This window comes from Streptosporangium album, from assembly GCF_014203795.1.
GTDB classification, from domain to species: Bacteria; Actinomycetota; Actinomycetes; order Streptosporangiales; family Streptosporangiaceae; genus Streptosporangium; species Streptosporangium album.
Window position 1 is genome coordinate 1 of the sequence record NZ_JACHJU010000003.1, and the last position, 56543, is coordinate 56543.

Annotated in this window: 55 protein-coding genes and 2 pseudogenes (1 of these 57 running past the window's edge); 39 read left to right on the forward strand and 18 right to left on the reverse strand. The window is 69.6% G+C overall.

The window, feature by feature from the left end; genetic code table 11:
* Positions 1–256 (forward strand): annotated as a pseudogene (locus tag FHR32_RS29840) (phosphoglucomutase, alpha-D-glucose phosphate-specific); the annotation flags it as partial.
* Between the two features lie 230 nt (positions 257–486).
* On the opposite strand, the gene FHR32_RS29845 reads toward FHR32_RS29840, so the two are convergent.
* The 3 genes from FHR32_RS29845 to FHR32_RS29855 all read right to left on the reverse strand — a co-directional run bounded on the left by FHR32_RS29845 (position 487) and on the right by FHR32_RS29855 (position 2299).
* Positions 487–993 carry a hypothetical protein gene (locus tag FHR32_RS29845; RefSeq protein ID WP_184757911.1) on the reverse strand — a complete coding sequence of 169 codons (507 nt, stop codon included), beginning with the start codon at positions 991–993 and terminating at the stop codon, positions 487–489.
* A gap of 87 nt (positions 994–1080) precedes the next feature.
* Positions 1081–2001 (reverse strand): LLM class F420-dependent oxidoreductase, encoded by a 921-nt coding sequence (locus FHR32_RS29850; protein WP_184757912.1) that lies wholly within the window; start codon positions 1999–2001, stop codon positions 1081–1083.
* 121 nt (positions 2002–2122) lie between these two features.
* On the reverse strand, positions 2123–2299 hold the full coding sequence (locus tag FHR32_RS29855; protein WP_184757913.1) for an NADPH-dependent FMN reductase family protein: 177 nt from the start codon (positions 2297–2299) through the stop codon (positions 2123–2125).
* Positions 2300–2813: 514 nt separating this feature from the next.
* Between FHR32_RS29855 and FHR32_RS43180 the strand changes: the two genes are divergently transcribed.
* The 3 genes from FHR32_RS43180 to FHR32_RS29865 are packed head-to-tail and all read left to right on the forward strand — an operon-like array spanning position 2814 to position 5274.
* The gene (locus tag FHR32_RS43180; RefSeq protein WP_221466447.1) at positions 2814–3455 is read left to right on the forward strand and encodes an MFS transporter; all 642 of its coding nucleotides are present in this window, start codon (positions 2814–2816) and stop codon (positions 3453–3455) included.
* Entirely contained in the window at positions 3455–4024 is a 570-nt protein-coding gene (locus tag FHR32_RS43185) for an MFS transporter (RefSeq protein ID WP_221466448.1), read from the forward strand. Before FHR32_RS43180 ends, FHR32_RS43185 begins: the two co-directional genes overlap by 1 nt.
* Entirely contained in the window at positions 4021–5274 is a 1254-nt protein-coding gene (locus FHR32_RS29865; protein ID WP_221466449.1) for an FAD-dependent oxidoreductase, read from the forward strand. Before FHR32_RS43185 ends, FHR32_RS29865 begins: the two co-directional genes overlap by 4 nt.
* A 126-nt stretch (positions 5275–5400) precedes the next feature.
* On the opposite strand, the gene FHR32_RS29870 is transcribed toward FHR32_RS29865, so the two are convergent.
* Genes FHR32_RS29870 through FHR32_RS29885 form a run of 4 tightly spaced genes read right to left on the reverse strand, consistent with a single transcriptional unit; the run spans position 5401 to position 9069 of the window.
* On the reverse strand, positions 5401–6516 hold the full coding sequence (locus tag FHR32_RS29870; RefSeq protein WP_221466450.1) for an FAD-dependent monooxygenase: 1116 nt from the start codon (positions 6514–6516) through the stop codon (positions 5401–5403).
* Positions 6517–6534: 18 nt separating this feature from the next.
* Positions 6535–7203 carry a maleylpyruvate isomerase family mycothiol-dependent enzyme gene (locus tag FHR32_RS29875; protein WP_184757915.1) on the reverse strand — a complete coding sequence of 223 codons (669 nt, stop codon included), beginning with the start codon at positions 7201–7203 and terminating at the stop codon, positions 6535–6537.
* The gene (locus FHR32_RS29880; protein WP_184757916.1) at positions 7196–8017 is read right to left on the reverse strand and encodes a fumarylacetoacetate hydrolase family protein; all 822 of its coding nucleotides are present in this window, start codon (positions 8015–8017) and stop codon (positions 7196–7198) included. The genes FHR32_RS29875 and FHR32_RS29880 overlap by 8 nt, the downstream gene beginning before the upstream one ends.
* A complete protein-coding gene (locus FHR32_RS29885; protein WP_184757917.1) occupies positions 8014–9069 on the reverse strand; it encodes a cupin domain-containing protein in 1056 nt (351 codons plus the stop codon). The genes FHR32_RS29880 and FHR32_RS29885 overlap by 4 nt, the downstream gene beginning before the upstream one ends.
* Positions 9070–9116: 47 nt before the next feature.
* On the opposite strand from FHR32_RS29885, the gene FHR32_RS29890 reads away from it, so the two are divergent.
* Positions 9117–9872 (forward strand): IclR family transcriptional regulator, encoded by a 756-nt coding sequence (locus FHR32_RS29890; protein WP_184757918.1) that lies wholly within the window; start codon positions 9117–9119, stop codon positions 9870–9872.
* 66 nt (positions 9873–9938) lie between these two features.
* Here the strand turns inward: FHR32_RS29890 and FHR32_RS29895 are convergent, their stop codons facing one another.
* Positions 9939–11036, reverse strand: coding sequence for an ROK family protein (locus FHR32_RS29895; protein ID WP_184757919.1), 1098 nt, complete (start codon positions 11034–11036; stop codon positions 9939–9941).
* Between the two features lie 109 nt (positions 11037–11145).
* Between FHR32_RS29895 and FHR32_RS29900 the strand changes: the two genes are divergently transcribed.
* The 5 genes from FHR32_RS29900 (at position 11146) to FHR32_RS29920 (ending at position 17036) form a co-directional block, all read left to right on the forward strand.
* Positions 11146–12411: a Gfo/Idh/MocA family protein gene (locus FHR32_RS29900; protein ID WP_184757920.1), complete on the forward strand. Its 1266-nt coding sequence runs from the start codon at positions 11146–11148 to the stop codon at positions 12409–12411.
* Positions 12401–13681 carry an ABC transporter substrate-binding protein gene (locus tag FHR32_RS29905; RefSeq protein ID WP_184757921.1) on the forward strand — a complete coding sequence of 427 codons (1281 nt, stop codon included), beginning with the start codon at positions 12401–12403 and terminating at the stop codon, positions 13679–13681. The genes FHR32_RS29900 and FHR32_RS29905 overlap by 11 nt, the downstream gene beginning before the upstream one ends.
* 76 nt (positions 13682–13757) lie before the next feature.
* Positions 13758–14717 carry a carbohydrate ABC transporter permease gene (locus FHR32_RS29910; protein WP_221466451.1) on the forward strand — a complete coding sequence of 320 codons (960 nt, stop codon included), beginning with the start codon at positions 13758–13760 and terminating at the stop codon, positions 14715–14717.
* Between the two features lies 1 nt (position 14718).
* The gene (locus tag FHR32_RS29915; protein WP_221466452.1) at positions 14719–15534 is read left to right on the forward strand and encodes a carbohydrate ABC transporter permease; all 816 of its coding nucleotides are present in this window, start codon (positions 14719–14721) and stop codon (positions 15532–15534) included.
* Positions 15535–15884: 350 nt separating this feature from the next.
* Complete coding sequence (locus FHR32_RS29920) at positions 15885–17036, forward strand: glutathione-independent formaldehyde dehydrogenase (protein ID WP_184757922.1); 1152 nt, start codon at positions 15885–15887, stop codon at positions 17034–17036.
* Positions 17037–17217: 181 nt separating this feature from the next.
* On the opposite strand, the gene FHR32_RS29925 is transcribed toward FHR32_RS29920, so the two are convergent.
* Positions 17218–18768 (reverse strand): glycoside hydrolase family 10-like protein, encoded by a 1551-nt coding sequence (locus FHR32_RS29925; protein ID WP_184757923.1) that lies wholly within the window; start codon positions 18766–18768, stop codon positions 17218–17220.
* Between the two features lie 230 nt (positions 18769–18998).
* Here FHR32_RS29925 and FHR32_RS29930 point away from each other — a divergent pair, with 230 nt between their 5' ends.
* From FHR32_RS29930 to FHR32_RS30015, 18 genes are all read left to right on the forward strand, one after another.
* Positions 18999–20546, forward strand: coding sequence for a glycoside hydrolase family 3 protein (locus FHR32_RS29930; RefSeq protein WP_184757924.1), 1548 nt, complete (start codon positions 18999–19001; stop codon positions 20544–20546).
* Between the two features lie 26 nt (positions 20547–20572).
* Entirely contained in the window at positions 20573–21466 is an 894-nt protein-coding gene (locus FHR32_RS29935) for a MurR/RpiR family transcriptional regulator (protein WP_184757925.1), read from the forward strand.
* Positions 21467–21966: 500 nt separating this feature from the next.
* Complete coding sequence (locus FHR32_RS29940) at positions 21967–23103, forward strand: DUF3103 family protein (protein WP_221466454.1); 1137 nt, start codon at positions 21967–21969, stop codon at positions 23101–23103.
* 378 nt (positions 23104–23481) lie between these two features.
* Entirely contained in the window at positions 23482–24258 is a 777-nt protein-coding gene (locus FHR32_RS29945; protein WP_246467960.1) for an alpha/beta fold hydrolase, read from the forward strand.
* A gap of 78 nt (positions 24259–24336) precedes the next feature.
* Complete coding sequence (locus FHR32_RS29950) at positions 24337–24579, forward strand: hypothetical protein (RefSeq protein WP_184757927.1); 243 nt, start codon at positions 24337–24339, stop codon at positions 24577–24579.
* A gap of 373 nt (positions 24580–24952) precedes the next feature.
* Complete coding sequence (locus FHR32_RS29955) at positions 24953–26989, forward strand: tetratricopeptide repeat protein (protein WP_184757928.1); 2037 nt, start codon at positions 24953–24955, stop codon at positions 26987–26989.
* A 127-nt stretch (positions 26990–27116) separates the two neighbouring features.
* Positions 27117–27797, forward strand: a complete 681-nt coding sequence (locus FHR32_RS29960) for an alpha/beta fold hydrolase (protein ID WP_184757929.1) — start codon at positions 27117–27119, stop codon at positions 27795–27797.
* A gap of 109 nt (positions 27798–27906) precedes the next feature.
* Positions 27907–30618: a helix-turn-helix transcriptional regulator gene (locus FHR32_RS29965; RefSeq protein ID WP_184757930.1), complete on the forward strand. Its 2712-nt coding sequence runs from the start codon at positions 27907–27909 to the stop codon at positions 30616–30618.
* Between the two features lie 76 nt (positions 30619–30694).
* Entirely contained in the window at positions 30695–31369 is a 675-nt protein-coding gene (locus FHR32_RS29970; RefSeq protein ID WP_184757931.1) for an alpha/beta fold hydrolase, read from the forward strand.
* 113 nt (positions 31370–31482) lie between these two features.
* Entirely contained in the window at positions 31483–32319 is an 837-nt protein-coding gene (locus FHR32_RS29975) for an alpha/beta fold hydrolase (RefSeq protein ID WP_221466455.1), read from the forward strand.
* On the forward strand, positions 32306–33277 hold the full coding sequence (locus FHR32_RS29980; protein ID WP_312882768.1) for a phosphotriesterase family protein: 972 nt from the start codon (positions 32306–32308) through the stop codon (positions 33275–33277). Before FHR32_RS29975 ends, FHR32_RS29980 begins: the two co-directional genes overlap by 14 nt.
* Before the next feature lie 53 nt (positions 33278–33330).
* Positions 33331–34125 (forward strand): alpha/beta fold hydrolase, encoded by a 795-nt coding sequence (locus tag FHR32_RS46820; RefSeq protein WP_184757932.1) that lies wholly within the window; start codon positions 33331–33333, stop codon positions 34123–34125.
* A gap of 346 nt (positions 34126–34471) precedes the next feature.
* Positions 34472–35668: a cytochrome P450 gene (locus FHR32_RS29990; protein ID WP_184757933.1), complete on the forward strand. Its 1197-nt coding sequence runs from the start codon at positions 34472–34474 to the stop codon at positions 35666–35668.
* A 617-nt stretch (positions 35669–36285) separates the two neighbouring features.
* Positions 36286–36696 carry a TOBE domain-containing protein gene (locus FHR32_RS29995; RefSeq protein ID WP_184757934.1) on the forward strand — a complete coding sequence of 137 codons (411 nt, stop codon included), beginning with the start codon at positions 36286–36288 and terminating at the stop codon, positions 36694–36696.
* A 10-nt stretch (positions 36697–36706) separates the two neighbouring features.
* A complete protein-coding gene (modA, locus tag FHR32_RS30000; RefSeq protein WP_184757935.1) occupies positions 36707–37504 on the forward strand; it encodes a molybdate ABC transporter substrate-binding protein in 798 nt (265 codons plus the stop codon).
* 4 nt (positions 37505–37508) lie between these two features.
* Positions 37509–38357: a molybdate ABC transporter permease subunit gene (modB, locus tag FHR32_RS30005; RefSeq protein ID WP_184757936.1), complete on the forward strand. Its 849-nt coding sequence runs from the start codon at positions 37509–37511 to the stop codon at positions 38355–38357.
* Entirely contained in the window at positions 38339–39385 is a 1047-nt protein-coding gene (locus FHR32_RS30010; protein ID WP_246467962.1) for an ABC transporter ATP-binding protein, read from the forward strand. The genes modB and FHR32_RS30010 overlap by 19 nt, the downstream gene beginning before the upstream one ends.
* A complete protein-coding gene (locus tag FHR32_RS30015; protein WP_184757937.1) occupies positions 39382–39657 on the forward strand; it encodes a hypothetical protein in 276 nt (91 codons plus the stop codon). Before FHR32_RS30010 ends, FHR32_RS30015 begins: the two co-directional genes overlap by 4 nt.
* 44 nt (positions 39658–39701) lie before the next feature.
* Here the strand turns inward: FHR32_RS30015 and FHR32_RS44880 are convergent.
* Positions 39702–39950 (reverse strand): annotated as a pseudogene (locus FHR32_RS44880) (transposase); the annotation flags it as partial.
* Positions 39951–40164: 214 nt separating this feature from the next.
* Here FHR32_RS44880 and FHR32_RS30025 point away from each other — a divergent pair.
* The 7 genes from FHR32_RS30025 (at position 40165) to FHR32_RS30055 (ending at position 47182) form a co-directional block, all read left to right on the forward strand.
* Positions 40165–40785, forward strand: a complete 621-nt coding sequence (locus FHR32_RS30025; RefSeq protein ID WP_184757938.1) for a DUF305 domain-containing protein — start codon at positions 40165–40167, stop codon at positions 40783–40785.
* Positions 40786–41368: 583 nt separating this feature from the next.
* On the forward strand, positions 41369–41650 hold the full coding sequence (locus FHR32_RS30030; protein ID WP_184757939.1) for a heavy-metal-associated domain-containing protein: 282 nt from the start codon (positions 41369–41371) through the stop codon (positions 41648–41650).
* Positions 41651–41791: 141 nt separating this feature from the next.
* Complete coding sequence (locus FHR32_RS30035) at positions 41792–43222, forward strand: MFS transporter (protein ID WP_184757940.1); 1431 nt, start codon at positions 41792–41794, stop codon at positions 43220–43222.
* Between the two features lie 137 nt (positions 43223–43359).
* Positions 43360–43641, forward strand: coding sequence for a metal-sensitive transcriptional regulator (locus tag FHR32_RS30040; protein WP_184758607.1), 282 nt, complete (start codon positions 43360–43362; stop codon positions 43639–43641).
* Between the two features lie 55 nt (positions 43642–43696).
* Entirely contained in the window at positions 43697–43909 is a 213-nt protein-coding gene (locus FHR32_RS30045; RefSeq protein ID WP_184757941.1) for a heavy-metal-associated domain-containing protein, read from the forward strand.
* Positions 43906–44901: a DUF8832 domain-containing protein gene (locus FHR32_RS30050; RefSeq protein WP_184757942.1), complete on the forward strand. Its 996-nt coding sequence runs from the start codon at positions 43906–43908 to the stop codon at positions 44899–44901. Before FHR32_RS30045 ends, FHR32_RS30050 begins: the two co-directional genes overlap by 4 nt.
* 31 nt (positions 44902–44932) lie before the next feature.
* A complete protein-coding gene (locus FHR32_RS30055) occupies positions 44933–47182 on the forward strand; it encodes a heavy metal translocating P-type ATPase (protein ID WP_184757943.1) in 2250 nt (749 codons plus the stop codon).
* A 68-nt stretch (positions 47183–47250) separates the two neighbouring features.
* Here the strand turns inward: FHR32_RS30055 and FHR32_RS30060 are convergent, their stop codons facing one another.
* A complete protein-coding gene (locus FHR32_RS30060; protein ID WP_221466458.1) occupies positions 47251–47655 on the reverse strand; it encodes a MerR family transcriptional regulator in 405 nt (134 codons plus the stop codon).
* A gap of 230 nt (positions 47656–47885) precedes the next feature.
* Entirely contained in the window at positions 47886–48077 is a 192-nt protein-coding gene (locus tag FHR32_RS30065; protein WP_184757944.1) for a hypothetical protein, read from the reverse strand.
* Between the two features lie 40 nt (positions 48078–48117).
* Here FHR32_RS30065 and FHR32_RS30070 point away from each other — a divergent pair, with 40 nt between their 5' ends.
* Complete coding sequence (locus tag FHR32_RS30070; protein ID WP_184757945.1) at positions 48118–48483, forward strand: DUF6262 family protein; 366 nt, start codon at positions 48118–48120, stop codon at positions 48481–48483.
* Positions 48484–48568: 85 nt separating this feature from the next.
* Here FHR32_RS30070 and FHR32_RS30075 read toward each other — a convergent pair whose 3' ends face one another.
* A complete protein-coding gene (locus tag FHR32_RS30075) occupies positions 48569–49207 on the reverse strand; it encodes a class I SAM-dependent DNA methyltransferase (protein ID WP_184757946.1) in 639 nt (212 codons plus the stop codon).
* A 1059-nt stretch (positions 49208–50266) separates the two neighbouring features.
* Between FHR32_RS30075 and FHR32_RS30080 the strand changes: the two genes are divergently transcribed.
* A complete protein-coding gene (locus tag FHR32_RS30080; RefSeq protein ID WP_184757947.1) occupies positions 50267–50890 on the forward strand; it encodes a DUF305 domain-containing protein in 624 nt (207 codons plus the stop codon).
* A gap of 183 nt (positions 50891–51073) precedes the next feature.
* Here FHR32_RS30080 and FHR32_RS30085 read toward each other — a convergent pair whose 3' ends face one another.
* Complete coding sequence (locus tag FHR32_RS30085; RefSeq protein ID WP_246467964.1) at positions 51074–51727, reverse strand: class I SAM-dependent methyltransferase; 654 nt, start codon at positions 51725–51727, stop codon at positions 51074–51076.
* 748 nt (positions 51728–52475) lie between these two features.
* Here FHR32_RS30085 and FHR32_RS30090 point away from each other — a divergent pair.
* Complete coding sequence (locus tag FHR32_RS30090; RefSeq protein WP_184757948.1) at positions 52476–53156, forward strand: IucA/IucC family C-terminal-domain containing protein; 681 nt, start codon at positions 52476–52478, stop codon at positions 53154–53156.
* Positions 53157–53225: 69 nt separating this feature from the next.
* On the opposite strand, the gene FHR32_RS30095 is transcribed toward FHR32_RS30090, so the two are convergent.
* The 3 genes from FHR32_RS30095 to FHR32_RS30105 are packed head-to-tail and all read right to left on the reverse strand — an operon-like array spanning position 53226 to position 55419.
* Positions 53226–54053: a F510_1955 family glycosylhydrolase gene (locus tag FHR32_RS30095; protein ID WP_184757949.1), complete on the reverse strand. Its 828-nt coding sequence runs from the start codon at positions 54051–54053 to the stop codon at positions 53226–53228.
* Positions 54054–54103: 50 nt separating this feature from the next.
* Complete coding sequence (locus tag FHR32_RS30100) at positions 54104–55054, reverse strand: M56 family metallopeptidase (protein ID WP_184757950.1); 951 nt, start codon at positions 55052–55054, stop codon at positions 54104–54106.
* Positions 55051–55419 carry a BlaI/MecI/CopY family transcriptional regulator gene (locus FHR32_RS30105; RefSeq protein ID WP_184757951.1) on the reverse strand — a complete coding sequence of 123 codons (369 nt, stop codon included), beginning with the start codon at positions 55417–55419 and terminating at the stop codon, positions 55051–55053. Before FHR32_RS30105 ends, FHR32_RS30100 begins: the two co-directional genes overlap by 4 nt.
* Before the next feature lie 528 nt (positions 55420–55947).
* Between FHR32_RS30105 and FHR32_RS30110 the strand changes: the two genes are divergently transcribed.
* Entirely contained in the window at positions 55948–56382 is a 435-nt protein-coding gene (locus FHR32_RS30110) for a DUF4396 domain-containing protein (RefSeq protein WP_312882769.1), read from the forward strand.
* A 130-nt stretch (positions 56383–56512) separates the two neighbouring features.
* Here the strand turns inward: FHR32_RS30110 and FHR32_RS30115 are convergent, their stop codons facing one another.
* Positions 56513–56543: the 3' portion of a hypothetical protein gene (locus FHR32_RS30115; RefSeq protein WP_184757953.1), read on the reverse strand. 275 nt of this gene lie beyond the right edge of the window; 31 of the gene's 306 nt are visible here — the last part of the coding sequence; its start codon lies off the right edge, out of view; the stop codon is at positions 56513–56515.

The window sequence follows — 56543 nt, forward strand, 5'->3', positions numbered from 1 at the left end:
CGCCAGGCTCTCGGCCGAGCAGGTCACCGCCGAGACTCTCGCCGGGGAGCCGATCAGGCAGGTGCTCACCTCGGCGCCCGGCAACGGAGCCGCCCTCGGCGGGGTCAAGGTCAGCACCGACAGCGCGTGGTTCGCCGCCCGCCCCTCCGGCACAGAGGACGTGTACAAGATCTACGCCGAGTCCTTCAAGGGGCCCGAGCACCTCGCCGAGGTGCAGGAGGCGGCCAGGGACCTGGTCTCGGAATCGCTCAAGTGACCGGAGGGGCACCCTCGGACGGCGCCCCCGGAAGGTGAACATCCGCCAGGCGGCGGGCATGACCGTCCAGCGGCGCCGGGCCGGTCAGCTCGCCGTCATGGCCGCCCTCCGGACGGCGTCGTCCGCGTTGCCCGCCCCCTCGTTGTAGATCGCCAGCAACTCGGCCATTGCGCTCCTCCAACTGATCGCCTCACCGTTTCCCGCCCACGGGAAAGACGATCACGCACGGGTCAGCCCCGCCGCCACCAGCGGACGCCCGCCCAGAGACCGGCTCCGCCACCGAGCACGGCGGCCAGGACGTGCACCGCGGAGATCGTCGTGTCGGTGAGGTAGCCGTTGCCGCCGACGAGTATCGCCATGATGATCATGCTCAGCAGGCAGACGCCCACTCCGGCGGCGAGGCCGATCCCGGAGGCGCGCAGAGCTCTCACGGGAGCGCTGGGACGCCTGCGTGCCGAGATCAGCGCGGACACCAGCCGTTCGGCGACCAGTGCGGGATCGTCGTCGACCTGACCGGCGGCCAGCTGGGTCGGCGCCCTGCCCCCGCCGGGCTCGCCCAGGCAGATCCATTGGCGGCCGTCGAGGAAGACGGTCGCCTCTCCCGATCCGGGAAAACTCATCCAGAGGAAGGGCGTGCCCTCGGGGAACTCCCTGCGCCCGTGGCGGATGACGGGGGCGTGTTCGTCGAGTGCCGCGCCCAGAGCCCGCAGCGCCCGTTCCTCCTTCACATCACCCACGACGACCTCCCCTTTCCTATTCGTACGGCGCCGCAGAGCGGTTGCGGCCGGGGGCGTCGCCGGGGCGGAGCGTCCTCTGCCTGGCCGTCAGCCCTCCCCGGGGACCGGTCCCGGCCCGCCCCCTGGCCGCACGCCCAGAGCGGATGCCAGTTCCGCGAGCTGGGCGACGCCCCCGCGCAGGTCGGGGGGGAGCGGCTGGATCGCGACGTGGTCCGCTCCGGCGTCGAGATGGGCGTTGATCCGCCTGGCGACGGCCTCCGCGTCCCCCCACGCGACGATCGCGTCCACCAGCCGGTCGCTGCCTCCGCCGACGAAGTCGTCGTCCTCGTAGCCGAGGTGGCGCAGGTTGTTGACGTAGTTCGGCAACCTCAGGTAACCGGCCATGTGCCCGCGGGCGATCTCCCTCGCTCTGGCCGGGTCGCGCTCCAGGACGACGGCCTGCTCCGGGGCGAGGATCGGCCCCGGGCCGAGGGTCTTCCGGGCGAGCACGGTGTGCTCCAGCGGCACGAAGTACGGGTGGGCGCCGTCGGCCTTGTCCCGGGCGAGCTCCAGCATCCGGGGCCGCAGCGCGGCGAGCAACCTGGGCGTGGGCGGGTCGTCGGTGAACGGCAGGTCACGTGCGGCGGTGTCCATCGCGTCGAGATAGGCGCTCATCGCGGCGAGGGGACGCGTGTAGTCGTGACCGCGCTGGGAGACGAGAGGGGCGTGGCTGACCCCGATGCCCAGGGCGAACCGCCCCGGGTAGGCCTCGCCGAGTGCCCTCCCCCCGGCCGCCATGGCCGTCGCGTCCCGCACCCAGATGTTGGCGATGCCGGTCGCGACCGAGATGCGCTCCGTGGCCGCGAGCAGGATTCCCGCGGCGCTGAACGCCTCCCTGCCCCCCTGCGCCTCACCGAACCACAGCGTGTCGTAGCCGAGCTGCTCGATCTCGGCCGCGGCCTGCCGGACGGCCGGGGCCGGAGCCCTGCTCAACAGGGGATGCCATACACCGATCCGTCCGATGCCCATCACTGTCTCCGATCAAGCTTGACCATACTGTTCGATTCCGATCGGGCGGGAGGCGTTTCCCTGCCCGTGTCGTCGCGGCGCCCGCTCTCCGGGGGCACCTGCCCCTCGGAGAGCGGGACCGTCACCACTGTGATCGCCGTACGGATCGCGGGCAGGCGGTCACCACCGCCACCGGCTTGCCCACGAGGACCGCGCCGCCGCGCCGGGAGGCCATCCAGTCCAGCGCGTGACCGAGCTGGGGCGGCAGGACGCTGTGCTCCCCCTGCCGAAGGCTGCCGGCCATTCCAATGATCTTCATCCCCGGCCCCATCCCTGTCGCGACCCCGCGACACTACGAGCACGGGGGAATCTCGCCGAGCCGATCACGCGGACGCGGCCTCCGCCGGCGCGGCTCCCCCAGCTATCCGACACAACCGCCGGGCTTCACGCTCCATCACACCCGCCCCGTGCCCCACAGGACGGGGAACGAACGCGTCCGCGCACATTTTTCCCTCAAAGTTCGGCGGTCTCTCCGCCAAACGTGGCCGGGCCCATGACCTCGACCCGCGCCTCCTCTCGCTCCGGAAACGTCCGGAACGCCGCCCCCTGCCGCCCTCACGGACTCATCGAGGCGGCGGGGCCGGAGTTCCCGGAGACCGCGCCTCGCGACGGCCGGCGATTTCATGCGGCCGGCCACCGACACTGTTCCTTATAGAAGAAAGTTTCATTCATGTTTCCTCAGCGCGCTACACGAGCGGTAACGTGAGCGCACTCACACCACATGACCGGTATCGACTCCCCCGTCCGGTCAGGCGGTCACCGAAAGGGCTTTCATGAGCGTTCAAGCCACGCCCCGCCAGGCTCCGGCCGGCACCTCGTCACCGTACCGCTGGGTAATCCTCCTGCTGTGCTGGGCGTCGTTCACGATGACCTCGGTCGACCGCTCGACCTGGGGCCCGGCTTCGGCATCGGTCGGAGAGGCGCTGGGAGTCTCCCTGGCGGGGCTGGGCCTCTTCGCGACGGCCTACTACGTCGGCTACGTCGTCTCCAACGCCGGAGGCGGTTTCCTCACCGACTGGCTGGGCGCGAGGAACATCCTGGCCGGATCGCTGTTCGTGGCCGGCGCGTTCATGGTTCTGTTCGGATCGAGCCCCTCGGCAGGCGTCGGCATCGCCTTCCAGGCACTCATCGGCCTGTTCGCCGGAGCCGACTACGCCGCCGGTGTCAAGCTCATCACGGTGTGGTTCACCTCCGAGGGCCGGGGACTGGCCATGGGCGTTTTCATGACCGCCACCTCGCTGGGCACCGTGATCGCCAACGCCGTCGTGCCCCGGCTCATCCAGTGGCAGAACTGGCAGACCTCCTACCACTTCTTCGGGGCGGTCTCGATGGTACTTGCCTCTTCCTCATCCGCAACGGCGGTGCCGGCGCCCGGAGCGAGGCCGGGCCGCAGAAGCCGGATCTGCGCCCCCTGATGGGCAACCGCGACCTGCTCCTGCTCGGCCTGGCCGGATTCGGCGGCCTCTGGGGCACCTATGGCTTCATCACCTGGTCGAACACGCTGATGGTGAAGGGCAACGGCATCGACCCGGTGACCGCCGGGACCGTCGTTGTGCTCTTCGGTATCGTGGCCGTCGTCAGCAAGCCGCTGATCGGACTGGTGACCGACCTGATCGGCAAGGGCCGCAGGATCCCCACCGTGATCGTCCTGGCGTTCTTCGTGGTCACGCTGCTGGTCTTCGGCAGCATGACCACGGCGACCCAGTTCCTCATCGTGGCGCCCTTCCTCGGACTCGGCGCCTACATCTACAGCCCGCTCATGGTCGCGATGATCCCCGACCTGTCCGGCCGGCGGCTGGCCGGCTCCGCGGCGGGAGCGACCAACGCGGTCTGGCAGCTCGGCAGCGTCATCGTCCCCGTCGTCATCGGCGCGGTCTTCCAGACGACGGGCTCCTTCTACGCGGCCTTCGTGACCCTCGCGATCGGCCCCCTCATCGGCGCGATCCTCATGTTCTTCGTCCGCGAGCCCGGAAAGGCGGCATGATCCAGATGACCGAGCACTACGACGTGATCGTCGCAGGGGGCGGATCCGGCGGGGTCGCCGCCGCGGTCGGCGCGGCCCGCGCCGGCGCACGCACGCTCCTTGTCGAGCGCGGCCCGTGCCTGGGCGGCGCCGCCACCCTTCGCAACGTCCTCACCTACTGCGGCCTGTACACACGGGCTGAGCCGTACACGCAGGTGGTGTACGGCGTGGCCGAGGAGGTCCTGGCCGGCCTGCGCGCCGAGGGGGCCGTCACCGCGCCGCAGAAGTTCACGGCCGTGGCCGTCGTCTTCGACCCCGAGACCGCCAAGCGGGTGCTCGACGACCTGTGCGTCGGCGCGGGAGCGGAGCCCCGGCTGCACAGCATGCTGCTGGGTGCCCGGCGAGAGGACGGCCGCATCGTGTCGGCTCAGATCGCCGACCATTCGGGAGTGCACGAGGTCACCGCGTCGGCCTTCGTGGACGCGACGGGCGAGGCCGACCTCGCCGCCCGCGCCGGCGCCGGGGTCCGCTACGGCAACGACGGCAAGGTCCAGAACGGGTCACTCGGCGTCCGCTTCGGCGGCATCCCCGCCGACGCCCTGGTCACCAGGGACACGGTCCGGGAGGCCGTCCGCGCCGCCAAGGCACGCGGCGACGGACCGCTCCTCGCCGAGCAGGGCCTGATCGCCCGTCTCCCGATCTCGGGCGACGTCATCGCCTACCTGGTCGACGAGGCCTACGACGCCCGCGACGCGGGCGACACCAGCCGGGCCGAGATCTCCGCGCGGGAGCAGTCCCGGGCCTACCTCGAGGTGATCCGCTCGCTTCCGGGCTGCGCGGGCGCCCATATCGTCAGCACCGGCCCGGAGCTGGGCACCAGGGAATCCCGGCACGTCGTCGCCCAGTACCGGATGTCGGAGTCCGACGTGCTGGGCGGCGGCCGGTTCGACGACGCCGTCGCGCTCGGCGCCTGGCCGGTGGAGTACCACCCGGGGCCCGGTGTGCCCTCCGAGTGGAGGTTCATCGAGGGCGACGGCTACTACGAGATCCCCTTCGGCGCGATATGCAGCGCCGACACCGGAAACCTCTTCGCCGCGGGCCGCACCATCGACGGCGACAGGGCGGCCGGCGGCTCCCTGAGGGTCATGGGCACCGCGTTCGCGACGGGTCACGCCGCGGGGGTCGCCGCCGCCGGAGTCGCCGACCAGGGCAAGACCGACGCGCACGCCGTACGGACCGAGCTGTCCCGGCAGGACGCCTTTCTTCCCTGACGTGGATCTCTCACACAACGGGCCCCGGCCCCTGACGCGGATCTCCGCACAGGGAACCCCGGACACGACCGGGCGCGACCACCGGAAGGTGACCGCGCCCGGTCTCCGCTCTCTCCTGTCGTGCGTTCAGACCCCGTAGAGCCAGTCGGTGTACTTGTGGCTCGACAGGTCGCGGGTCCGCATCAGCTCGTTCCGCATGGTCCTGCCCAGGCCGTCGACATGCCAGATGTCGCCCCAGATCCGGGCGGTGGCCTGCACCCGCGCGGTACGCGGAACGCGGATCTCCTGGTAGCCGGCGAGAGCGTCGTCCCACGAGCCGGCGTGCTTGACGGACTGCTCGGCCAGCACCTGGGCGTCCTCCAGGGCCTGGCAGGCGCCCTGGGCGAGATACTGCAGCATCGGGTGGGCGGCGTCGCCGACCAGCGCGAGCCGCCCGTCGACCCACGAGGTGGCCGGCGCCCTGTCGAGCATGTTCCAGTGACGGTCGCGCCACAGGTGCGACAGGGCAGCCTGGACCTGGTCGCAGCACCGCTCGAAGGCGGCGTCCAGGTCCCCGGGCCCGCGGAAGACGGCGACCTGGTTGAGCATCTCCCCCTGCCGCAACGGGTACTGCACGAGATGACAGTCCGGGCCGAGCCAGGCGACGACCTCGTCAGGGTTGATGTCGACCCCTCCGGCGGGGAACGTTCCCCTGTGGGCGACGAATCCTGATTCCACTGGACTGTCGGTGACGATCTTCGCCCGCAGGCGGGACTGCAGCCCGTCGGCGCCCAGCACCACGTCGCCCTCGTGCACCGAACCGTCGGCGCAGAAGGCGCGCGCGCCCGATCCCGCGGTCTCCACCCGTTCGACGCTGACACCCTTGACCAGTTCCACGCCCTCGCGCTCGCAGGCCCGGAGCAGGATCCGGTGCAGGTCGCTGCGGTGGGCGACGACGTAGGGGCCGTGATACCGCCGCTGGAACTCCCCGCCCAGGTCCAGATGGGTGAGCTCCTCGGCGCTGACCGCGTCGCGGAAGACCAGCCTCCTGGGCAGCACCCCCGTCGCGACGACCTCGTCCAGCAGGCCCCACCCGGCGAGCACGCGGGTGGCGTTGGGGCCGAGCTGCAGCCCGGCCCCCACCTCGCCGAACTCCTCGGCCCGTTCGAGCAGGCGGACGCCACGGCCGGCTCTGGCCTGGGTGTACGCCGCGGCCAGCCCGCCGATCCCGCCCCCGGCGACGAGCACCTCGACACGCTTCATGTTCATCCTTTCAGGGCCCTAGAGCCAGCGGCCGGGTGCGGGCAGCGACGCCTCGGGGGCCTCGCCGCGCCCGGTCATCCACGCCGCGATCCGGGCGGCCGGTCCGGTGACGTGCGGCCCGGACGCGTCCGCGCCCCAGGTCCGGTCCCGGTCGTGGGGCGCGAGGGTGAACGACGGCTCCTGCCCGCGCCGCAGCCGGCTCTGTGTCACGTCGGTCAGCAGCGCGTCCACGAGGTCGGGTGGGAAATCGTCGAAGCGCGCGCCCGCGCCGAGGTCGACGGCGTGCACCCACACCTCGCGGACACGCATCCACGGGATCTCCGTTGCGGGGACGGTCCGCCCCTGCGCGGTGACGACCTGCGCCCGCCACTGGAGGTCCGACAGCCCCTCCAGCGCCGACCTCAGCTCCTCCGCCGTCTCGGCGACCAGTCCGCGCAGTACGGCGGGCCCGAGCGCGGCCCCCGCCTCGATCTCGGCGTCGCGTGCCTCCGCTCCCGCGTACATCGGGGTCTCCTCCCCCGTCCGCGCCCAGTGCACGAGCCGGGTCAGGGCCTTGGCGTTGTAGGCGACGTGGGCGGCCAGGTGGCGGCCGGTCCAGCCCGGCAGCCGGGACGGCGCGTCCAGATCGGCGGCGTCGAGGCAGGCGGTGAACAGTGCCGTGCCCTCTTCCAGCCAGGCGTCAGCCATCGCCGCGCGCCGTGTTGGCCAGCTCGCCGATCCCGGCGATGCGCGTCACCAGCCTGCTCCCGTCGCCCAGATACCGCTGCGGCGTGCGGGCATGGCCCACCCCGCCGGGGGTGCCCGTGGCGATCACGTCGCCGGGGCGCAGGGTGAGGATCTCCGACAGATAGGCGATCAGCTCCGCGGGCCCGAAGACCAGATCGGCGGTGTCGGCCCGCTGCACGGTCTCCCCGTCGACCTCACAGGAGAGCGCGAGGCCCTCGCCCAGCTCGTCCGGCGTGACCAGGACCGGACCGAACGGCGTCGTGGCCTCGAAGGTCTTGCCCTGCAGCCACTGGAGGGTGCGGTACTGGTAGTCGCGGGCCGTCACGTCGTTGAGGATCGAGTAGCCGGCGATCGCGGCCCGCGCCTGGTCGGGGCTCGCGTGCCGGACGGTGTCTCCGATCACGACGGCCAGCTCGGCCTCCCAGTCCACGGCCTGGGAGACGGCGGGGAGCACGATGTCGTCGTAGGGGCCGATCAGCGCCTCGGGGAACTTGGCGAAGATCGTTGGGTGCTGCGGGAGTTCGCGGCCCATCTCCAGGATGTGCGCCCGGTAGTTCAGCCCGACGCACAGGATCTTGCCCGGGCGCGGGACGACCGGCGCGTAGTCCGCCGAGGCCGTCGGGTGCGAGGCGCCCGCGCCGGAGGCGGCCAGCTCCCGCCAGCCGGGCAGGGCGAGCAGCTCGCCGACGTCGGCGGCGTCCAGCTCCACGGCGTGGTCACCCTCGACGCGCACCGCCGCCGTGCGGCCGGGCAGGCGCAGTGTTGCGAGCTTCACTCGGTCTCCTCCTTGAACTGGTGCAGTGCCTCGAAGATGGGGGTGTCGCTGAACCGGAACAGGTCGAACCGCGAATCGGCCTGGACCGTCAGCGTGGACCACGACGGCACCACGGCGAGGTCGCCGCGGGTGAGCCGCCGCTCGACGCCGTCCAGCGTGAACACGCCGTCGCCGTCGAACACCTGGTAGACCGAGGAGCCGACCTCGCGCCGGGTCCGGGTCCGCGTGCCGGGCCGGAGCCGGTGGAACTCGGCCCGGATGGTCGGCATGACGTCGCCCCCGGTGGTGGGGTTGGTGTAGCGGACGGCGGCGTGCCCGGGCTCGACGGTCGCGGCGTGGCCCTCGTCCTCCAGTGCCAGTTGCTCGTCCAGCGCGCGGTCGGTGTGCTCCCAGCGGTAGGCGGCGATCGGCGAGTGCGCCCTGGCCCCCAGCCCCGACAGCGGCCGCAGGCCCGGGTGCGCCCAGAGCCGCTCGGACCGGGACACCGACGGTGTGCCGGTGTCGGTGACCTGCTCCGGCCCGAACTCGAAGAACGAACTGTCGGTGTAGTGGACGAACGGGATGTCGAGCCCGTCGATCCAGGCCATCGGGGTGTCGGTGGTGTTGTGGTGACCGTGGAAGTGCCAGCCCGGGGTCAGCAGGAAGTCACCGCGCCGCATGGCCACGGGATCGCCGTCCACGACCGTCCAGACCCCTTCGCCCTCGACGACGAAGCGGAAGGCGTTCTGGGTGTGCCGATGCTCGGGAGCGACCTCGCGCGGGCCGAGATACTGGATCGCCGCCCACAGCGTCGGAGTCGCGTACGGCCGGCCCTCCAGGCCCGGATTGGCCAGCGCGATCGCCCGGCGCTCTCCTCCACGGCCCACGGGCACCAGGTCGCCGGCGCGCCGGGCGAGCGGGTAGAGCCGTTTCCACTCCCACACGTGCGGCCTCGCCTGGGGCCGGGGATGCGCCGGCATGAGGTCGCCCACCTGGGTCCAGAGCGGGAGCAGATGCTCGGCGTCGAAGTCGGCGTACAGCCGCTGGAGCGCCGCCTCTTCAGTTGGGTTCATGGCGCCAAGCTATAAACAGATTCTTTATAGTGCACTATTATTCTTCTATGAAGAACAAGCCGGCGTATGCCCTCGGCTCCGTCGACAACGTGCTGCTCCTGCTGCACATGCTGCGCGACCAGGGGAAGCTCAAGGTCACCGATGTCGCCAGAGAGCTGGGCATCGCCCGGTCCACCGCCCACCGGTTGCTCGCCATGCTGGTCTACCGGGACTTCGCCGTACAGGACGACAACCACATCTACCTTCCGGGGCCGTTCCTGTCCTCGGGAGGGGGCGACATCGGGGGCTCCACCCTCCGGAAGCTGCGCGAGCTCGCCCGGCCGCACATGGAGACGCTGTGCGGAAGGGTTCACGAGACCGTCAACCTCATGGTCCGCGTGGGCACGGAGGTCCGTTTCCTGTCCAGCGTGGAGTCGTCGCAGATCCTCCATGTCGGCGACCGGCGGGGCACGATCCTGCCCGCCCATCGGGCGTCCGGCGGCAAGGTCCTGCTCGCCGAACTGTCCGACGAGCGGATCCGGGAGCTGTACCCGGACCTTCCGGACGCCGAACGGGCCGGGCTGACGCGTGACCTCGGCGACATCCGCGCCCGCGGATACGGCCTCAACATCGAGGAGACCGAGCAGGGGGTGTCGGCGATCGGCGCCGCCGTGCACAACAGGCAGGGTGGCGCGATCGCCGCGCTGTCGATCGCGATCCCCTCCGCCAGGTTCGGTCCCGACCGGATCGGCCCCTTCGCCCGCGAGCTCCACCGCGCCATCCTGGAGACCGAGCACACCCTCGCGGACCTCCCCGATCTCTGAGATCCCAGCCGGCCCGCCGAGCGCGTCCGCTCCGGTGCTCCGACGGAGCACCTGACCGCCCCCCGCTCAGAGGCCGAGCACCTCCCGCTCGACGTGGTCCAGCGCCAGGCGCACCCCGCCCAGCGCCACGCTCTCATCGCCGAAGGTGGAGAGCGCCACCTCCGGAGCCCTGAGACAGAGCTCGTCAAGGTAGCGCCGGAGCGGCACCAGCAGGACGTCACCGGCTCTCGAGCAGCCGCCGCCGACCACCACGAGGTCGGGGTCGACCGCCAGGACGAGCGCCGAGGCACCGATCGCGAGGTTCCAGGCGAACCGGTCGACCGCCTTCAGCGCCTCGGGGTCGCCCGCCCGCGCCGCCACGAACACCTGGTCGGCGTCGGCGTCCTTCGTCAGCTCGGCGGAGCCGTCCTCCCAGCCCACCTGTCGCAGGGCGCCGATCTCGCCGGCGCCCCCACCCCGGCCACGGTGCAGCCGGCCGGCGATGAGGATGCCCGCTCCCGTCCGGTGCCCGACGAGCAGGTAGACCACGTCGGCGGCGTGCTGCGCGCTGCCCCGCCAGTGCTCGGCGAGCATGGCCAGGTTGGCGTCGTTCTCGGCGAATCCCGGGCAGCCGAGCCACCGCCCGGCGATGCTCGCCAGGTCCACCCCGGTCCAGCCCGGCAGCACGGTGGACAGCGACACCCGTCCGGACCGGTCGACGATGCCGGAGGTGCCGGCGGTGACCGCCCAGACCCGCGTCCGTGGCACACCGGCACGGTCGACGCAGGCCAGTGCGGTCCGCTCCGCCCGTTCCAGCCGCTCCGGCGCCAGGGCGTCGCCGGACACCGTGGCGCGCTCCGTGGCGACGACCTCCCCGTTGAGGTCGGCGAGCGTCGCGAGGATCTTGTTGGCGCCGACGTCCACGCCGAGCACGTGGCCGGCGTCCGCGCGGAAACGGAACCGCCGCGCGGGACGGCCCATCGCGCCCCCGTCAGGCGGGGACTCCTGCACCCAGCCGCGCTCCCCCAGCTCCTCCAGCACCGCCTCGACCGTCTGGCGGGAGAGCCCGGTGATCCGGCCGAGCCGGGTGAGCGTGGTCACCCCCTCACGCCGCAGCGCGCGCAGCGTGGCCTGGGTGTTGACCCGGCGCAGCAGCGAAGGGTCCCCCGGGCGGATCTCAGCCACTTACGAGACCTCGTTTCATAACTGTTACCGGCTCCCCCTATTGACCCCAACAGGTGCTGATCCTAGCATCGGCCGACATATGTTACCTAGTTACATAAGTGGAGGACTGATGGCGCGAGCGGTGACCCTTGCCCTTGTCGGGGCGGGTTCTCGGGGGACCTCCTACGCGCGTCACGCCATCCGGGACGCGTCGGCCGAGGTCGTGGCGGTGGCCGAGCCCCTGGCCGCCCGGCGTTCACGGGCCGCGGCCGAACACCCCGGTGCCACGCTGTACGAGGACTGGCGGGAGCTCGCCCGGCTCCCCCGGCAGGCGGACGCGGTGATCATCGCCACCCAGGACACCGACCACGTCGAGCCCGCGACCAGGTTCGCCGAGCTCGGTTACGACATCCTCCTGGAGAAGCCGATGGCCGTCTCCGAGGAGGACTGCCGCCGGATCGTGGCGACGGCCGAGCGCTCGAAGGTGATCTTCGCGGTCTGCCATGTGATGAGGTACATGCCCTATACCAGGGCGCTGAAGGAGATCATCGACTCCGGGCGGATCGGTGAGATCGTCAGCATCCAGCACCTGGAGCCGGTCGGCTGGTGGCACCAGGCCCACTCCTACGTCCGCGGCAACTGGCGGCGGACCGACGAGTCGACGTTCATGCTGCTCGCCAAGTCATGCCACGACCTCGACTGGCTGGTCCATCTGACCGGCAGGCAGGTCAGCCGGGTGTCCTCTTTCGGCGGGCTCGCGCACTTCCGCGCGGCCGGCCGCCCCGAGGGTGCGACCGACCGCTGCCTCGACTGTCCGGTCGAGGCGGGATGCCCGTACTCGGCCAAGCGCATCTACCTGCCCATGCTCGGTGATCCCGCCGCGGAGGCGTGGCCGCTGTCGGTGCTCACCGACGACGTCACCGAGGCGGGCCTGCTGGAGGCGCTGCGCAACGGCCCCTACGGCCGCTGCGTCTACGGCTGCGACAACGACGTGGTCGACCACCAGGTCGTGAACATGGAGTTCGAGGGAGGCATGACCGCCTCGTTCACCATGACCGCCTTCACCCCCCTGGACTTCCGGCAGACCCGGATCTTCGGGACCCACGGCTCGATCGAGGGAGACGGGGTCCGGCTCATCGTCCACGACTTCGTCGGCGGCGGCACCGAGACGATCGACACCACGGCGGCGGGCGGCGCGTCGGCTGCGGACGGACACGGCGGCGGCGACCGGGGGCTCGTCGAGGCGTTCCTCTCCGCGGTCAGGACCCGCGACCCCCACCAGGTGCTGTCCTCGCCCGGCGAGAGCCTGCACAGCCACCTCATCGCCTGGGCGGCCGAACGCTCACGGCTCAACGGCGAAACCGTCACTCTGGAAGGAAGCCCCCATGAAAGGTAAGAAACTGGCGCTCGGCCTGGCTCTGAGCGTCGCGCTCGGCGGCATGGCCGCCTGCGGTTCCGGCACAGGGACCGGAACCGCGGGCACAGCGGCACCCTCGGCGTCCGGCGGCGGACGCGGGCCGCTCACCTTCGCCAGCGGCAAGTTCGAGGCCGAGGCCACCCAGAAGATCGTCGACGCCTGGAACGCCAAGCACCCCGACGAGAAGGTGACCTCCACCGTGCTTCCGGAGAGCGCCGACGAGCAGCGCCGCAAGCTGATCCAGAACGCCCAGACCAAGTCCGACGCGCTCGACGTCATCCTGATCGACGCGGTGTGGACCAGCGAGTTCGCCGCCAACCGGTGGGCCGACGAGCTGCCCGCCGACACGTTCGACGCCTCCGGCTTCCTGCCGCCCGCGATCGACACCGGCAAGTATCGCGACAAGCTGTATGCGATGCCGCTGTTCACCGGCACCGGCCTGCTCTACTACCGCAAGGATCTCGTCGAGAAGCCCCCGACGACCTGGGCGGAGATGACGGCCGCCTGCGACAGAGTCCTGCCCAAGCAGAAGGGGATGAGCTGCTACGGCGGCCAGTTCGACAAGTACGAGGGCCTCACCGTCAACTTCTCCGAAGCGATCAACTCCGCGGGCGGCGAGTTCGTCGACGCGTCCGGCAGGCCCGCGCTCACCAGCGAGGGTGCCAAGGCCGGTGCCGCCTTCCTGGCCGACGGCTTCAAGAGCGGGATGATCCCCAAGGAGGCGATCACGTACAAGGAGGAGGAGGGCCGGAACGCCTTCCAGGAGGGCAAGCTGCTCTTCTACCGCAACTGGGCCTACATGTACGAGTCGTCCAACAAGACCGACGGTTCCAGCAAGGTCGCCGGGAAGTTCGACGTGGCACCGCTGCCCGGCCGCAGCGGTATCGGCGCGGGCACCCTCGGCGGAAACAACCTCGCGGTCTCGTCCTTCTCCAAGCACAAGGAGACCGCCAGGGACTTCATCGCCTTCGTCACCTCGGCCGAGCAGGAGAAGGCGTTCGCGCTGATCAACTCCACCCCGCTGGCCCGCGCCTCGCTCTACGACGACCCCGAGCTGGTGAAGAAGTACCCCTACCTGCCCGCGCTCAAGGAGGGCATCCTCGCCGCCAAGCCGCGCCCCAAGGCGGTCAAGTACGGCGACGTCACCGCCGCCATCCAGGAGTCGGCCTACGCCGTGGTCTCCGGCGCCAAGCCGGCCGACCAGGCGCTGACCGAACTGCAGGCCGCACTGACCCCCCTGCTCCAGTAACCCTCTACCACCGGTACGGCGCGCCGCCCCATGAGGCCGCGGCCGTACCGGGTCCGTCCATCGAAGGAGGTGAACGGTGGCCACGGTCACCACAGATCGGCCCGGACCCGCCATGCGGCCCCCGCGCCGGCCGGGACGCCGGGCCGGGCGCGGCCGGTCGTGGCCCGCGGTCCTGATGCTGTCGCCCACCCTGATCGTGCTGGCCCTGGTGGTGCTCTACCCGCTGGTCGCGGCCGCGCGTGAGTCGTTCTACACCAGCGGCGAGACGCTGGACGCCGACGGTTTCGTGGTCGAGGGCGAGCGGTTCGCCGGACTGGCCAACTACGCGGGCGTGCTGGGCGAGCGTTTCCTGAACGCGATGTTCAACACGACGCTCCTCACCGTCGTCACCGTCTCCATCGAGGTCGTCCTCGGTTTCGCCATGGCCCTGGTGATGAACCGGGCGATGCGCGGGCGGGCGTTCCTGCGGGCCAGCATCCTCGTCCCCTGGGCGGTGCCCACGGCGGTCTCCGGCCTCATGTGGAAGTGGATCTTCCAGGCGGACGGCGTCGCGAACGCGGTCCTCGGCACCGACATCCTGTGGACCGCCGAGGGGGTCTACGCCAAGTTCGCCGTGATCATCGCCGACACCTGGAAGACCGCCCCCTTCGTCGGCCTGCTCGTCCTGGCGGGGCTGCAGATCATCCCCGGCGAGGTCTACGAGGCGGCCCGGGTGGACGGGGCCTCGGCCAGGCAGACGTTCTGGCGGATCACACTGCCCCTGGTCAGGCCGGCCCTGCTGGTGGCGGTGCTGTTCCGCCTGATGGACGCGTTGCGCATCTTCGACCTGCCGTACGTCCTGATCGGGCCGCGCAAGCACTCCGTCGAGACGCTGTCGGGGCTGATCTGGGACGAGGCGACCCGCGTGCACTACGGTCCCGCGTCGGCGTACGGCACGGTCCTGTTCCTCTACATCGCGCTGATCGCGTACGTCTTCGTCCGGCTGCTCGGCGCCGACCTGCTGAGCGACGTGCGAACACGCAAGAAGGAGGCCTGACGTGCGCGCTGCGCTGCGCAACGGCGGTGTGATCGGCATCGCGCTCTACTGCCTGGTGCCGTTCTACTGGATGGTCGTCTCCAGCTTCCGCAGGACCAGTGACATATACGATAAATCGCCTCTCCCTACTCCATGGTCGATGGAGAGTTACGCCGCCGTCTTCGACGAGGGCATCGGCTTCGGCCAGTCTCTGGTCAACAGCCTCATCGTGGCCGGAGTGACCACAGCGGCCACGATGCTCATCGGCACCATGGCCGCCTACGCGCTGGCCCGGCTGACCTTCCGCGGCAAGAACGTCATCCTGGCACTCGTCATCGCGGTGTCGATGTTCCCCGGCGCGCTGCTGATCGTGCCGCTGCTCAAGCTGTTCACCTCGATCGGCTGGATCAACAGCTACCAGGCGATGATCGTCCCGAGCATGTCCTTCGCGCTGCCGCTGACCGTGTGGAACCTGACCTCCTTCTTCCGGCAGCTGCCCTACGAGCTGGAACAGTCCGCGATGATCGACGGGTGCACGCCCCTGGCCGCGTTCCGCCGGATCATGCTGCCGCTGGCCGCCCCGGGCATCTTCACCACGGCGATCCTGGCGTTCATCGCGACCTGGAACGAGTTCATCATCGCCGTGACCATGGTCAACGATCAGTCCCGGCAGACCGCGACCGTCCGGATCGCCCAGTTCACCGGTGCCGCCAAGTTCGACACCCCGTTCGGCACCCAGATGGCCGCCAGCGTGCTCGTCACCGTGCCCCTGGTCATCCTGGTGCTCTTCTGCCAGCGCCGTATCGTCGCGGGGCTGACGGCCGGGGCGTTGAAATGACCGACGGACGCGCGGGCGGCCGCACCGCTCGGTCACGGTGACCGCAAAGTGATTCGTTGAAGAGGGATGGCCGGTCGGTGACCCATCCGGCATCGGCGGGATAGGGAAATGGGCGAACATATCCCTTATGCCCGCATGACCCATCCAGCATCGTGACAAGCTGGGTAGGAAGGGTTTTCGCCCGCGTCTCTATACGACCGTGCGGGCCGGACCCGAGAGGGACCCACAGCCGGAACGCTTTTTCACCGATGTCATCGGGGACGGCGCGGCTGCTCAGGACGACGACATGCCGGGGTCCGCGCGAAGTCGCCGCCCGCCGATGTTCCGCGGGAACGCAAGGGGGAAAGACCGTGAAAGCTCTCGTCTATGACGGGCCGATGGACGTCAAGGTCAAGGACGTCCCCGACGCGAGAATCGAAAAGCCGACCGACGTCCTGGTAAGGATCACCACCACCAACATCTGCGGATCCGACCTGCACATGTACGAAGGCCGGACCGACATGGAGACCGGCCGGGTGCTCGGTCACGAGAACCTCGGCGAGGTCATCGAGGTGGGTCAGGCCGTCGACCGCGTGAAGGTGGGAGACCTGGTGTGCCTGCCGTTCAACATCTCGTGCGGCTTCTGCGAGAACTGCGAGCGCGGTCTCTTCTCTTACTGCACGACCACCAACCCCGAGCCGCGGATGGCCGGCGCCGCGTACGGCTTCGCCGACATGGGCCCCTACAGCGGCGGGCAGGCCGAACTGCTCCGCGTGCCCTACGGCGACCACAACTGCCTCATCCTGCCGCCCGAGGCCCGCGACAACCAGGTCGACTACGTCATGCTCTCCGACATCTTCCCCACCGGCTGGCACTCCACCGAGCTCGCCGGCCTGCTGCCCGGCGAGACCATCGCCATCTACGGCGCCGGCCCGGTCGGGCTCATGGCGACCCTCTCGGCGACCATCAAGGGCGCGAGCAAGATCATGGTCGTGGACCGCCATCCCGACCGGCTCGCACTCGTCGAGAAGCTCGGCGGGATCCCCATCGACGACTCCAAGGGGTCGCCGGTCGATCAGATCCTGGAGCACACCGACGGGCTGGGCGCTCACCGGGGAGCCGAGTGCGTGGGCTACCAGGCCCACGACCCGCAGGGTCACGAGCACCCGAACATGACCCTGAACAACCTCGTGAACTCCGTACGCTTCGCCGGCTCCATGGGAGTCGTCGGAGTCTTCATCCCGCAGGACCCCGGCAGTCCCGACGACCTGTACAAGCGGGGCGAGGTCGCCTTCGACTACGGCATGTTCTGGTTCAAGGGCCAGAGCATGGGCACCGGGCAGTGCCCCGTCAAGCGGTACAACCGCAAGCTGCTCAACCTCATCAGGGAGGGGAAGGCCAAGCCGTCGCAGATCGTCTCGCACGAGCTCTCGCTCGATCAGGCCCCCGAGGGCTATGCGCACTTCGACAAGCGCGACATGGGCTGGACGAAGGTCGTGCTGCACCCCAACGGGCGTCGCTGACCCAAGGCCCGCAACACCGGCGGCTGATCACCCCGGAACGCTGAGGCGTCCCGTCTCCTGCGGGTTCACGCCTCCGACGCGGATCTGGACCGGAACAGGCGGACGGGTCCGTGGCGCCGATCGATCGGCGCCACGGACCCGTCCGGGCGGGGTCATCCCCTGTGGATCTCCGGCGTGCGGGTCACCAGTGCACGCGGCGGCCCTGGCTCGGCGGGCTCTGCCGGTTGGCCCGGTCGACGGCCGTCACGTAGTAGTGCGCACCCTTGGTGCCCGCCGGGTCGACCCAGCGCACGTTCCGGTCGGCGGGGACGACCGCGACCAGGTTGCGGGCGTCGGTGAAGTCCTCGGGCCTGGCGGGCTTGTCGAGCCGGTAGATCGCGTACTGGAACGGCGTGTCCCTGCCGGTGGCGATGATGTGCAGCTCGGTGCCTCCGTTCACCCGGTGCGCCGAGGCGAGCGCCGGGCGGCGCGGCGCGCGTCCGCCGGCGAGCCTGGGCAGCAGCGGGCCGAGGGCCGGGCGGGTGTAGTGGTCGGTCACGGTGGTGGTGACCGAGCCGAGCCGGTCGTCGCGGACGTCGGCGGAGTTGTACCAGATGTCGCCGCCGACCTCGGGGTGGTTCCGGTTCAGGGTCAGGTGGTCGGTGAGCTCGCTCGGCCGGAGCCACTCGGCGGACTGCCCGGCGGCCCCCGCCTTGTAGGCGGCCTGACCGATCCAGAGCTGCGTGCCGGTGCCCGCCGCCACGTCGGACCACCAGGGGACCAGCTTGGCGTAGTCGGCGTTCGACTGGCCGATGTACCAGTAGATCTGCGGCGCGATGTAGTCCAGCCAGCCCTTCTTGACCCAGCCCCGGGTGTCGGCGTGCAGGCTGTCATAGGACTGGCCGCCGCTCGTCTCCGAGCCGAGGGGGTCGGTGGCCTTGTTGCGCCAGATGCCGGAGGGGCTGATGCCCCAGGCGATCTCGGGCTTGGCCTGCCGTACCCGCTGCTGCATCTCCTGTACGAGCAGGTCCACGTTGTTACGCCGCCAGGCCGCGAGGCCGGGGAAGCCCTGACCGTACTGGGCGAAGGCCGCGCTGTCGTCGAAGGCGGTGGTGTTGACCGGGTAGAAGTAGTCGTCGAAGTGCAGGCCGTCGATGTCGTACCTGCTCACCGCGTCCATCATCGCGTCCTGCACGAACGCGCGCACCTCGGGCATGCCCGGGTTGTAGTAGAGCTTGCCGCCGTAAGGGATGATCCAGTCGGGGTGCTTGCGTCCCGGGTGGTCCGGGTGCAGCTTGGCCGGGTCGGGCTGCATCGACACGCGGTAGGGGTTGAACCACGCGTGGAAGGCCAGCCCGCGCTTGTGCGTCTCCTCGACCAGGAAGGCCAGCGGGTCGTAGCCGGGGTCCTGCCCCTGGGTTCCGGTCAGATACTGCGACCAGGGCTCGAACGGCGAGGGCCAGAAGGCGTCGGCGGTCGGCCGGATCTGCACGAACACCGCGTTCAGCTTGCGGGCCTGTGCCAGGTCGAGCCAGGCGAGGTACTCGGCCTTCTGCTGGTCGGCGGTCAGCCCCGTCTTCGACGGCCAGTTGATGTTGACGACCGAGGCGATCCACATGCCGCGCATCTGGCGCAGCGACGGTGCGTATCCGGCGGGGGCCAGGGAGGAGGCGAAGGCCGGCAGGGGTACCGCAGTCGCCGCGGCGGCGAGGGCGAGGCCGCGCAGGACGGTGCGTCGAGTGGGTGAGCTCATACGGACTCCAAGGGGGGTGTTGCACCTCTGACCGTTTCCGGCCGCTTGGGGCCGCGGGGCGACGGAGCCGCGGGCCGGATGCCGTCAAGCGCATGGAGCCGGTCAGGAGAGGTCACGGGGGTCTCGACGGCGAGAATGGCAGAAATTTACTTTCGAAGCAATGATGATGAAAGAAAGTGTCATTGATGTGTAACCTGCCCGAAGACGTCCCCGGCGAGAAGGTGCCACCCATGTCCCACAGCAGCCCTCATCTGGCCCGGCTGGCCATGACCGTGCTTCAGCCCGGATTCGACGGCACCGCGCCGCCCGACTGGCTGCGCCGGGCACTGGCCGACGGCCTCGGCGGCGCCGTGCTGTTCGCCCGCAACCTCACGGACCGGGCGCAGACGGCCGAGCTCGTCGCCGGGCTGCGGCGGGAGAACCCCGCCGTGGTGGTCGCGGTGGACGAGGAGGGCGGGGCGGTCACCCGGCTGGAGGCCAGGACCGGTAGTTCCTGGCCGGGCAACCGGGCGCTCGGCGTGGCCGACGACACCGGCCGGACCGAGCGGGTCGCCCGCGAGATCGGTCTTCTCCTCGCCGCCGCCGACATCACCCTGGACTACGCCCCCGTGGTGGACGTCAACGCCAACCCGGCCAACCCGGTGATCGGCATCCGCTCCTTCGGCCCCGGCCCCGAGCTCGTCTCCCGGCAGAGCGTGGCCTGGATCGCGGGCCTGCAGAGCACCGGGGTGGCGGCCTGCGCCAAGCACTTCCCCGGCCACGGCGACACCGTCACCGACTCCCATCACGCCCTGCCGACCGTGCACGCCTCCCTGGACCTCCTCCGGGAGCGCGACCTGCCGCCGTTCCACGCGGCGGTGCGGGCCGGCGTCCAGGCCGTGATGTGCGGCCACCTGCTGGTGCCCTCGCTCGATCCCGGCAACCCGGCCACGCTGAGCAGGCGGATCCTGACCGGCCTGCTCCGCGAGGAGATGGGTTTCGACGGGCTGCTGGTCACCGACGCGATCGAGATGGGCGCCGTCGCCGCGCTGCACCCGCCGGGCGAGATCGCCGTCCGCGCGCTGGCCGCGGGGGTGGACGCGATCTGCGTCGGCACGTCCTCCCCGGACGGGGGGAGCGTCTACGCGCTGCGCGACGCGATCGTGGCGGCCGTGCGGGAGGGGAGGCTGTCCGAGGAACGCCTCGCCCAGGCGGCGGCACGCGTGCTCGCCCTGGCCGCCTGGCACGCGGAGAACCCCGCGCGGAGGGCGGAGGCACCGCGGGACACCGTCGAGGGCGCGGATCTCGGCATGGAGGCCGCCCGCGCCGCCATGCGCGTGGTCGTCGCGGCCGATCGCACGGCGTCCCCTTCCGGGCAGGAGCAGGACACCCGGCCCGTGGGGAACGCCCCGCACACCCCCGCGGTCTCGCGGCCGCCACTGGTCGTCGACATCGCCCCGCGACTGAACCTGGCGATCGATCCCGGCGTCCCCACCGGTCTGATCGGCGCCCTGACCGAGCTGCTGCCGGGCACCGTCGGGCAGACCGTCACCGCCGAGACGGCCAAGCTTCCCGACATCCCCGAGGACGGACGTCCGCTCGTCCTGGTGGTGCACGACGCCCCCCGCCACCCGTGGGTCCAGGACCTGCTGGCACAGGCCGTACGGCTGCGCCCCGACGCGATCGTGGTCGAGACCGGACTGCCGGGCGAGCCCACCGGGGCGGTCTACATCGCCACACACGGTATTTCACGGGTTTCGGCCCGCGCTGCCGCACTATGGCTGGTCGGCGGCCAATAGGCTTTCTCACGACAGAAGAGGTACGCATGAACGATCACGATGGCCCCACCCCCGTGAACCTGGTGGCCACGGTGAGGGCGGTCCTGCCCTCGCTCACCCCCGCAGCGCAGGCCATCGCCCGCCTCATCCTCGACGACCCGGCGATGGTGGCCCGCAGCACCATCACCGATTTCAGCGCGGTCTCCGGGACGAGCGAGGCCACGATCGTGCGCACCGCCAGGGCGCTGGGCTTCGCCGGTTACTCCCAGCTGCGGTTCGCCCTGGCCGCGGCGGTGGCCCGGGAGGAGCCCGAGCGGCTCGTCCCCGGCGACCTGGGACCCGACGACCCGCTCACCGACGTGATCGCGAAGGTGACCCGGGCCGAGTCCGAGGCGCTGGCCGACACCGCGGCCCAGCTCAACCCCGACCGGCTGGGCGCCGTGGTGGAGGCCATGACCGCCGCCCGCCGGGTGGACGTCTACGGGGTCGGCGCCTCCGGCCTCGTGGCGGTCGACATGGCGCAGAAGCTGATGCGGATCGGCCGGTCCAGCCACGCCTTCACCGACGCGCACATGGCGCTGACCAGCGCGGCGCTGGCCGCTCAGGGCGACGTCACGGTCGGGGTGAGCTGCACCGGCGAGACCCCCGACGTGCTCGCGCCCATGCACCTCGCGCGTGAGGGGGGCGCGACCACGGTGGCGATCACCAACAATCCGCGCTCCTCGCTGGCCGAGCTCGCCGACCACGTCCTGGTCTCGGCCGGCCGGGAGACCGCGTTCCGCCCCGGCGCGCTGGCCAGCCGGATCAGTCAGCTCCTGATCGTGGACTGCATCTTCGTCGGCATCGCCCAACGCACGTTCGAGACCTCGGACGCGGCGCTGCGGGCCACCCGGGGCGCGCTCGACGCGTTCATGGCCGACACCCGCCGCCGGAACAAGTAACCACCTCGGAGTAAGGCCCTGGACGGAACCCCAGGCCCGTCAGGGGCGGGCCCGGGCCGGTCGAAGAGCAGGGCTGCCGTCCCGTCGTTCATGCCGTGGCTCCGCCCCCGAACGTCCGTCACCCGATATCGAACCTCCGTCCGGAGACATACATGACGGGGCATGAGATATCGGGTTCTCGCCTCTGTTGCTCCTGGCCACCGTCTTCTACCGGCGGGGACAACCAGGCACCAGGAGGCGTGAAGCGTTGCCGGTTAACGAGATCTTCACGCGCCGTTCGACGCGATCCGGCCCGGCACTCCGCCGCCCCCCGCGCAATCATCCCAGCTCACCAGGTGCCTGCCGGGGGCAGCGACAAGATCCACCAAAGCGGATCTGACAAATCGACAACCCTTTACATTTCCCTATTTGTCAGGAGTTGCCACTCTCCATCTGTCTCGCCACCCCGTCCGCGACCAGGACATCCCTGGCCGGAGCCCCGAGATAGAAGGAGAAGGCTCGTGACCCGAGTCCTCAACGCCGCCCTCGCCACGGTAGCCGCACTCGCCTTATCACTCACCTTCACCACCGGCACCGCCGAGGCCACCCCGGCCGGCACCCCCTCCTCGGCCACGCCCCCGTCCCAGGCCGGGCCCACCGCGGCGGCCCCGAGCAAGGTGTTCGCCATCACCGACCGCCTCGCCGGCCAGGTCGCCGCCGCTCTGGCCGATCGGGCCGTCCGGGACCGCACCGTGTCGGCGACCGCGTCCGGGCCGGCCGACGTGCTGACGCTTGAGCCCGGCACAGGTCTCGGTAAGGCCGCGCGCACCGCCAACCTGGCCGCGCTGGCGGCCAAGGGACTCCCCGCGACCGGCGGCTCGGTGCTGCAGGTGCGGCTGGCGCACCCGGACATGCGCGCGGCTCTGGCGCGTGGCGAGGTGCCCCTGGTCGCGGCGGCACCCAGCGACGACGAACCGACCGCGGTAACCGCATACGACCCGCTCGGCGGGAAGGTCCTGCTTGACCCGGTCAAGGTGCCCCGGAGGCCCGTTCTCGTGGTGGAGGTCGACGTCGCCAAGGCCCTGCCGATGGGACTGAAGGTCATGCGGGACGCACTGGCCGCCCGCGGCGTCGTGGACGCGGAGCCCGCCACGACCCTGGCGGCCGGCGGGTACTGGGCCACCAAGGTCAACGCCATCCGGCTGTCCGACGACAAGGAGCCCTGGGTCAAGGGCGCCGCCGAGATTTACAGCGTCGTCGGCGGCTTCGGCCTCGACGGCACACCCACCGTCAACATCGTGCAGATGCCCTACCTCGACGACGACGGCACCACCTACTACCCCAACCAACTCCTCGTGCACTTCTCGGCCTACAAGTACAACCTGGCCGACGTCGTCATGATGGAGGACGACGGCGACACCAACTACCAGCAACTTGCCCAGGCCATCGCCACCGCGCTGCTCACGATCGTGGACGGCGGCGCCTACACCCCGCTGGTCAGCGCGATCATCTCCGCCATCCCGACCTCATGGTGGACCGACGACCCGGACTACGTCGACTCCTGGTACACGCTGTCCACCACCAGCAGTGGTCGCCTCTACGGTGCCGCCGCCAATGGCTGGATCGACGTGGCTCCCTACTGGGTGTCCGCGCTCTAACCGACGGCCGCTTCTTCCGGACGCACCGGGACGGGCAGCCGGCGATCAGTCCCTGTCTCTCCCGGAGCTTCCAGGAGAGACAGGGACTGATCATTACAAGACCCGCGTAACTACACGATCGGGGATGTGAAGGCCGGACGGCAGGTGCGAACTTGGCGGATCCGACCGCCGGCCGCGGTCACCTGAGCAGGTACCGGAGTCCAGCTACCGCCCCAAGGACCGGCTCGCTGCCGTCGATACCCACGCCACCGCGCGACTCCGGACGACTGGTCGAGCGGCCGGCTCATCTCGCCGCTTGACTGCGGCGGTCAATGATCGTTGTCACCGCGATCTCGAATCCAGAACCGGCGGTCAACCCCAGAAGCTATACTCCGCCAGTTGCCGACTGAGGAGCGGGAAAAGATGCGGGACGCGGTAGTTGGCCCTGATGGTTCGCGGATCCGATGGGTAGAAATCGCCGGCTCCGGACCGGTCCGGGTGTGCGTCCACGGAGCTGGGGCGCAGGCGGCGGCGTACTTCACCCACACGATGACCCTGCCGCCCCTGGCGGGTCGACGCACATTGATGATGGACCTGCTGGGCTTCGGGCTCAGTGACCGTCCGGCGAACTTCAGCTACCGACTTGACGATCACGCCGACGCGCTTGCCCGGGCGCTGGACAGCGCCGGCATCAGCGACGCCGAGGTCATCGGCCACAGCATGGGCGGCGCCGTCACGATCGCACTGGCAAGCCGACGACCGGACCTGGTGTCCCGGCTGATCCTGGCCGAGGCCACCCTCGACCCAGTGCCCCCACCTGCGCCGGGTAACGTCGGTATCACCAGCTTCACCGAGGCCGAGTTCACCACCGGCGGGATGGCCCAGATCCTGGACCAGGTCGGACCATTGTGGGCCGCGACTATGCGCCTTGCCGATCCCACAGCGCTGCACCGCAGCGCGTTCGGACTACGCGCCGGAACCAGCCCGACCGCCCGGAAGCTACTGATGGCGCTGCCAATCCCGCGGACGTTCCTGGTTGGGGCGCTGTCCCAGCCGCTAACCGGAAGATCGGAACTGGAAGCCGCCGGTGTACGGGTCGTAACCATCCCGGATGCCGGTCACAACATCATGCTCGACAACCCACAGGCATTCGCAGAACAAGTCGCCCACCGCTGACTCGAACATGGTGACAACACACACCGGGAAGGTCCCAAACAGCGGGTCAGACTGCGCGACGCCGTCGTATCGGCGAACGTGGAACTACGGGAACGCGAGCTGACCAAACTCGCCGCGCTGGCCGCGGCGATGGCGGAGGCGCTGCGCGGCCGCGGGGTCTCCGAGCCGGCCGCGAGCCTGACGGCCGAAACGGGAATCGCCGTGTTCAAGGTCGCCTTCGCGCGCCGGGTCGGGGAGCCGGGGCAGCCGGACCTGCCCGGGATCCTCCATACGCTGACGGAGGAGCTGAGGAACGTGTTCACCGAACGCGCACCCGTCTGACCACGACCTTTGAACCCTCACCGCACCGCGGCGACAGGCTCCGCCAGCTACGGCCAGCCCCGACACGGGCGGCAGCCGGGCAGGACGTCGGCTATGTCAACGGCACCTGACCACTGCCGAGCGCGAGAGGTTCCCGCGGCCTTCGGCTTCACCAGCGTCAGCATCACCCCTACCGCCGACGCTGGCGGCGGCGTGAGCCGGCCTCCGAGAATGATCGGTCCGGGTTCTGGCGCTAGAGGCGATCTCGACGACGGTTCGGTGACAGCGGCTGCCGGCGTTGGTTGAGGGCCTTAGAGGGGTCGGCGCGGGACTCCCGAGGCCTGACAATCACCGACCGCGGGCAAGATCTTCGCGGCTCTTGGGCTCCACAACCTTGGCCCGTAAGCTCGGAGCTGCCTCCACCAGGGGCGCGGAGAAGGAGCGGTCCATCATCACCCCAACCAGCTTCGCGGAATCGCTGCGTCAGTATCGGCACGCGGCACGTCTCACGCTGGAACAGCTCGCCGAAGCATCCGGGGTCAGTGCCCGGACCTTGTCGGACATGGAGCGCGGACGCAGCACAGGACCTCAGCACCGGACCGTCACCGCTTTGGCGCAGGCGCTCTCGCTTGGGGAGGACGACCGTAAGCAGTTCATCGACCTGGCCAGAGACGGTCGGCTGCGGGATCACTGGACGCGTCCGACCGGTCTGTGTGAGCTGCCGCGATCGGTTGACGACTTCACCGGCCGTGCCACCGAGCTGGCCTGGACCGACGACTTCGTGCGCGCCGGCGATGCGCCGGGTGCCGCCGGCGTCGCGCTCATCACCGGCGCGGCGGGTCTGGGCAAGACCACGTTCGCCGTGCGCGCCGCCCATGTCCTGCGGCCGAGCTTCCCGGACGGGGTGCTCTTCGTCGACCTGTTCGGCATGTCCCCCCGGCCCCTCACCGTCGATGACGCCCTGATGCACCTGCTGCGCGCGCTCGGCACCGCAGATCGGCTGATGCCCCACGACCTGCTGGAGCGCGCGTCGTTATACCGGTCGCTGTTACGGCAGCGGCGGGTCCTGGTCGTGCTCGACAACGCCGGGTCGGAAGAGCAGATACGCCCGATCCTCCCCGGTGGCGGCCCCAGCAGAGCACTCGTGACCAGCCGGCGGCTGCTGGCCGGTCTGGAGGGGGTGCACAGGCTGAGTCTCGGCCCGCTGCCGCCGGTGGAAGCGGCTGAGCTGCTGACCGGGATTGTGGCGAAGCGTGGTTCCTCGGACGGCGGAGCGGCGATCAGCGAGCTTGCCCAGTTCTGTAGCGGTCTACCCCTAGCCTTGCGGATCGTCGGGAATCGGCTGGTTAGCCGGCCTGCCTGGCCAGCCGCCGAATTCGCCGACCGGCTGGCGGACAAGGAGCGGCGCCTCGATCAGCTCAGAGCCGGCGACCTCAAGGTCGCGACCGCGTTTGGGATGTCCTATGAGCAGCTCGCGGTGCTCGCGCGGCGGGTCTTCCGCAGGCTTTCCCTCGTGCCCGGCCGGGACTTCGACGCCGACCTCGCCGACCTGTCCTCCCCGGAGGAGGCCGGCCACTGGCTGCGCGTGAATGTGGACAACTGGCTGGGTGCGTTGCGGACGGCAGCGAGCGGCGGCCGGCACTCCGCCGTCCTCGACTGCGCCGAGTCGATGTACTGGTTCTCCGACCGGTGGATGCACGCGCCGCACTGGCACGAGGTCTTCACCCTCGGTGCCGAGGCCGCCGCTGCCCTGGGCGATCCGGCCCGGCAGGCCACGCAGCTGAACTCGCTGGCCTGGGTCCATCTGGTGCCGCGAGACGACCCGGAGACCACACTGCGGTACACAGCCCAGGCGATGGACCTCGCCACCCGCAGTGGCGCCACGGCGCAGATTGCCTGGGCCCACCACAACACGGGAGGCGCGCTTCGAAGGCTCGGACGGCTCGATGAGGCCACTGCGTCGGAAACCCAGGCCGCGGAGATGTTCAAGGCCAACGGCGACATCGATGCGTACTGCCAGTGTCTCGGCGCCCTCGGCACCTGCCTTCGCGACGCCGGACACTACGCCGAGGCACTGGAGCAGTACCTCGACTTGTGGGCCCTGCTGAACGACGACCGGTCGGGGATGACGCCGAGCATCGCGGCGTTCACCCGCCCGATCGCGCTTGCTCGCGTCGGCGAATGTCTGGGATTGCTCGGCCACCGGACCGAAGCGATCATCAAGCTCACCGAGGCGATCAGCCTCATGGAGCAGGCTCAGTTGCCCGTCCCGCAGGCCCGCTCCCTGGAGACACTGGCGGCCTTGCTAGCCGACGAGGGCCGGACCGGCGAAAGCCGCCAAGCCTACGCACGTGCGGCCGAGGTGTTCGAGGCGATCGGCGACACGGAGGCGGCCGGCCGCTGCCGCGACCTGGCGACCGCTCCGCACTGAGCTGCCGAGTGCCGGTTTCCGCAGTACTTCTGCGTGCTGTTCTGCATGGTTCGTGATCTTCCACGCGACTTGAATGGGGGCACATCGGACAGGCATCGGGCCTGTCCAATCCGGGTAAGGAGCGACCATGACGACCATCCGGAACATCGTGCTGGTGCACGGCGGCTTCGTGGACGGGTCCGGCTGGCAGGGCATCTACGACGACCTGGCCAAGGACGGCTTCCACGTCCGGATCGTGCAGAACCCGACGCTGTCGCTGGAGGGTGACGTCGCCGCGACCCGCCAGGTCCTGGATGCGCTCGACGGCCCGGCCGTCCTCGTCGGCCACTCCTACGGCGGGGCCGTCATCAGTGAGGCCGGCACCCACCCCAACGTGGCCGCGCTCGCGTACATCGCCGCGTTCGCCCCCGACAAGGGCGAGTCGGTCAGCACGCTCATCGCCGACCCGCCGCCCGGGGCGCCGGTACCGCCGATCCTGCCCCCGCGCGACGGCTTCCTGTTCCTCGACCGTGACAGGTTCCACGGCGCGTTCGCCGCCGACCTGCCCGCGCGGCTGGCCGCGTTCATGGCCGACGCGCAGGTCCCCTGGGGCGTGGACGCCCTCGGCGGGGCGGTCACCGAGCCGGCCTGGCGGCACAAGCCCAGCTGGTACCTCGTGGCCACCGAGGATCACATGATCCCGCCGCCCGCCCAGCGCGCCATGGCCGAACGCGCCGGAGCGTTCGTCGTCGAAGCCGTCGGCAGCCACGCCGTCTACGTCTCCCAGCCCGCCACGGTCGCCAACCTCATCCGCCAGGCCGCAGCCTGATGGCAGCTGTCACGAGCGAGGTGCTCGCGCAGGTCGCGGCGGGACCGTCCAACCGCGGCCGGCGAGGCCCGGCTGACGATCACCGGCCGGACATTACAAGGGGTGCGGTGTGAGCATCGTTCTCGTGGCAATGCCCGCCCTCATAGGACGAGACTCCGAACTGCGCGACCTGTTGACGCTGCTGGATGGCGCGAAGGACGGTGGCGGCGCGCTCGTGTTGAGCGGCGCGGCGGGCGTCGGCAAGTCAGCGTTGCTCGAGGCCGCCATGGCCGAGGCCACGGCCAGGGGCGCGCGCGTGCTGACCGTGACCGGCGTATCCGCCGAAGGCCAGGTCCCCTACGAGGGTCTGCGCAGGCTGCTCGCGGGAACCGGGCTCGTGCCCGGCGACCTCGACGGCGGGCCACTGCGCGCCGCGATGTCCGTGCTGCATCGGTTGTCCGCGCTGGCGGGAGACTCGCCTGTGATACTCGCCGTCGAGGACGCGCACTGGCTGGACGAGCCGAGCTGGGAGGCGCTCGCGTTCGTCGGCCGCCGGTTGCGCTCGGACGCTGTCATATTCCTGACGACCCTGCGCGACGACGCCGACGCGCAGGCCAGGCTCGCCGCGTCGGGCCTGCCCGCGCTGACGGTGCCGCCGCTGACCGATCAAGCGGCGGCGGAACTGCTGGCGCGGGTCGCGCCAGACCTGGGCATCGCGCTGCGCGCCCGCGTGCTGGCGGAGGCGGCGGGCAACCCGCTCGCACTGATGGAGTTCGCCGCGATGGCGTCCCGGCACGACCAGGAGATGCTCGCGTCGAGCAGGCTGCCTCTGACTGAGCGGCTGGAGCGCGCGTTCGCCCAGGCGCTTGCCGCGCTACCCGCCGACACCAGAACCCTGGCGCTCGTCGCCGCCCTCAACGAGGACGACGCGATCGAGGAGAACACGCGGGCCGCGTCCCTGCTGGCGGGCACGCCGATCGGGGCGTCCGCGCTGGCCCCCGCTACCCGGGCAGGGCTGGTCGTGACCGACGCCGCGCGCGTCAGGTTCCGGCACCCGCTGATCAGGTCGGCGATCGTCCAGGCGGCCGGGGCCGACCTGTTACGCGAGGCACACGCCGCGCTCGCCGCCGCCCTGCCCGATGACGACGACCGCAGGATCTGGCACCGAGCGGCCGCCGCGGCGTCCTATGACGACAACGTCGCCGCCGGGCTCGCCGCCGCCGCGCTGCGCGCCGAAGGCAGGGGCGCGTCGGGGCGTGCGCTGGAAGCTCAGGAGCGCGCCGCCTACCTCACCGCGGACCCGGCCCTCCGGGGTGCGCGGCTGGTCGACGCGGCCATCATGGCCTTCGGCCTCGGCGACCGCGCCGCCCTGGAGCGCCTCGTCGGCCGCGCGGAGGACGCCGATCTCGCTCCGATCGACCGGTCAAGGCTCACCTACTTCCGCGACCTCGCCCTGCATTTCGTGTGGACCGGCGTGGACCGGCTGTCCGATCTCGGCGAGTTCCTCGACGAGATGCGCGCACGTGACGGCTCGGCGTTCGCGCTGCGCTGGCTGGCCGGGGTCAGTATGCGCTGGTACTTTTCCAACCCGACGCGGGAGAGCCGCGCGCCTGTACTCGCCGCGATCGAACGGCTGGCCGTACCCCAGGACGACCCGCAGGTCGTCTCGTCGCTCGCGATGATCACCCCCGTCGAGCGTGGCAGGCAGATACTCGTCCAGCTCGATGCGCTGAGCAGGGCGAGCTGGGTCAGCCCGCACAACCTGCAACTGCTGGGCGGGGCGGCGAACGCGGTCGGGGCGTTCCCGCTGGGCGCCCGGCTGTACGCGGAGGCGAGCGCGGGGATGCGGGCGCGGGGGCCGTTCGGGTCGCTCGCGCATTCGCTCGTCGGGCAGGCGACGTCAGCGGCACGGCTCGGCGACACCCGGCTCGGGAGCATCGCCGCCGCCGAGGCCAGGGCGCTGGCCTCGGAGACCAGGCAGCCGCAGTGGGTGCTCACCGTGGACGCCGCATCGGCCGAGATCCACGCGTTGCGCGGCGCGACGGACGTCGCGCGCGATCTCGCCGGGCAGGTAGAACGGGCGTTCCTGTCGGCGGGCGCGTACCCGATGCTGTCCCTGGTGCAGCTCGCGCGGGGGGCCGCCGGGCTGGCGGACGGGACCTTCGACGCGGCCTGGGACGCGCTGCGCCCGATCTTCAACCCGAGCGAGGTCAGCTACCACCAGTACGTGCGGCTGTGGGCGCTGCCGCATCTGGCGGAGGCGGCGCTACTCAGCGGACGGCAAGCGGAGCTGCGCGGGGTCGCCGACGAGTTGGCCCCGCTGATCGAGGAGAGCGGGTCACCGGTCGGGCAGGTCGCCCTCGCCTACGTCAGAGCCGTCACCGCGCCCGACGAGAGCGCCGAGGAGCTGTTCACGCAGGCGCTCCGTGACGACCTGGTCGGCTGGCCGTTCGAACGGGCGCGACTGCGGTACGCGTGGGGCGCGTGGCTGCGCCGCCAGCGTCGCGCCGCCGAGGCCAGGGCGCCGCTGCGCGCGGCGGCCGAGGCGTTCGACGCCCTCGGTGCGGTGCCCTGGTCGGAGCGTGCGCTGCGCGAGCTGCGCGCGAGCGGCGAGCGAATCCGCCGCAAGCACGACACCCGCGACCGGCTCACCGCCCAAGAGCTCCAGATCGCGCAACTCGTCGCGGACGGCCTGACCAACCGCGACATCGGCCAGCGGCTGTTCGTCTCGCCCCGCACGGTCAGCACGCACCTGTCGCGCATCTTCCCCAAGCTCGGCATCACCACGCGCGGCGAGCTGAGCCGTCTCATGACCGCGCGGGAGGGCGATTACATCATTTGACGTACGCGAAGCCAGGCGCCCGATTCCTACCGTGAGAAGCGCTCCACCATCCCTTCTCCCTTCGCAGAGGAGCGACATGATCCGCAACATCGTGCTCGTCCACGGCGGCTTCGTCGACGGCTCCGGCTGGCAGGCCGTCTACGACCTGCTCGTCGCCGACGGCTTCCGAGTGTCGGTCGTGCAGAACCCGACGCTGTCGCTCGACGGTGACGTCGCCGCGACCCGCCAGGTCCTGGACTCGCTCGACGGCCCCGCCGTACTCGTGGGCCACTCCTACGGCGGCGTCGTCATCAGCGAGGCCGGCACCCACCCCAACGTCGCGGCACTCGCGTACATCGCCGCGTTCGCCCCCGACAAGGGCGAGTCGGTCAACACGCTCATCGCCGACCCGCCGCCCGGGGCGCCCGTCCCGCCGATCCTGCCCCCGGTGAACGGATTCCTCCTCCTCGACCGGGACAAGTTCGCCACGTCGTTCGCGGGGGACCTGCCCGCCGACCAGGCGGCGTTCATGGCCGACTCGCAGGTCCCCTGGGGCGTGGACGCCCTCGGCGGCGCGGTCACCGAACCCGCGTGGCGCACCAAGCCGTCCTGGTACCTGGTGGCGACCGACGACCGGATGATCCCGCCGCCCGCCCAGCACGCCATGGCACAGCGCGCCGGGGCGACCGTCGCGGAGACGCCGGGCAGCCACTCGGTCTACCTGTCGCAGCCCGCCGCGGCCGCCGACCTCATCCGCCAGGCCGCCGCCTGACGACCCGCCTGGCGCACCAATGGCGGCGCTCGACCTGCGAGGCCGTGTCGTACAGGTCGAGCGCCGTTACCGGGGTCCACAGCTTTCCCCACCGACTCCCACTGGAGACAGACATGCACGCTCGTTCCGCCTTGCCGCGCCGTATGGTGCTCGCCGTCGCTGCCGGCGGCCTGGCCGCCGCGCTCCTCACCGTGCCGTCCGCGTCCGCGGCCGCCGCGCACGATGAGGCCTCCGCTACGGCCAAGCCCACGATCGTCTTGGTGCACGGCGGGTTCGCCGACGCCTCCGGCTGGAACGGCGTGATCCCCAGGCTCCAGGAGAAGGGCTATCCGGTCGTGGCGCCGGCCAACCCGCTGCGCGGCCTGCCGACCGACGCGCCGTACATCGCCAGCGTCCTGAAGTCGATCGAAGGGCCGATCGTGCTGGTCGGTCATTCGTACGGCGGAGCCGTGATCACGAACGCCGCCGTCGGGATCTCCAACGTCAAGGCGCTGGTCTACGTCGCCGGCATGGTGCCCGACGAGGGCGAGACCCTCGCCGAGCTGTTCGCGAAGTACCCCACCAGCCAGATCCCCGACAGCATCCGGGAGGTGCCTTTCACCAACGCGGACGGCAGCACCGGCATCGATCTGTACCTCAAGCCGGACAAGTTCCGCAGCACCTTCGCCGCCGACCTGCCCGCCTCCACCACCCGTCTCATGCAGGCCGGCCAGCGTCCGTTCGCCGCCTCTTCCTACACCGACAAGACCAAGGGCGCCGCCTGGCGCACCATCCCCTCCTGGGCAGTGATGTCCACCCAGGACAAGGCCATCCCGCCCGCGCTCCAGCGCTTCTTCTTCAAGCGCGCCCGCGCTCGCATCACCGAGGTGGCCACCTCGCACGTCCCGATGATCAGCCAGCCGAGCGTGGTGACCCGCGTCATCCAAGAGGCTGCTCGTGCCGTCGACTGAATGGGTGGAGACCGTGCGCGGACGGGTGCCCGTCGCCGAACTGAAGACGGTCCTGATGCACGAGCACGTGTTCGTGACGACGCCGGAGATCCAGCTCAACTACCCGCACCTGTGGCAGGAGGACGAGCGGATCGCCGAGGCGGTGAGCAAGCTCACGGCGTTGAAGCAGGTCGGTGTGGACACGATCGCCGACCCGACGGTGATCGGCCTGGGCCGCGACGTCGCCCGCATCGCCAAGGTCAACGCCCTGGTCGACATCAACATCATCGTAGCCACCGGGATCTACACCTACGGCGACGTCCCGCACTTCTTCCAGTACCACGGCCCGGGAACGCTGCTCGGCGGTGATGAGCAGATGGTGTCGATGTTCGTCCAGGATCTGACCGAGGGCATCGCCGGAACGCAGGTCAAGGCCGCCTTCCTCAAATGCGCACTGGAAGGGGACCTGACTCCCGGAGTCGAACGCGTACTCCGGGCGGTGGCCGAAACCCACAAACGCACCGGAGCGCCGATCACCGTGCACACCAACCCGGCCAGGCGCACCGGACTGCTGGCGCAGCAGGTCCTGATGGAGGAAGGGGCCGACCTCGGCGCAGTGGTGATCGGGCACAGCGGGGACACCGCAGACCTGGACTACCTGCAGGAACTGATCGACAACGGCTCGTACGTGGGAATGGACCGGTTCGGCCTGGACATCCTGCTGCCCGAGGACAAGCGCGTGGCCACCGTCGCCACGCTCGCCGAGCGGGGGTTGTCCGAGCGGATGATGCTCTCGCACGACGCCTCGTGTCACATCGACTGGTTCCCGCCCGGCGTGCGGGAACAGATCGCACCGAACTGGCACTACACCCACATCCACGGCACCGTTCTCCCCGCACTGCGCCAGGCCGGGGTCACCGACCAGCAGATCGACGTGATGCTGATCGACAACCCGCGCCGCTACCTCACCGCCATCTGAGTGCTGCCCCGGGAATCCCCGGGGCAGCACTGCCTACTTCCAGGAGCACCCTTGTGAGCCTCGCCTCGCCCGGCGCCCACACTGTGAGCATTCAGGGTGTCCTGCAGCGTTACCACGTCGCGGGCTCAGGCCCGCTCTGCCTCGTCCACCCGGGCGGCCCCGGGCTGGGCTGGGAGTACCTGCGTATGCCGGACCTGGAGCAGCATCTGACACTGGTCTACCTGGAGCCGATCGGCACCGGCGGATTCGTCACCCAGCGCTACGCGCTGAACCACCCCACCGCCCTGGCAGGCCTGATCTTGTACGACACCTCGCCGCTCACGGGAGAGGAGTTCTGGAACCAGGCACTCGGCAACCTCGACCGCCTCCCGGAGCGTCACCCCGACCAGCCCGAGGCCGCCAGCATCCCGCAGGCCTTCCGGCAGATTTTGGCCGCCACCGACAACGAATCCTGCACCCGGGGTCTGCGTGCCGTACTGCCTGCTTACTTCGCCGACTACTGGGCCCGCGAGGCCGGCCTGGCCTCCCTGCGGGCTGCCATGCGTGCGTGGGTCGACCCGATGCGGGCGGGAGAGGCACCTTTCGACCACCGCGACCGGCTCCGCGACATCACCGCACCCACCCTGGTCATCAGCGGAGAGCACGACTTCATCTGCGGGCCCGCGTGGGGGCGGATGCTGCACCAGGGAATCACCCACTCCCGGTTCGTCGCCCTGGAAGGCAGCGGCCATCTGGGGCATCTCGAAGAACCCGAGGCTTTCACCTCCGCGATCGTCACCTTCACCCTCGATGCCGGCCAAGCGGCAGACTCCCGCACGTCGACCCCACCTCCGGCGGAGCCGACGTGATCAGGCACGCGCCGCGCGGCTGAGCCCAGGGCCTGGGCGGTCTCGGTGAGGGCGTGGCCGTGTCGGCGCCGTCTCCGGCGATCGCGACCTTGCCGCTGACGGCTCCGCCGGTTTCTTCACCGAGCTGTTCGGGCGCAACGTCCGTTACACCGGCCTGTCCATCGCCTACCAGGGGTCGGCCGTGGTGGGCGGGCTCACGCCGCTCATCGCCGCCTTCCACCTGTCGTCAGCCGGGGCTGAGAGAGCCGCGCCGTCGAAGCCCCGGAGATCACTTGCTCCTGAGCGATCGCTTGTTATCGTTCTGTGTCGAAACGGTCCGAACGGCGAGCTACCCGGAAGAGGTTGCATGAGCGAGTCTCCGACCCTGCCGTTGCACATGAGGCGAGCGGGGTTCGATCCCGATCCGGAGCTGGCGGTGCTGCGCGACGAGGAGGGGGTCAGGCGCGTCAGCACGCCGTTCGGCGTCGACGCCTGGCTGGTCACCCGCTTCGCGGACGTGCGCGCGGTGCTGAGTGACGCGGAACGGTTCAGCAACGCCCGGCAGGGCGCCTTCCGCCTGCCGGGCGCGCCGGAGATGAGCGAGGAGGAGATCGCCGTGATGCGCGCGGGCAACCTGCTCGCGTTCGACCCTCCCGAGCACACCCGGCTGCGCCGGCTGCTGACGCCGGAGTTCACCATCCGCCGGATGCGACGGCTGGAACCGCGGATCAGGCACATCGTCGAGGAGCATCTGGACGCCATGGAGGACGCGGGCTCACCGGCCGACCTGGTGTCGTCGTTCGCGCTGCCGGTCCCGTCGCTGGTGATCTGCGAGCTGCTGGGCGTGCCGTACGCCGACAGGGAGGACTTCCAGCGCAGGACCAGCCGGCTGCTCGACGTGTCGGCGCCCATCGAGGATCGCCTGGCCGTGCAGAAGGAGTCGCGCGCGTACATGCGCGAGCTGGTCTCCCGCATCCAGGCCGACCCGGGCGAGGAACTGCTCGGGATGCTGGTGCGCGAACACGGCGACGACCTGACGACGGACGAGCTCACCGGCATCGGCAGCCTGCTCCTGCTGGCCGGGCACGAGACCACCTCCAACATGCTCGGGCTGGGCACACTGGCCCTGCTGCGCAACCCCGACCAGCTGGAGCTGCTCAGGAAGGAGCCCGAGCGCATCGACGCCGCGGTGGAGGAGCTGCTGCGCTGGCTCAGCATCGTCCACTCCGGCACGGCCAAGCTGACCACCACGGAGGTCGAGCTGGCAGGCCATACCATCGGGCCCGGAGAGCTGGTGATGTGCGCGCTGCCCACCGCCAACCGCGACCCCGCGCTCATGCCCGACCCGGACGCGTTCGACATCACGCGGGGCGCCCCCGGTCACGTGGCCTTCGGCCACGGCGTGCACCACTGCCTGGGCGCGCCGCTGGCGCGCATGGAGATGCGGATCGCCTTCCCCGCCCTGCTCCAGCGTTTCCCCGAGCTGCGCGCGGTCTCCCCCGAGGCGCACTTCCGCTCCTTCCACGTCGTGTACGGCCTGACGACCCTGGAGGTGGCGTGGTAGCCGGGGGCGGCCGTCCCACGGAGTGACCGCGTGGACGCCGCAGACATTCGGCACGCGCGGAAGCGGGCGGCTCCGTCATCACCGAAGTGAGTTCCCGGGGAGGACACCGAGAGCATCGCGGTGCCCACGCCCCACTGGTCCATCAGCTCCAGGTGGGTGGCGGCGTCCCAGCTCGGCCAGCCGCTCATCCCGTCCGGCAGCAGGTGACCGGCGGCCTTCGCCGCGGTGAGGTAGAAGTCGGTCACGAAGTGCGCGTGGACGTCCACCAGGGGTGCCAGTTCGCCGATCATGGAATTCCTTCCCTCGTGCCGCGGCTTGGCGGAGGACAGGCGGGGCCGGCCGGGGTCGCGGACGAGTTGAGGCTACGGGTCGGCCTGCCGGACACGAGGCCGCCGCGATGTCGCGGGCGCGCGCACCAGGCCGAAGGCGTACGGCGACCGCCACAGGCACCGGGGAAGCAGAACGGAAGGGATCGCGTGGGCGGTGACGACCGCCCATCTCGGAACGGGACGTTCGACCCACCCTCGCAACTTCGATGAAAAAATAGTAGATCACAGCTTGATTGCCATGGAACCCAGGCATTGAAGCCTGAATATGCGAAGGTATGGTGAATGTTCGTGACGACGTTTCGGATCAGCGAGGCCGCCGCGCTGCTCGGGGTCAGCCCCGACACCGTCCGCCGATGGGTCGACGTCGGCCGACTTCCGGCTCGCCGGGATGAACACGGCCACCGGATGGTGGCCGGTGCGGATCTGGCCGCGTTCGCGCGCTCCCAGATCGAGGCCGAGAACGGCTCGGGGCATTCTTCGGCGCGTAACCGCTTCCGCGGGATCGTGACCGAAGTGATCAAGGATGCGGTGATGGCCCAGGTGGAGATCGCCGCAGGGCCGTACCGGGTGGTGTCGCTGATGAGCCGTCAGGCAGCCGATGAGCTGGGCCTGGAGGTGGGGGTGGTGGCGGTCGCCGTGATCAAGTCCACCAACGTCGTCGTGGAGATCCCCGACCACGCTCGCACGGTGAGTCAGTAAGGAGCCCTTGTTGTTCAGGCGTCTTTCCCGGTGGGCCGTCACGGTCCCGCTCGCCCTCACGCTGGCCGTCGGCCTGTCCGGTTGCGGATCCGGCGACTCGGCCGCCCCCGCGGCCGCCGCTTCTCCGGGCGGTGGGGACACGACGTTGACGGTGTTCGCCGCCGCGTCGTTGACCGGCACGTTCACCGAGCTCGGCAAGGCCTTCGAGGCAACCCACCCGGGCACATCGGTGAAGTTCAACTTCGGTTCCAGTGCCACGCTGGCCCAGCAGATCGTCCAGGGCGCCCCGGCGGACGTGTTCGCCGCCGCCAGCCCCGCCACCATGAAGACCGTCGCCGACGCCTCGCTGGCCTCCGGCCCGGTCACGTTCGTCCGTAACAAGCTGCAGATCGCCGTCCCGGCCGACAACCCGGCGAAGGTGGACGGGCTGAGGGATCTGGCCGATCCGAAGGTCAAGGTCGCCCTGTGCGCCGAGCAGGTGCCGTGCGGAGCTGCGGCGGTCAAGGCACTGGACGCGGCCGGGCTGAAGGTCACCCCGGTCACCTTGGAGCAGGATGTCAAGGCCACGCTGACCAAGGTCGAGCTCGGTGAGGTCGACGCGGCCCTGGTCTACAAGACCGACGTGCTGGCCGCCGCGGGCAAGGTGAAGGGGATCGACTTCCCCGAGGCCGACAAGGCGATCAACGACTATCCGATCGCGGCCCTGTCCGGAGCGCCCGCGCCGGAGCCGGCCAAGCAGTTCGTCGACCTGGTCCTCTCCCCTCAGGGCAGGGACGTGCTGACCAAGGCCGGCTTCGAGGCTCCCTGATCGCATGACACCGTCTTCGGCATCGACCGGCCGGGGCCGCGCCCAGCGCGGCCCCGGCTCGGCGGGCAGGGTCGCGGGCCGCATCCCCTGGGTCCTGGTCCTGCCCGCCCTGCTCGGCATGGCCTTCCTGGTGCTGCCACTGGCCGGGCTGCTGATCCGCGCCCCGTGGCCCACCTTGCTCGAAAGGCTGAGCGAGCCGCAGGTGCTGGAAGCGCTACGGCTGTCGCTGGTGACCGCGACCCTGGCCACGCTGGTCTGCCTGCTCCTCGGCGTGCCGCTGGCCTGGCTGCTGGCCCGCGCCGCCTTCCCCGGCCGGCGCCTGGTGCGCGCCCTGATCACCGTCCCTCTGGTACTGCCTCCGGTGGTGGGCGGCGTCGCGCTCCTGCTCGTGCTGGGACGGCGTGGCCTGATCGGTCAGTGGCTGGATGCCACCTTCGGCGTCACGTTGCCGTTCACCACCGCCGGGGTCGTGATCGCCGAGGCCTTCGTCGCCATGCCGTTCCTGGTCATCAGCGTGGAGGGCGCGCTGCGCGCGGCCGACCTGCGCTTCGAGGAGGCCGCCGCCACTCTGGGGGCCTCCCGCTGGATCATCTTCCGCCGCGTCACCCTGCCCCTGGTCGCCCCGGGCATCATGGCCGGAGCCGTGCTGTGCTGGGCCCGCGCACTGGGCGAGTTCGGCGCCACCATCACCTTCGCCGGCAATTTCCCCGGCCAGACCCAGACCATGCCGCTGGCGGTCTACCTCGCGCTGGAGACCGAACCCGAGGCGGCCATCGTGCTCAGCCTCGTGTTGCTGGCCGTCTCCGTCATCATCCTGGCCAGCCTGCGCGACAGATGGACGAAGAGCCCATGACCCTGCACGCCCACCTCGTCGTCACCCGGCCCGGTTTCCGCCTGGACGTCGACCTCGAAGTCCCCGCGGGACAGGTCGTCGCGCTGCTCGGCCCCAACGGCGCGGGCAAGACCACCGCGCTGCGCGCCCTGGCCGGCCTCACCGCCCTGTCGGGCGGCCACATCACCCTGGACGGCGACCCGCTGCACGCACTCGCCACCGAGCGCCGCCCGATCGGCATGGTCTTCCAGGAATACCTGCTGTTTCCGCATCTGTCGGCCATGGAGAACGTCGCCTTCGGACCCCGCTGCCACGGTGCGTCCAGGCCCGACGCGCGCCGTACGGCCACCGCGTGGCTGCAACGCGTCGGCCTGGCCGACCACATGGCCTCCAGGCCCCGGCAGCTGTCGGGTGGCCAGGCCCAGCGTGTCGCCCTGGCCCGGGCGCTGGCCGTGGAGCCACGGCTGCTGCTGCTGGACGAGCCCCTGGCCGCCCTGGACGCCCATACCCGCTTGGAGATCCGTTCCCAGCTCCGCCGCCACCTCGCCGACTTCGACGGCGCCACCGTCCTGGTCACCCACGACCCGCTGGACGCCATGGTGCTCGCCGACCGGCTGGTGGTCATCGAGGACGGCGCCGTCGTCCAGCAGGGCACCCCGGCCGAAGTGGCCCGCCGCCCGCGTACCGACTACGTCGCCCGCCTGGTCGGCCTCAACCTCTACCGCGGCATCGCCACCGGCCGGCGGGTGGCCGTCGGCGACGTGGTCTTCAGCGTCGCCGACCATCTCGACGGCCCCGCGTTCGTCGCCTTCTCACCCGCCGCGGTCGCCCTGTATCGCACCCGCCCGGACGGCACCCCGCGCAACCTGTGGCGGGCCAGGATCGAGGGCATCGAACGGCATGGCGACAACGTCCGCATCCATCTGAACGGGCCGATCACCGCCTCGGCCGATGTCACCCCCGCGGCCGTGGCCGACCTCGACCTGACCTCCGGCCAGCAGGTCTGGGCGGCGGTCAAGGCCACCGAGACCCACGCCTACCCCGCGTGAGCGGCCACCCGCCCCGCAACGCCATCTGCCTTGGCGGCCCCTGCCACGGCATGCTCACCCACATCGACCAGGACATCGGCACCCTCACCGTGCCGGTCCCCCGCCGCTCACCCGGAGAGCCCGAGGTCGGCGCCCGCTACCGCGTCACCCGCGAACGCGTGCACCATCCCTGCCACGCCGAGCCGTTCATCGCTCTGCACTGGGCTGACTCGCCCGGCCCGGCCTGCCTCTGTGGCTGCGGGCCCTACGAGGGTGTGTTTCCAGAGGCCTGAGATGGACTCGCCGGGGGGACTCGTGGACCGCAGCGCCGGCGCCCCCGCAGCTTGGGGATCGCGAGCTCCGCGGTGCCGTCGTGGGTGTCCCAGTCGCGGATGCGGTAGCCGTTGCGCCGGTTGGTGCGTTCCTCGGTCCGTGTCCCGTAGTCGGCGCCGCACAGGCCGTCGGCCTCGGCCGACATCAATGTCTCGGCCATGGTCTTCACCATGGATCGCAACAGATCCGGGTCCCCGTGCTGAATCTGCTCCGCCAGCCAGCTTGCGGGGTCCACACTGTTGGTCACGGCCATCGCTTTCTTCTCCTTCGATCTTGGTTTCGCAACCTGAAGGATCACGCGATGGCCGTCCTCATTTCACGACGCCACGCCTACTACCAGCGGAAACTCATACACACCACGTCCGTGGACGCAACCCCTGTGAGCCGAGCGCGCACATGGGAAGTCCTCGCGACCTGCACACGGCAAGGTCTGGCGGCAGTCGAGAATCCGAAAAGGAGCAACACCCATGTTCATCAACCGACCAGCCACCCGCAGGCTCGCACTGACCGTCACGACGGGAGCCGGCGCGCTCGCGTTGCTCACCGCCTGCGGAAACACCAACGACATGGCGACCGGTCTCATCAACGGGACCAGTGCTCCAGCGGCTTCCCCGAGCCAGCGGTCGAGCGCGCCCTTCAACAACACGGATGTCATGTTCGCGCAGATGATGATCGAGCATCACAAGCAGGCAGTGGACATGGCCAATCTGGCCGAGACCCGTGCCAAGAACCCGGAGGTCAAGGATCTGGCGGCCAGGATAAAGGCCGCTCAGGAGCCGGAGATCGCCACCATGACAGGCTGGTTGTCGGAGTGGGGCAAGCCTGCGGCCCCCTCTGGAGGAGAGGAGCACAGCATGCCCGGGATGATGACCGGTGAGGACATGAAGAAACTCCAGGCAGCCGAGGGCACGGAGTTCGACCGCATGTTCCTGGAGATGATGACCGCCCACCACAGAGGCGCGATCAAGATGGCGAAGATGGAACAGGCGCGGGGGGTCAACCCTCAGACCAAGGAACTCGTCAAGACCATCGAGACCACTCAGCAGACGGAGATCGAGGAAATGCAGAAGCTGCTCGACCAACTATGATCCAGGGTTTCATGGACCGTCAGACGGGCCCACCCCGCCGCCGGACCCATCGGGGAAGATCCGTATACGGCGCCATCGTCCCTCTCAAGCCCTCCACGCTGGCGGCATGAGGCCGGCCAAATGCTGGTCCATTGAGGAGCAGGTCAGCCTGTCTTGCTGCTGTGAGGAATGAGCGACCGCTGCTTCCCCGTCCATCTCATCGATCGACTCACTGCGCGTTCACCGGTAGTCGAGTCTCATGGCCTCCCAGGCTTTGGGCACTCACTGCACGATGGCTGCTCCCAGGAGACGTACACGCCGCTGTCCCCCTCCATGGCTCGGAGGTCGGCGCAACGCGCACAATCTGTGTCGTGCCAGGTCGCGGACGCGCATGGACGACTCGGGTGCCCATCAGGACCTTTCTCCGAACCGCCGGATGGCTGAAACGGTGCCGCGCGCACCCGCTCTGATCACCTGTGCCGAATCGCCTGAGCCCTACTCGTCTGTGAAATCAAGGCCCGCTTCGGGAAATTTAACCCCCAGGGGGTATGTTAAAGTCACAGACCGAGATACCCCACCGGGGTACATGCGATAGGAGAACCTCATGTGCACGGCATGTGCGTGCGGCACCGCGGACACCACCTCCGCGCAGGTTGAGACCAGCGGCGGGACCGCATACCAGGTCAGCGGGATGACCTGCGGCCACTGCGTCTCCTCGGTCTCCACCGAGGTCGGCAAGGTCAGCGGCGTCACCGGCGTCCAGGTCGACCTGGCCAGTGGCGCGGTCACCGTCAGCGGAGCCGGCTTCTCCGACGAGGAGATCCGTGCGGCGGTGGAGCAGGCAGGCTACACACTGGTCGACGCCTCGTCGGTCAGCGTCTCCTAGACAGACGTCGCCCGAGAAAACAGACGGTGGGCGTGCATTGGCGTGCACGCCCACCTGCGGGGCCGGTCCGACTCGAATCACACCCAACCCCACAACGCATCCTGCCATCCCGGCGAGGATGCGAGGAATCAGGAGCGCGGCATGAACGCCGTCAATCCACGCAGGTGGCAGGCACTCATCGTGCTCGCCGCCGCACAGTTCATGGTCATCATGGACACCTCCATCATCGGCGTCGCCCTGCCGGACATGCAGCGCGACCTCGGCTTCTCCCAAGGCGACCTGCAGTGGGTCTTCAACGCCTACGTCATCGCCTTCGGCGGCCTGCTGCTGCTCGGCGGCCGGCTGTCGGACCTGTTCGGCGCCCGCAAGGTCTTCGTCACCGGCTGGATCATCCTGATCGCCGGTTCCGTCGTCGCCGCCGCGGCGGGCAACGCCTGGGTCGAGATCCTCGGCCGCGGCGTCCAGGGCGTCGGCGGCGCGCTCATCGCTCCCGCCTCGATGACCCTGCTCATGATGCTCTTCAGCCACAACCCGCGCGAACTGGGCAAGGCCATGGCCCTGTACGGCGCCGCCGCACCCGCCGGCGGCACCGCCGGAGTGTTCCTCGGCGGTGTCATCACGCAGTACCTGAGCTGGCCGTGGGTCTTCATCGTCTACATCCCGATCGGCCTGGCCACCCTGGCCGCGGTCCCGGCTCTCCTGCCCGCCGTTCAGGGCAGGCGCGGCTCGGTCGACGTACTCGGCGCGGTCTCGGTCACCGCCGGCATCGCCCTGGCGGTCTATGCCATCGTCCAGGCCCCCGAGCAGGGCTGGGGTTCGGCCACGACGCTGCTGGAGTTGGCCGGAGCGGTTGCGTTGCTGGCGCTATTCCTGGTGATCCAGCGCACCGTCCGCGAACCCCTCATGCCGCTGGGTATCTGGCACACTCCCGGCCTGGCCACTGCCAACCTGGCGATGGCGCTGCTGGGGGCGGCCTGGATCCCGATGTGGTACTTCCTCAACCTCTATCTGCAGCAGGTCCTGGGCTACGGCGCCTTCCCCAGCGGGGCGGCGCTGCTGCCGATGACCATCGCCATCATGATCTTCATGATCGGCGTCACCGCCCGGCTGCTCGGCCGTTTCGGCGCCAAGCCGCTCATCGTCATCGGCCTGGTGGTCCTGGCGGCCGGGGTGGCGGGGCTGTCCTTGGTCCGGCCGGACGGGGCATTCGCCACCGACGTGCTGCCCGCGTCACTGATCGCGGCGGTCGGCATGTCGCTGGCCTACATCCCGGCGATGATGACGGCCATGTCCGGAGTGCGGCCCGAGGAGAGCGGTCTGGCCTCGGGCATCGTCAACACCACCTACCAGGTCGGCTCGGCCCTCGGCCTGGCCGTGATGACCGCGATCGCCACCTCCCAGGGTGCCGCCGAGCTGGGCAACCTGCCCCGCCTCACCGACGGCTTCCAGGGAGCCTTCATCGGCGCCGGTGCGGTGGCGGCCCTGGGCGCCGTGCTCACTTTGCTGCTGATGCGCGGGCCGAAAAAGGTGGTCACCGACACCGGCACGCCGCAGGAAGCGGCGCGCGCGTAACTCGGTTTGGTTCGGGGGCGTGCCCCAGCACGCCCCCTCCGCTCTCCTTGCCGGCACGTCCGATTCCCCAAATCATTGCGAATACCATAGGGGGGTACGGTGTCAGAATAGATGTGAAGCTGATCATCGGGGGAGAAATGGCCGGATATACCGAAACCAAGCAGGACCACCTCCGGCGGCTACGCCGGATCGAGGGTCAGGCGCGCGGGCTGCAGCGCATGGTCGAAGAGGACAAGTACTGCATCGACATCCTCACCCAGGTCTCGGCGGCCAACCGGGCTCTGCAGTCCTTCGCCCTCACCCTCCTGGAAGAGCACCTGGCGCACTGTGTCGCCGACGCCACCGCCAAAGGCGGCCCCGAGGCCGAGGCCAAGGTCAAGGAAGCCTCCGACGCCATCGCCCGCCTCGTCCGTTCCTGACCAGCCCGTAGATCCACACACATAACCAGATCCACACACATAAGGAGTGACCGTCATGGCCACCAGCACATACACCGTCAAGGGCATGACCTGTGGCCACTGCGTCAGCTCGGTCACCGAAGAGGTCAGCGAGGTTTCCGGCGTCACCGGCGTCGAGGCGGACCTGGCCACCGGACTGGTCACCGTTGACAGCGACGGCCCCGTCGACGCCGCCGCGATCGCAGCCGCGGTCGTAGAAGCCGGCTACGAAGTGGTGGCCCAGTCATGAACACCCCCGCCAAGCTCGGGGCCTACGCCCTCGGACTCGCTGTGATCTTCGGCGGAGCTCTCGGCGCCGGCAACGCGGTCGGCTTCACCGGTACCCCGGCCGCCACGGACGGCCACCTGCTCCACGCGACCGCGTCCCCCGGCCAAGCGGCCGACAGTCACGGAGCCCACGCACAGCCGGCTCCCAGCCGGGCAGCGGCTGGGGCATCCATCCCCGGAGGGCTTCAAGTGTCCCAGGACGGCTACACCCTGACCCCCGAGACCACGACGATCACACCGGGCGAGGCGACCGACTTCCGCTTCACCGTCACCGGCCCCGACGGCCGGCCCGTCACCGGCTACCAGGTGCAACACGACAAGAAACTGCACTTCATCGTGGTCTCCCGCGATCTGGGCAGCTTCCAGCACCTGCACCCGGAAGAGGCCGGGGACGGCGTCTGGTCGGTGAAGCTGACACTGCCAGAAGCAGGCGCCTACCGGGCGTTCGCCGACTTCACCCCCGAGGGCGGCACCGGGCTGACCCTCGGCACCGACCTGCACGCCTCCGGCGACTACGAGCCCAAGGCGCTGCCGACGGCCGGCCGTACCGCGAACGTGGACGGATACACCGTAGAGCTGGACGGGACCTTGGTCCCCGGTGCCTCCAGCAAGCTCACTCTCAAGGTGAGCAAGGACGGCAGGCCGGTCACCGACCTGCAGCCTTACCTGGGCGCTTACGGCCACCTGGTCGCGCTGCGCGCCGGAGATCTGGCCTACCTGCACGTGCACCCCGACGGAGAGCCGGGCGACGGCAGGACCCCGTCCGGCCCGGAGATCACCTTCTACGCTGAGGTGCCCAGCCGGGGCGACTACCGCCTCTTCCTGGACTTCCAGCACAACGGAACCGTGCGCACCGCGGACTTCACCGCCCCCGCGGGCCCGGCCACGACCTCGGGTCCGACGCCGGCGGCCACGCCATCCATCTCCGCCTCGCACGGCGACCACAACCACTGACACCTGGCATGACAAGCGAAAGGAGCAGGTGATGTCCTCCCTCACCGACGACAGACCCCAAGGCGCTGTCGAACTCTCGATCGGCGGCATGACCTGCGCGTCCTGCGCCAACCGGATCGAACGCAAACTCAACAAGCTCGACGGTGTCACCGCGACCGTGAACTACGCCACCGAGAAGGCCAAGGTCACCTTCGCCGAGGGCATCGACCCGCACGACCTCATCGCCGAGGTGGAGAAGACCGGCTACACCGCCGCGCTCCCCCCGGAGCCGAAGAGCAGCACGACACAGGACGATTCCCCGGGCGAACCGGCCGACGAACTGGCTCCGCTGCGCAACCGGTTGATCACCGCCGTGGTGCTCGCCGTACCGGTGATCGCGATGGCGATGATCCCGCCCCTGCAGTTCACCTACTGGCAGTGGCTGTCGCTCACCCTCGCCGCCCCCGTCGTGATCTACGCGGGCTGGCCGTTCCACAGGGCGACCTGGACCAACCTGCGCCACGGCGCCGCCACCATGGACACCCTGATCTCGCTCGGCACGATCGCCGCGCTGGGCTGGTCGCTGTGGGCGCTGTTCCTCGGCAGCGCGGGCACTCCCGGCATGACCCACCCGTTCACGTTCACCATCGAGCGCACCGACGGCTCGGGCAACATCTACCTGGAGGCCGCCGCCGGGGTCACGGCGTTCATCCTGGCAGGACGCTACTTCGAGGCCCGCTCCAAGCGCCGCGCCGGCGCCGCACTGCGCGCCCTGCTGGAACTCGGCGCCAAAGACGTCGCCGTACTGCGCGGCGGCAAGGAGATCCGCATCCCCAGTGATCGACTCGCGGCCGGGGACCGGTTCGTGGTCCGGCCGGGCGAGAAGATCGCCACCGACGGCGTGATCGAGGAAGGGACCTCCGCGGTCGACGCCTCCATGCTCACCGGCGAGTCCGTCCCGGTCGAGGTGCGACCCGGCGACGCGGTGACCGGCGCGACCGTGAACGCCGGAGGCCGCCTGGTCGTCCGCGCCACCCGCGTCGGCGCCGACACCCAGCTCGCCCAGATGGCCAGGCTGGTCGAAGACGCCCAGACCGGCAAGGCGCAGGTGCAGCGCCTCGCCGACCGCATCTCCGGGATCTTCGTCCCCATCGTCATCGCGCTGGCCGTCGGCACGCTCGGCTTCTGGCTCGGCACCGGCGGCGGCGCCGGCGCGGCCTTCACCGCGGCGGTGGCCGTGCTGATCATCGCCTGCCCCTGCGCCCTGGGCCTGGCCACACCGACCGCGCTGCTGGTGGGCACCGGCCGAGGCGCCCAGCTCGGCATCCTGATCAAGGGCCCCGAGGTGCTGGAGTCCACCCGCAGGATCGACACCGTGGTGCTCGACAAGACCGGCACCGTCACCGAGGGCAAGATGACGCTGGTCGAGACGCACGTGGCCGACGGCGAGGACACCGACGAGGTTCTCCGCCTGGCCGGTGCGCTGGAACACGCCTCCGAGCACCCCATCGCCCAGGCGATCGCCCGGGGCGCGGCCGAGCGGGTCGGCGAACCGCCCACGCCGGAGGACTTCGCCAACGTCGAAGGACTCGGCGTCCAGGGCGTCGTCGACGGGCACGCCGTGCTGGTGGGCCGCCCCCGGCTGCTGGCCGACTGGTCGCAGCACCTGCCCGCCGATCTCGAGCGGGCGCTCACCGAGGCTCAGGCGGCCGGCCGTACGGCTGTCGCGGTCGGCTGGGACGGCAAAGCGCGCGCGGTCCTGGTCGTGGCGGATGTGGTCAAGCCCACCTCCGCCGAGGCCATCGCTCAGCTACGTGCGCTGGGCTTGACCCCGGTGCTGCTCACCGGCGACAACGAGGCCGTCGCCCGGTCGGTCGCCGCCGAGCTGGGGATCGACGAGGTCATCGCCGAGGTACTGCCCGCGGACAAGGTCGACGTCGTCAAGCGCCTGCAGGCCGAGGGCAGGTCGGTGGCCATGGTCGGCGACGGCGTCAACGACGCCGCCGCGCTCGCCCAGGCCGATCTGGGCCTGGCCATGGGCACCGGCACCGACGCGGCCATCGAGGCCTCCGACCTCACCCTGGTCCGCGGCGACCTGCGGGTGGCCGCCGACGCCATCCGCCTGTCCCGCCGCACCCTGGCCACCATCAAGGGCAACCTGTTCTGGGCCTTCGCCTACAACGTGGCCGCTCTGCCACTGGCCGCGCTCGGCCTGCTCAACCCGATGATCGCCGGAGCCGCCATGGCGTTCTCCTCGGTCTTCGTGGTCACCAACAGCCTGCGCCTGCGCGGCTTCAAGTAACGTCGATCAACGACAAGCACCGGCGTGGCCGGAGGCGGCACATCGCCTCCGGCCACGCCGGTGCTTCGTCACACCCGGACACCCGCAGGTGAGTCGAATCCGATCCGCTCAGCCGCCATGGTCTGGAAATGGGGGCAACCGGTGAAGTCCTCGTGGTCGCAGTCCAGGGCGCATTCGATCAGTTCGAGGGAGGCCTGCGCCTCGGCGATACGCCGTGTCAACTCCGCGTGCCGGCGCAGCAGGATGTCGTGCCGTGCGGCCGGGTCCTCGGTGGCGATCATCTCCCGGATGTCGTCGAGGGCGAACCCGGCCTCCTTTGCACGCAGGATCACCGCGATACGATAAAGATCATCGTGACCGTAACGGCGGCGGTCGCCCTCCACCCTGGCCGGTGTCAGCAGTCCCATGGACTCCCAGTGCCGCAGCACATGCGTCGCCAGGCCGAAGCGTTCCGCGATCTCACCGATGGTCATCAACGTAGGGTTCCCGTTTGACTTCATGTCGACATTAAGTCGCATCCTCGACCGCACGTCGAACAACACCGTCACAGACCACACCGCAGACCAGACAGACGTCACCGGCGAAGTGCGCACCGGCGTGTTCACCGACGCGCTGATGCCGCCCGCCAGCCGTCCGGCCAAGAGGCACGGTTGTCATCGCCCTACACAGCACCACGAGTCGGGCGAGGATCGCGCGAAGCACCTCACTTCCCGAAGTCAAGCTCGATCAGATCGGCAGCGGTCTTCAGCAGGGCTTCCCAAAGGTCGGTCTGAGGTGCCGAGATCATTCCGGACAGCTTCTTTGCGGCCAATTCATGCTGCGAGCTGTCGATCCAGATACTCTTGATCACCTCATCCTTGAACTCAGGTGAAAACTTTCTGCGATTCTGCAGCACGTACCTTCCCTTTCCCGATGGCCCAATTTTAGTGGGGCCAATGTCCGGAAGGTTCGGGGCACCTCACCGGCGTCTCGATGACGCCGGGGACACCATCACGGTCGCCGCGGTCGTCCGCGCCTCCGGCGCCTCACGCGCCTTCCTCTACCGGGTTCCCGAACTGATCGAGGAGATCCAGCGGCTACGAAACCTACAACAGCGCTCCGGCCAGCGGCATCCCGCCCGCCAGCGCATGACGGATCCCTCCAAGGAAGCCCGCATTCGCCAGCTCACCGTCACCAACGGCGAGCTCAGGGCCGAACTCCAACGTCTTCGGGCGCAAAATGCGCTACTTCTGGGCCGACTTCGAGAACACGCGGCCACCCGGCGCGTCGACCACGATCACCCGCCGGAGCAGGTGAGCTGACATGCCCAACCTCCCCCCGCTCAGAGGGTGGCTTCGGATCCCCTCCAACAATTTCGGGCATACGATCTTAGCGCGAGATCCGCGTTTACTGCCGGCGCATCAGCAGGCGGCCCTGGCGGAACCGCTCCCCCGCGTGAGGCTCGCGCAGCACCCGGCCCACTTCGACGAAGTCAGCGGCGCGTGCCAGCGCGGCCAGTTCGTCGATCGGCCACCGATACGCCAGCGTCACCTTGTGGTCGAAGGGTGTCACCGGCTCTCCTTCGGACTCGAAGAAGCCGAGCAGGAGATGACCGCCCGGGGCCAGAACGCGGCGGAACTCCCTGAAGTACGTCGGCAGATCCTGCGGGGGCGTATGGATGACGGAGTACCAGGACACGATCCCCCGCAGCCCTCCATCGGCCAGGTCCAGGGCGTCCATCGAACCGACCTCGAAGCGCAGGTCCGGATACGCCTCACGGGCAAGATCGATCATCACCGGCGACAGGTCAAGGCCGAAAATGTCCAGTCCCAGCTTCCGCAGGTACGCCGTCACATATCCAGGGCCGCATCCGAGCTCGGCGACCGGCCCGCCACCGGCAGTCCGTACGACCTCGGCGAACACGTCCAGCGCCGCGCGATCCAGCGGCTGGTCATTGAGCGCGCCTTGGAAGAGGTCAGCGTAAAGAGCGGCGACGGCGTCGTAGGCATTCGCTGTGGCAGTGAGATAGGAGGGGTGTTCGGTCATGACGGGCCACCCTACCCGATTCGCCCCAAGATCCATGAAGGGTTCGAAGAGACCCTCTCACTCTCGCCGACGAGATCAACATCCAGCTCCGAGACATGTCTCTACCGCAACCCTGCTGGTCAAGACGTATAGCACGCATCAAGGTGCAGGGAACGTCGGACCAGTAAAGGCCGGCGCCGTTGGGGTCCGGGGGCGGAGATTCGGTCGATGCAGATCAGTGTGCCGTCCAGGTTGAGATGCGTCAGCCCGGCCTTGGCGGCGCTCTCCGGCGCGGTCTTCGGGTCCGGGCCAGGAGCCGAGAGCGCTCAGGGGCTACGCAGTGTGATCGGCGATCACCGAGAAATACATACTATCCAAGGCAGTAAAGTCCGCTCGATGATCCACAAGTCTTTCGGCGTTGATCAGTCAGGGCTGGTCGGCTCTTATGCGCTTTGCCGCCATGCGCGCGTGCGCCCCAATCTACTATTGCTAGTCGTAGACTAGACCGATTGGAGCGGTCAGGGCTCAGGCAGGCAAGGGGGAAGATGGGCAGCTCGACTCACCAGTCTGTCTTGCGGGTGCCTCGCTGGCTTCTGTCCGTCGCACTGATCCTGGGCGTTGCCGGGATGCATACGCTGGGGCATCTAGGCCATGAGCGGAGACACGGCTCCGTACCTTACGTCTCCGGGCACGTCTTTGCCGCTGATCGTGGAGGGCCGGAAGCGCGGCCCATGTCCCATCCCGCCCTCATCTCCCACGTCGAGCAGTGGGTTTCGGGGCCTGACGACACGTTCCCCAGCCCTGATCCGGCCTCGGTCTGCCTGGCTGTGCTCACTTCGTTTTTCCTTCTCCTCATGGGTGCGGCGTCGCGGCGGGCGCGGCGGATCCCGGAAGCCCGGGCCGCCGGCGCCTCGCCCACACTGCTCGTCGCCCGACCGCCCCAACAGAGCACGGCTCTACGCCTGGCGCGTCTCTCGGTCCTGCGCATATAGGCCACTCGCCTTGGCGGGCGGCATTGGAGACCTGCCCGCAGACGATCGGCACGTGGGTACAACGAAACCGGAAAGAGACCAGGCAACCATGTCCACCAACCGATCCGCTATCCACAGGCTCGCTCTGATCACCACGGCAGGAGCCGGAGCCCTCGCGCTGCTTACCGCCTGCGGAGGCGGCAACGACTCGATGGCCGGGCACACCGGCATGACCAGCGGCGCTCCCTCCGCCACCGCGAGTCAGCAGCCGGCAGCTTCTTTCAACGACGTCGACGTCACCTTCGCACAGACGATGATCCCGCACCACGAACAGGCCGTGGAGATGGCCAAGCTCGCCAAGACGCATGCCGGCGATACCGAGGTCAAGGAGCTCGCAGCTAAGATCAAGTCCGCTCAGGAGCCGGAGATCACCACTCTGACCGGCTGGTTGTCGGCCTGGAAGGCCTCACCTCCAGAAGGAGGTCATGGCGGCCATGTCATGCCGGGGATGATGACCGAGACGGACATGGTCAAGCTCCAGGCGGCGAAGGGAACGAAGTTCGACCGGATGTTCTCCGAATTCATGATCGGACATCACGAGGGGGCGATCATGATGGCCAAGACCGAGCAGGAGCAGGGGGCCAACCCCGAAGCCAAGAAGCTCGCCAAGACCATCGAGACCGCGCAGCAGGCCGAGATCGCACAGATGCAGAAACTCCTCGACCGGCTCTAAGTCACATAACGGCCGGTGGCGCTCAGGCGTAACTCGCGCCTGGGCGCCATCGGCTTCAGTACTTGTGTCGCATGTCCACACTTGTGAGAAGCGACGCCTTGGAGGGCTCCGCTGTTCAATCGGCCCCGTGACAGGCGCGGCCAGGCTGAAGCCGGCCCAGCCGGCCTCTCTGGAGCTTCGAACTCATCGGCGGGCCGCGCCGAGAACGCAGAAGGACATCGGCGTGCGGACGTGAGGAAGCATGAATCGCTCCAGCCGCTCAAGTGTGAATCCGGCCCGCTCGATCGCCGCTACGCTGTCGCGGCCGGTGTGACAGCCGCCGAACAGGCGGGGCCACACCGTGGCGTCCAGCAAACGCTGAACGAGGGCCAGACCGGGCGAATCGGCGCGGACGTGTTCGAGGAAACGCAGTTGTCCGCCGGGCTTGAGCACCCGGTACATCTCTCGCAACGCCGATGCCTGGTCAGGTAGTGAGCACAGCACCAATGAGACAACGGCGGCGTCGAAGCTCGCGTCCCCCGCCGGCAGCCGGTCGGCGAGGCCGTCGACGACTTCGATGAAGACAGAAGCCTTATCGGCGTTTGCCTGTGCGAGCCGACGCAGACGTGGCTCCGGTTCGACCGCGAGCACCCTGGTGACGGCTGGTGGGTAATGAGCGAAGGTCAGCCCGTTACCGGCACCCACCTCGATCACCTCTCCGGAGAGTCCCGCCAGTAGCGCCTCGCGACGCTCTGCCAGACCTCTACGTTCTATCGCCTGGCTGATGCAGGCGTAGAACCGCGCGAAGATCGGATGGCTCACTCCTGTCTTCGTCATCGTCTTCTCCACATTCATCATCGGTTACCCGGTCAGAGGCGCAACGGCGAAGACGCAGACCAGCGAGACGGTCACCGAGTGCGACGTCCTGATCCACAGGTAACCCTGATCAACTGGGAGCGTCGATCGCGGGGTAGTAGGGCGCCTGCCAGGTTGATCGAAGGCCTCCGACGCTACGACCACTCCTAGCCGGGCAACGCGGTTAGGAAGACATCAGGAGGCATCGGACAAAATAAATCTTTTATCCTTTATATGAATTTTTATTCAGTTTCTCAAGGCCTAACTACTAGATTCCATCGTACTAGTCGGCGCCCCGCCTTCACCCCGAGGACGGCCAGCCTGCCGCCGAATCCCACCCGCGACGGAGACGACTTCGTCGCGGGAACCGGGGACCCAACTATGCGAGACCGAAGCTCGCCCTGGTCTCGCCTGGGGTGAATCCGCCGCACACGCGGCGGTAGGGCGGCTCTCCGAAAACACGACGCCTGGAGCGACGAGCCCAAGCCCGTCGGCATCGTGGAAAAGGTCGAAGGCGGAAGGGGCGTATCGGGCCGGTGTCCGGATGCGCCCTGCGGCCGCCTCGATCGGCCCAAGCGGCGCGATAGCGCAGAATCGTTCGCGGCCACCGCCGTTTGTTACCCAAGGAGCTACAGATCGTGACTCATCCGTCCGCTGACCTCATCGCCGTGCTTGGGACCCTTGCGGCTACGGCGAGCGCTATCGACTGGAGGTCGGCCTGGATCCGGAGGACTGGATCACCGCAGACAGATTGCTGGACCCTACTTCAACGGAGCTGACCCAGGTTCTCGAAGCCGAGCGCGTGGGCAGTGGGCAGGTTTCCGCGCACGCGGTGGCTCTGACGGTCATGGCGGTCTACGCCGGCACAGTGACTGCTCCTGCGCTGTTGGCCTGGGCGTTGTACGGCGTGGTGCTGGACGTCCGGCCGGAGAATGTGGCGCTCCGGCTCGGTGATCACGGATTCAAAGCCGTCGCGCTGCGCAGGCCGCAGTTGGTCGACGTCTCGGGCATGACTGAGAGCGAGCGGCTGGGGCTGCTGGTGAACCAGGTGCTCGACGATCACTTGTTTCCGCTCGCCGACGCGATGCGCGTGCGTAGCCGGGCGAGCAAGCGCCAGCTCAACGGCGGAATCGCCCAGGGATGTGCCGCGGCGTTCGGGGCCGCGAGCCGACTGCCGGGCGCCGATGTCGATGTGCTGCAGCGTGCCCATGATGAGTTCCTTGCGGCCTGTCCGCAGGAGTTGGGCAGGCTCGGCGAGATGGTCCGGCTCGCCGAGGGCGATCGGGAGGGGTTGTTCTATCTGCGCCGGACGTGCTGCCTTTTCTACACCGCGGACCACGGTGAGAAGTGTGCCAGCTGCTGTCTCGACAGCGTGGAGGACCGCGTGGCCAACTACCGCCGGATCCTCGCAGGCGGCGCTATCCCCCACTGATTCCCTCACGGGCTTCCAAGGTCCTACTGGCAGGTCGGCTGCCCGCGTCCAGAGACTCGATCTGAGCTTTCAGGATGACGGGCCGTGCCATTGTCTCGATCGTTCCACGATCCACCGCCGGTTAACGACGGTGAAAGCAACGGCCTGGCCGGGCAGGCGGCCCGACGCCTGCCAGGTCTTGCCGCTGTCTTCACTGGCCTGCACCTGGCCGTCGGCGCCGACTCCAACCAACTCGTCCTTGCTGAGGGAGTCCACGTGGGAGAGGAACGGGGCACCGGTGAGCGCGGTGAAGTTCATACCGCCGTCATGGCTGACCTGGAGCCCGTCCGGTGTGGTCGCGTACACGCGGTTCGGCTTCTCTCCGTGACCGGCGAGGTCGATCACCTGTGCCTTCGCTCCCGACACCCAGGTCTGGCCCTCATTGCCGTTGCGCCTTACCCTCCCCGTCTGGCTGTCGTAGGCGTAGAGGGACGTCCCCGCCGGCTGGATCGAGTGGAAGTCGGCGCTGCCCGCCTCCGACACCGGGGTCCAGGTGGCGCCGGCGTCCATCGTGCGGATCAGGCCCAGGTGAGGTGATCCGCCAGACGCGACGTCGGATGCCCCGGGGTGTCCGCTTGCGAGGAACGTCTTCGGACCGATCACGGTGAGGCCCATGTGGTCCTGGATGCGGTCGGCGACGCGCCGGGCGGTGTCGGTAGACCGGACCTGGAACAGTCCGTAGTGCCCCGCGATGTAGACCGTGCCGTCGGCAGGATCGACGCCAAGGCCGTGGACGTGACCGATCCCAGGATCAGTGGTCTCCTGGGACGACTCTCCGGCGCACGCCGTACCCAGAAGGGCCAGGAGTGTCAGGACGGCGCCTGCGCGCAGGCGGAGACGCTGATCGATGGAGACCATGCCATGAGCTTAGCCCGTTCTACTATTGACTTTAGTAGATCTTTCGGCGGCTAGAAGATCGAGATGTTGTGGCAGTGGTGAGCCAGGAACGAGTTCAAGCCGGGAATAGCTGCCACGGCCGCAGGACCGGCGAGGAGAAGGACGACGGCGGAGAGCCCCGCGACGCGTTCCCGGCAGCCGAGGGGAGCGGCCGGGTTGAGCATGCGCTTGACGCGGGTGAGGGCGGTCTCGCCGCCCGCGCCCAGAGTGAAGGCCGGTGCTCGACCGGTGGCGAGCCGGACCAGCGCGGCGGCGATGTGGATGCGGGAGTGGCGGCGGGCCGCGACGTCGTCGGCGAGGAGCTCGACCAGCCGCGCGATCTCGCGTCTTGCCCGAGTGAACAGCGGCAGGTGGGGGAAGGCCCGGGGGAACGCTTCGGCGGCGGCCAGCACCAGGTGGTGCCGCCCTCGCAGGTGGGCCTGCTCGTGAGCGAGGACCGCGGCCACCTGTTCGGGAGCGAGGGATTGGAGGGCCGCGGTTGTGATGACCGCCCTGCCCTTCCGGCCGGGCAGGCAGTAGGCGGCGGCCTCGTCGTGATCCAGCACGACCGCGTCCAGCTCGCCGTCGTGGCGGCCGAGGATGTTCAGCATGCCGGCGTGCTGTCGCCGTTCCCGCCGGGCCCTGACCAGGATGGCCGTTCCGCAGTAGGTGATTCTGGCCGCGATCAGAGCGGCACCGAGCAGGGCGGCCCGGGCGCTCGGGGAGTCGAAGGTGGCACGATCGGAGAGCATGTCCGCGCACGCCTTGAAGAACTCCGCCAGCCCGTGTCCGACCATGTTGGCGGGGATCGCGGCGGCGAGTGCCGAGAAAAGCACGGACGCGACCACGGATATGCACCCGGCCAGCCACACGGCGATCGCCAGGCGTGGCGCGCGCTCCGCCCATTCGCCCCGGGTCAGCAGCCGGGGCAGCGCGACCACCGCGACGACGGCGTACAGCGCCAGGATGGCGGCGGCCATCATGAGCGGCCTCGAGGTGGATACACCTTGAGCGCGGCCTCGAGAGCGGCCGACTCCTCCGGAGTCAGCCGTTCCAGGAAGTGCACCAGGGTGGCCGCCTGATTGCCGCTTGAGGCGAGGGTGTCGCGCATGAGATCGGCGGTGTAGGCCTCCTTGGTGGCCACCGTCTCGTAGACGTACGCCCGGCCGACCGCCTTCCTGCGGAGCAGGCCCTTGGTGTGCAGCTTGTCCATCACCGTCATGACGGTGGTGTAGGCGATCTCCCGCTCGCGGCGGAGATCCTCGAGCACGTCCCTGACCGAGGCGGGCCGGTGGTAGGCCCACAGCCGGTTCATGATTGCGGACTCCAGGTCTCCCAGACCACGCATCGTGTGAGACTCCCGTCTACCTGCGAATCATTTAATGCTACCGGCGGTCGTAGATGCCTGGCCATGTGTCGTTCCCGCCGTCGGCCTGGAAATCACCGAGGCCGCGGTGCCCGGCGTCATTGCGTGACCAGAGAGGCAGTGTGGCTGCACCGGGCCGAGAACGGCCTGTCGCTCCATCGGACGCGGATCTCGCGAAGGCGTGATGCGCTCGCCTTCGCGACGTGGTGACCGCGGAGGCTCATCGGTTCTACTCCGATCGCCCATAGTAGAGTCACGCCTTACCGGAATGCCCTTGGGGTGAAGTAGGTCCGTTCGTGGAGACATGACACCTTTGGGGCTTTTCGGCAAAAAAATCATCGATATATACCCCTAATAGGTATAACGTGGCCGAGGTCAGGGCGGCGTGCGAGTCAGGAGATTGCGATGTCGGAACCGATGCACCACATGGATCACGCCGGACACGTAGGGCACCATGGCCATGATCCACATGCGCAGGCGGGTCACTCTCACGCCGGTCACTCCGGGAAGGTGACGTGGCGGACGGCCGCGTCGGCGACCCTGCACTGCCTCACCGGTTGCGCCATCGGCGAGGTGCTCGGCATGGTGATCGGAACGACCCTGGGCTGGTCGAACGGGCCGACCGTCGTCCTGGCCATCGTCCTGGCCTTCTTCTTCGGTTACGCACTCACCACCGTGGGTCTGCGGAAGGCCGATCTCGGCTGGCGCGAGGTCGTACGGCTGGCGCTCGCCGCCGACACCGTGTCGATCATCGTCATGGAGATCATCGACAACGGCGTGATGCTCGTCATCCCGGGCGCCATGGACGCCGGGCTCGCCTCCGGCCTGTTCTGGGGTGCTCTCGCGTTCGCCCTGCTGGTGGCCTTCCTCATCACTACCCCGATCAACAAGTGGATCATCGGCAAGGGCAAGGGGCACGCGGTGGTTCACGCCTACCACCACTGAGAACCGCCTCACAGGCCAGAGACGAAGGTCTCTCCCGGACCGGCTCGATCGCCGGGTGAGCCGCACCCGGCGGGGCGTGCAGCAGCCTTGGTGGACTTGATCCTGGAGGACGGCCACGACGCGGTCACGGTCACCGGCCTGATCCACCGCGCCGACGTCGG

Bases quoted from the DNA above. Each gene is read 5' to 3' on its own strand.
- FHR32_RS30055 (WP_184757943.1), top strand. From the start codon at position 44,933: ATGTCCTCCCTCACCGACGACAGACCCCAAGGCGCTGTCGAACTCTCG.
- FHR32_RS30050 (WP_184757942.1), top strand. From the start codon at position 43,906: ATGAACACCCCCGCCAAGCTCGGGGCCTACGCCCTCGGACTCGCTGTG.
- FHR32_RS43180 (WP_221466447.1), top strand. From the start codon at position 2,814: ATGAGCGTTCAAGCCACGCCCCGCCAGGCTCCGGCCGGCACCTCGTCA.
- FHR32_RS29870 (WP_221466450.1), bottom strand. From the start codon at position 6,516: ATGAAGCGTGTCGAGGTGCTCGTCGCCGGGGGCGGGATCGGCGGGCTG.
- modB (WP_184757936.1), top strand. From the start codon at position 37,509: ATGACACCGTCTTCGGCATCGACCGGCCGGGGCCGCGCCCAGCGCGGC.
- FHR32_RS30080 (WP_184757947.1), top strand. From the start codon at position 50,267: ATGTCCACCAACCGATCCGCTATCCACAGGCTCGCTCTGATCACCACG.
- FHR32_RS29975 (WP_221466455.1), top strand. From the start codon at position 31,483: ATGCACGCTCGTTCCGCCTTGCCGCGCCGTATGGTGCTCGCCGTCGCT.
- FHR32_RS30070 (WP_184757945.1), top strand. From the start codon at position 48,118: ATGTCCGGAAGGTTCGGGGCACCTCACCGGCGTCTCGATGACGCCGGG.
- FHR32_RS29960 (WP_184757929.1), top strand. From the start codon at position 27,117: ATGACGACCATCCGGAACATCGTGCTGGTGCACGGCGGCTTCGTGGAC.
- FHR32_RS30040 (WP_184758607.1), top strand. From the start codon at position 43,360: ATGGCCGGATATACCGAAACCAAGCAGGACCACCTCCGGCGGCTACGC.
- FHR32_RS29850 (WP_184757912.1), bottom strand. From the start codon at position 2,001: ATGGGCATCGGACGGATCGGTGTATGGCATCCCCTGTTGAGCAGGGCT.
- FHR32_RS30035 (WP_184757940.1), top strand. From the start codon at position 41,792: ATGAACGCCGTCAATCCACGCAGGTGGCAGGCACTCATCGTGCTCGCC.
- FHR32_RS29925 (WP_184757923.1), bottom strand. From the start codon at position 18,768: ATGAGCTCACCCACTCGACGCACCGTCCTGCGCGGCCTCGCCCTCGCC.
- FHR32_RS29885 (WP_184757917.1), bottom strand. From the start codon at position 9,069: ATGAACCCAACTGAAGAGGCGGCGCTCCAGCGGCTGTACGCCGACTTC.
- FHR32_RS29930 (WP_184757924.1), top strand. From the start codon at position 18,999: ATGTCCCACAGCAGCCCTCATCTGGCCCGGCTGGCCATGACCGTGCTT.
- FHR32_RS29900 (WP_184757920.1), top strand. From the start codon at position 11,146: ATGGCGCGAGCGGTGACCCTTGCCCTTGTCGGGGCGGGTTCTCGGGGG.
- FHR32_RS30075 (WP_184757946.1), bottom strand. From the start codon at position 49,207: ATGACCGAACACCCCTCCTATCTCACTGCCACAGCGAATGCCTACGAC.
- FHR32_RS30060 (WP_221466458.1), bottom strand. From the start codon at position 47,655: ATGACCATCGGTGAGATCGCGGAACGCTTCGGCCTGGCGACGCATGTG.
- FHR32_RS29855 (WP_184757913.1), bottom strand. From the start codon at position 2,299: ATGAAGATCATTGGAATGGCCGGCAGCCTTCGGCAGGGGGAGCACAGC.
- FHR32_RS30045 (WP_184757941.1), top strand. From the start codon at position 43,697: ATGGCCACCAGCACATACACCGTCAAGGGCATGACCTGTGGCCACTGC.
- FHR32_RS29865 (WP_221466449.1), top strand. From the start codon at position 4,021: ATGATCCAGATGACCGAGCACTACGACGTGATCGTCGCAGGGGGCGGA.
- FHR32_RS29970 (WP_184757931.1), top strand. From the start codon at position 30,695: ATGATCCGCAACATCGTGCTCGTCCACGGCGGCTTCGTCGACGGCTCC.
- FHR32_RS29935 (WP_184757925.1), top strand. From the start codon at position 20,573: ATGAACGATCACGATGGCCCCACCCCCGTGAACCTGGTGGCCACGGTG.
- FHR32_RS30095 (WP_184757949.1), bottom strand. From the start codon at position 54,053: ATGGTCTCCATCGATCAGCGTCTCCGCCTGCGCGCAGGCGCCGTCCTG.
- FHR32_RS30030 (WP_184757939.1), top strand. From the start codon at position 41,369: ATGTGCACGGCATGTGCGTGCGGCACCGCGGACACCACCTCCGCGCAG.
- FHR32_RS30025 (WP_184757938.1), top strand. From the start codon at position 40,165: ATGTTCATCAACCGACCAGCCACCCGCAGGCTCGCACTGACCGTCACG.
- FHR32_RS43185 (WP_221466448.1), top strand. From the start codon at position 3,455: ATGGGCAACCGCGACCTGCTCCTGCTCGGCCTGGCCGGATTCGGCGGC.
- FHR32_RS29890 (WP_184757918.1), top strand. From the start codon at position 9,117: ATGAAGAACAAGCCGGCGTATGCCCTCGGCTCCGTCGACAACGTGCTG.
- FHR32_RS30105 (WP_184757951.1), bottom strand. From the start codon at position 55,419: ATGCGTGGTCTGGGAGACCTGGAGTCCGCAATCATGAACCGGCTGTGG.
- FHR32_RS30010 (WP_246467962.1), top strand. From the start codon at position 38,339: ATGGACGAAGAGCCCATGACCCTGCACGCCCACCTCGTCGTCACCCGG.
- FHR32_RS29990 (WP_184757933.1), top strand. From the start codon at position 34,472: ATGAGCGAGTCTCCGACCCTGCCGTTGCACATGAGGCGAGCGGGGTTC.
- FHR32_RS29875 (WP_184757915.1), bottom strand. From the start codon at position 7,203: ATGGCTGACGCCTGGCTGGAAGAGGGCACGGCACTGTTCACCGCCTGC.
- FHR32_RS30085 (WP_246467964.1), bottom strand. From the start codon at position 51,727: ATGATGAATGTGGAGAAGACGATGACGAAGACAGGAGTGAGCCATCCG.
- FHR32_RS29905 (WP_184757921.1), top strand. From the start codon at position 12,401: ATGAAAGGTAAGAAACTGGCGCTCGGCCTGGCTCTGAGCGTCGCGCTC.
- FHR32_RS30100 (WP_184757950.1), bottom strand. From the start codon at position 55,054: ATGATGGCCGCCGCCATCCTGGCGCTGTACGCCGTCGTCGCGGTGGTC.